Consider the following 53,451-nt stretch of genomic DNA (forward strand, 5'->3'; position numbering starts at 1 on the left):
ACAGCTCCTCCTCGGCGGCGCCCAGCAGCAGCCCGCCCAGCATCGCCGCGCCGTCCTCGCAGACCAGCACCGTGCGCAGCGTCAGGTTCCCGTGCGTCAGCCCGGCCTCGTGCACGGACCGCAGCGCGCCCGCCAGGTCCGCGCCGATCTCGGCCACCCGGTACGGCGAGACCGGGCCGTTGCCCGCCAGCCGCTCCAGCGGCACCCCGGGCACCGCCTCCTCGGCGATCCACAGCACCTCGTCCTCGGGGCCCGCCGCGAGCCCCCGCAGCAGCCGCGGGTGCGCCGTCGCCGCCGCCGCGACCTGCGCGACCCGGGCGGTCAGCCGCGGCCCGTACGACGGGGCGGGCGCCCCCACCGGGTGCCCCGGCACCAGCAGTTCGGGCAGCTCCAGCCCGAACAGTCGCACCCGCGCCCCGCTGTGGACGTCCACCGCGAGCACACCGACCTCACCCTCCGGACGGTCCGTCACCCGGTACCGTCCGGCCACCAGTTGCCCCGGTGCCGCTCGCATGTCTGTTCCTCACGCCGTCGTCCCGCCAGCGTACGGCTCCCCTCCGCCCCCGCCACCGCCCGGTGCGCGCTTTCCGCCCCCGCCGGGAGCCGCCCCCGCACCCCCGCACCCCCGGCCACCCCACCCGGAGCCGCCCCCGCCGCGGCCCCGGCCCGCCCGGAACACCCGGCCCCCGCCGGGCGCGCCGCGCGCCACCGCGTCGGCCACCGCGCCGGCTACGGCGCGGGCTGGAAGCTCTCGAAGGAGATCCGCCGGGCCAGCGAGCCGTCCGGGGCCGACCAGTCCTCCTCGGGCATGGTCCAGTAGATCGCGTAGCCGTACTTGCCGCCGCCGGTGACGAAGCCGCGGTTGAGCGAGTGCAGCAGGGTGCCGGACTTGCCGGTGTACGTCCACTCCCAGTCGGCGGCGTTGGTCCAGTCCCGGTAGGCGACGGCCTCCACCCTGACCCGGCGGTAGTCGGTCATCTTCGCGTTGCGGTCGGACTCCTGCCAGTCCTTCAGCGCGCTCGCCCCGGCGGGGCTCTGCCAGTCGACGACCAGCCGCAGCCCGCGGCCCTCGAAGCGGCGGCTGGTGGCCCGGTAGTCCGGCCCCTGGTCGGCCATCCACTCGGGCAGCGCGATGCTGAACCCGGACGGGTCCTTGTACACCCGGTACCCGGCGGGTATCTGCCCGGCCGACGGCAGCGGCGACGGCTCCGCGGCGGGCGGCGCGGAGCTCGGGTCCGCGGCCTGCGCGGAGGCCGACGGGCTCGCCGACGCCGACGGGCTCGCGGACGCCGCGGCCCCGTCCGCGGCGGCGGCGACCGCGCCGTCCCTCCCGCCGTCCCCGTCGCCCCGGGGCCAGAACACCACCAGCGCCGCGATCAGCGCGAGCGCGGCGACCACCGCCGCCCCGGTCAGCAGCGCCCGCCGCCGCGAGCCGAACGGCCCGCCCGCGGGCGGCGCCCCGCCCGTCCGGAGCGGTTCCGTCGCCGTCACCGTCGGCCCGGACCCGGCCGGGGACGAAGGGGGAGCCGGGGTCGGCTCCGGGGCCGGGGGCACCGGGACGGCCACCGTCTCGGCCTCGGGCAGCGGCTTCCCGGCGGCGATCAGTTCGAGCAGCGGCCGGGCGGTGTCGGCGTCCATCCGCCGGGCCGGGTCCTTCTCCAGCAGCCCCTCGATGACGCCCCGCAGCGGCCCGGCGTTGCGCGGCTCGGGCAGCGGTTCGGTCATCACGGCGGTGAGGGTGGCCAGCGCGTCGCCCCGGTCGTACGGCGGGACGCCCTCGACCATCGCGTACAGCGTGCCGCCCAGCGACCACAGGTCGGAGGGCGGTCCGGGCAGCTTGCCGCGGGCCCGCTCGGGGGCGATGTAGGAGGGGGCGCCGACCAGCATGCCGGTGGAGGTGATGGAGGTGTCGCCCTCGACGCTGGCGATGCCGAAGTCGGTGAGCACGGTGCGCCCGTCCTCGCCGATCAGCACGTTGGACGGTTTCACGTCCCGGTGCAGGATGCCCTGGCGGTGCGCGGCGCCGAGCACCCCGAGCAGGTCGAGCGCGATCCTCGCGGCCCGTTCGGGGGCGAGCGGGCCGTCCTCGGCGACCACGTCGGCCAGCGAGCGGCCGGCGACGAGTTCCATCACGATCCACGGCCGGTCGTCCTCCTCGACCACGTCGAAGACGGTGACGGCCGAGGTGTGCCGGATCCGGGCGGTGGCCTTGGCCTCGCGCAGGGTGCGGACGACCAGCCGGTGCTTCTCGATCTCGTCGACGGTGCCGGTCATCCGGAGTTCCTTGACCGCGACGATCCGGCCCAGCATCTCGTCCTCGGCCCGCCAGACGGTGCCCATGCCGCCGCGCCCGAGCACCTCGCCGAGCCGGTAGCGGTCCGCCAGCAGTCGGCCGGTCGGTTCCTGCGGCTGCGTCATCGGTGCGCTCTCCCCATGGTGTCGCGGCCCTCGGCGGGTGCCCCGGCCGTGACCTGACGGCGTGTCGGACCGCCGAGGGCGGCGGTCGCAGGCCGGAGCCCCCATCATCCCCTGTCCGGCCCCGGCCCGGCCACCCGCCCCCGCGTCCGGCCCCCGGCGACCGTCCGGGCGCGCCCGTGGTGTGAGGACGACGGAGGGCCCCCGCCGGTTGCGGCGGGGGCCCTCCGAGGTGCTGACGGTCCGTCAGCGGGGTGTCACCGGGCGGGGTTGACCGTGACCTCGACCCGCTGGAACTCCTTGAGCTCGGTGTAGCCGGTGGTGGCCATCGCCCGGCGCAGCGCGCCGAACAGGTTCATGGTGCCGTCGGGGGTGTGCGACGGACCGGTCAGGATCTGCTCGGTGGTGCCGACGGTGCCCAGGTGCACCCGCTTGCCGCGCGGCAGCTCCTCGTGGACGGCCTCCATGCCCCAGTGGTAGCCCTGGCCGGGCGCGTCGGTGGCGCGGGCCAGCGCGGCGCCGATCATCACCGCGTCCGCGCCGCAGGCCACGGCCTTGGGGATGTCGCCGCTGTAGCCGACGCCGCCGTCCGCGATCACGTGCACGTACCGGCCGCCGGACTCGTCCATGTAGTCCCGGCGGGCGGCCGCGACGTCCGCGACGGCGGTGGCCATCGGCACCTGGATGCCCAGCACGCCCCGGGTGGTGTGCGCGGCGCCGCCGCCGAAGCCGACCAGCACGCCGGCCGCGCCGGTGCGCATCAGGTGCAGCGCGGCGGTGTAGGTGGCGCAGCCGCCGACGATCACCGGCACGTCGAGCTCGTAGATGAACTGCTTGAGGTTGAGCGGCTCGGCCGCGCCCGAGACGTGCTCGGCCGACACCGTGGTGCCGCGGATCACGAACACGTCGACGCCGGCGTCCACCACGGCCTTGGAGAACTCGGCGGTGCGCTGCGGCGAGAGCGCGGCGGCGGTCACCACGCCCGAGTCACGGACCTCCTTGATCCGCTCCTTGATCAGCTCGGCCTTGATCGGCTCCGCGTACACCTCCTGCAGGCGCCGGGTCGCCACCGCCTCGTCGGGGATCGCGGCGATCTCCGCCAGCAGCGGGCGCGGGTCCTCGTACCGCGTCCACAGCCCCTCCAGGTTCAGCACGCCCAGGCCGCCCAGCTGCCCGATCGCGATCGCCTGCTCCGGCGACACCACGCTGTCCATCGGCGCGGCCAGGAACGGCAGTTCGAAACGGTAGGCGTCGATCTGCCAAGCGATCGAGACCTCCTTCGGGTCACGCGTACGGCGGCTGGGGACGACGGCGATGTCGTCGAAGGAGTACGCCCGGCGGCCGCGCTTGCCTCGCCCGATCTCGATCTCAGTCACTTCGAGCCCTTCTGCTGCTTTCCATCTCCCGACCGGGTCCCCCCGGCCACGCCCCCAAGTATCCCGCACCCTTCCCACCAGGCCCGCCAGGGGCGCACCCGCTCCCCCGGACGGCAGGGAACCGCCCGGGCCGCGTCAGCGGCGGCCCGGGCGGTTCCCGTACGGCGGAGGCGTCTCAGCGCGTGTTGTAGTTCGGCGCCTCGACGGTCATCTGGATGTCGTGCGGGTGGCTCTCCTTGAGGCCCGCGGAGGTGATCCGGACGAACCGGCCCTTGGTCTGCATCTCCTCGATGCTCGCCGCGCCCACGTACCCCATGGTCTGCCGCAGGCCGCCGACCAGCTGGAACAGCACCGCGGACAGCGGGCCGCGGTAGGGCACCTGGCCCTCGATACCCTCGGCGATCAGCTTCTCGTCCGAGGAGACCTCGGCCTGGAAGTAGCGGTCCTTGGAGAAGGACTTCGCCTGGCCGCGGGTCTGCATCGCGCCCAGCGAGCCCATGCCGCGGTACGACTTGAACTGCTTGCCGTTGATGAAGAGCAGCTCGCCGGGCGACTCCTCGCAGCCGGCCAGCAGCGAGCCGAGCATCACGGTGTCGGCGCCGGCGCACAGCGCCTTGCCGATGTCGCCGGAGTACTGGAGGCCGCCGTCGCCGATGATCGGGACGCCCGCGTCCTGGCAGGCCTGCGCGGCCTCGTAGATCGCGGTGACCTGCGGGACGCCGACGCCTGCGACCACGCGGGTGGTGCAGATCGAGCCGGGGCCGACGCCGACCTTCACGCCGTCCACGCCGGCGTCCAGCAGCGCCTGCGCGCCGTCCCGGGTGGCGACGTTGCCGCCGACCACGTCCACCGGCACGGCGGACTTGATCTTGGAGATCCAGGACAGCGCGTTGTGCGAGTGCCCGTGCGAGGTGTCGACGACCAGGAAGTCCACGCCGGCGCCGACCAGCGCCTGGGCGCGCTCGAAGGCCTCGGCGGAGGCGCCGACGGCGGCGCCCACCAGCAGCCGGCCCTCGGCGTCCTTGGCGGCGTTCGGGTACTTCTCGGCCTTGACGAAGTCCTTGACGGTGATCAGGCCCTTGATCCGGCCCTCGTCGTCGACCAGCGGCAGCTTCTCGATCTTGTGGCGGCGCAGCAGCGCGACCGCGTCCTCGCCGGAGATGCCGACCTTGCCGGTGATCAGCGGCATCGGCGTCATGATGTCGGCGACCTTGCGGCTGCGGTCGGTCTCGAAGGCCATGTCGCGGTTGGTGACGATGCCCAGCAGCTTGCCCTCGGCCGTGGCCACCGGCACGCCGGAGATCCGGAACCGGGCGCACAGCGCGTCCGCCTCGGCCAGCGTCGCCTCCGGGCCGACCGTGATCGGGTCGGTGACCATGCCGGACTCGGACCGCTTCACCAGGTCGACCTGGTTGACCTGGTCCTCGATCGAGAGGTTGCGGTGCAGGACGCCGACGCCGCCCTGGCGGGCCATCGCGATCGCCATCCGGGACTCGGTGACCTTGTCCATCGCCGCGGACAGCAGCGGGATGTTGACCCGCACGTTCCGGGAGATCCGCGAGGAGGTGTCGACCTGGTTGGGCAGCACCTCGGAGGCCCCGGGAAGCAGCAGGACGTCGTCGTACGTGAGTCCGAGCATCGCGAACTTCTCGGGTACGCCGGCGGCGTTGTAAGACATGGGGAACCTTCCGTGGCGGGCCGTCGTTCTGCGCACGGGCGCCCGGCTGTCACCGGCCGCCAAGACGCCCGGCGCGCTGGAGGAACCTCCGAAGGGACCCCGCGCGCACCGGAGAAACTTTGGCGACCCGACCAGGCGCCGATACCCCATGGTACTGGTGACGCGGGGTGGGTCGTCGCGCCCTCTTGACAACGCCCGCCCGGCCGCGCTTCATTCCGCGCGGTCCACGCGCGGTCCACGCGCGTCCAGCAGCGCGGACGGGGAACCGGCCGACGGGCCGGGAGGAGGACCGGAAGGACCGGCCGGGGTTCAGCCGCTCTCCTCCGCCAGCGCCCGCAGCCGGGACAGCGCCCGGTGCTGGGCCACCCGCACCGCGCCCGGGGACATCCCGAGCACCTCGCCGGTCTCCTCCGCCGACAGCCCGTCCGCCACCCGCAGCAGCACCAGCTCGCGCTGGCGGGCCGGCAGGTAGGACAGCAGTTCCTTGATCCACGCGGCGTCGCTGGAGAGCAGCGCCCGTTCCTCCGGGCCGAGCGAGTCGTCCGGCGTCTCCGGCAGGTCGTCCGGCGGGATCACCGTCGAGCCGGGCCCGCGCATCGCGGCCCGCTGGAGATCGGCGATCTTGTGCGCGGCGATCCCGTACACGAAGGCCTCGAACGGGCGCCCGGTGTCCCGGTAGCGGGGCAGCGCGCAGAGCACCGCGACGCACACCTCCTGGGCCACGTCGTCCACGTGGTGCCGGGCCCCGCCGGGCAGCCGGACCAGCCGGCCGCGGCAGTAGCGCAGCGCCAGCGGGAGCACGTAGCCGAGCAGCGCCTCGATCGCCGGGCCGTCGCCGCGGACCGCCGCCGCGACCAGTTCGGCCACCTCGGGCGACGTCCCCGCGCCGAGCACGGGCGGGCGGGCCGCCGCGCCCGACGGGCCGTCGGACCCGGTCACCGGACCGCCCGGTGCCGACGACGGATCGGCAGCCGCACCCCCGGGGGCGGGCTGCACCGGGTCGGGCCCGGCGGCCTCCTCGTCGTCACGCATCGGTCCATGGTGCCTGGTCGGGCCGGAAAACGCGGCACCGCGTCCGGACTTGTGCATCGGAACGTTATCCGTCGCCGCGTGCACCGTGCCGCCTCCCCTGCCTGTCCGCTGGTCCCCGAGGTGCTCCACTACTCCATGGTGCAGCCTCGGGACCACAACGTCACACGTCCGAGCGAGCGCAGTTCGCGCGTCCGCTCAGCGGACCAGGCCCCAACGGAAGCCCAGCGCCACCGCGTGCGCGCGGTCCGAGGCGCCCAACTTCTTGAACAGCCGCCTGGCGTGCGTCTTCACGGTGTCCTCGGACAGGAACAGCTCGCGGCCGATCTCGGCGTTGGAACGGCCGTGGCTCATCCCCTCCAGCACCTGGATCTCACGGGCCGTCAGAGTGGGCGCGGCGCCCATGTCCGGGCTGCGGAGCCGGCGCGGCGCCAGGCGCCAGGTCGGGTCGGCCAGCGCCTGGGTGACGGTGGCCCGCAGCTCGGCGCGCGAGGCGTCCTTGTGCAGGTAGCCGCGGGCCCCGGCGGCGACCGCGAGGGCCACGCCGTCCAGGTCCTCGGCGACGGTGAGCATGATGATCCGGGCGCCCGGGTCGGCCGACAGCAGCCGGCGGACCGTCTCCACCCCGCCGAGGCCGGGCATCCGGACGTCCATCAGAACGAGATCGGAACGGTCGGCCACCCAGCGGCGGAGGACCTCCTCACCGTTCGTCGCAGTGGTCACCCGGTCCACGCCGGGCACGGTCGCCACCGCGCGGCGAAGCGCCTCCCGGGCGAGCGGGGAATCGTCGCAGACGAGTACGGATGTCATGACCGTCGTCCTCCGCAGCAGATCCGCGTCACGTTGAGCCTCCTGGCTGGTACGAACCTCTCCGACACGGCCCCGGGACGGACCCGTTCCGATCGCCTCGCTGCGCGACCGTTCCCGATGTCCTGCGCCCTCTGACCGCCTCCGCACATCCAACGACCGTCACTCGAATGAGTTACGGCTTCACCTCCATCTCCACCACTGTACGTGGCCAACCCATCACGCAAGAGCCACCTCGCGGTGCACACGCCGCACTTTTGTGCAGCTCGCGCGCGGTGCCCGCGCCGCGCGCGCCCTCCGGAGGCGGTCCGCGCCCGGCGGGACACCCGATCGGTGCAGCATCCGGGTTCAAACCTCTTGCCCCTTTTGTCCTTTTTTATAGCTTCTGTCAGGTCATTGACTGATTCGTCGGACTGTGGGTGACTTGTCGGTGTAGTGGGCGTAAGTCATATTTCCAGGTGTCCGTACCGGCCCGGTGCCGCCTCGCCGCGACAGTCGCGGCCGGCCGCCGGGTCCCGAGCCATGAAGGGAATGAGCCATGGCAGATTTCTCCCGCCTCCCCGGCCCCAACGCAGACCTCTGGGACTGGCAGCTCTCCGCCGCCTGCCGCGGCGTCGACAGCTCACTGTTCTTCCACCCCGAGGGCGAACGCGGCGCGGCCCGGACCTCCCGCGAGACGAGCGCCAAGGAGGTCTGCATGCGCTGCCCGGTGCGCGTCAAGTGCGCGGCCCACGCCCTCGCCGTCCGCGAGCCCTACGGGGTCTGGGGCGGCATGACCGAGGACGAGCGCGAGGAGCTGCTCGGCCGCTCCCGCAACCGGCTGGCCGAGGTCCCGCTGGCGATGCCGCAGACCATCCGCCGCTGATCCGCCGCCGGCCTCGCCGGTCCCGGTCCGTCGCCGCTCCCCCGCCGGTCCCCACGCCGGTCCTCCGCACCGCAGCGGCCGTCCCCGCCGCCGCGGCCCGCGTCCCCGGCCGCGCCACCCGGACGCGTCGCCCGCCCGTCCCCGGTCGGCGCCGCGCTCAGCGGGCCGCGGCCGACGCCGCGAGCTGGTCCAGCATCAGCGCCACCGCCGGGACCTCCGCCAGGTCCGGCAGGGTCAGCGCCACCACCTCGCGCCGGGCCGGCTCGCCCGAGGCCACCCGCACCGGCACGGCCGCCGCCCCCGGGTGCCGCACCGACTCCAGCGCCAGCCCCGGCAGCACCGCCACCCCCAGGCCCGCGCCGACCAGGCCCACCACCGCCGGGTAGTCGTCCGTGGCGAACTCGATGGCCGGCGCGAAGCCCGCGTCCGCGCACAGCTCCACCAGGTGGCCCCGGCACTGCGGGCAGCCCGCGATCCACTGCTCGGCCGCCAGCTCCGCCAGGTCCACCGGGTCGCCCTCGCCCCGGCCCGCCAGCGGGTGGCCCGCCGGGACGAGGCCCACCAGCGGATCGTCCAGCAGCGGGCGCACCACCAGCTCGGACCAGTCGTTCGCGGCCGCCGTCGCCGCCGCCTCCAGCGCCGCCTCGGCCCGCGCCTCGCGCAGCGTCGCGTGCGGGGACGGCAGGCTCAGCCCGCCCTGCGAGTCCGGGTAGCGGAAGGCCAGCGCGACCTCGCACTCGCCGCCGCGCAGCATCGCCAGCGCCTGGGTCGGCTCCGCCTCCACCAGCGAGACCCGCACCCCCGGGTGGGCCGCCCGCACCTGCGCCACCGACCGCGGCACCAACGTCGAACTGGCCGTCGGGAACGAGACCAGCCGCACCCGCCCCGCCCGCAGCCCGGCGATCGCCGCGACCTCCTCCTCGGCGGCCGACAGCCCCGCCAGGATGCCGTCCGCGTGCCGCAGCAGCACCCGCCCGGCCTCGCTCAGCTGCATCTCCCGCCCCGACCGCACCACCAGCGGGGTGTCCACCGCCTTCTCCAGCGCCTTCATCTGCTGGCTCACCGCGGGCTGCGTGCACCCCAGCTCCCGCGCCGCGGCGGAGAACGACCCGGTCCGGGCGACGGCGTGCAGGACGCGGAGGTGGCGGGCTTCGATCACGCCGTCCACTGTAGGGGAGGCGGAAAGTGCGCCGGGAACGCGAAAGCAGGGGCGCGAGGCCCCGGCGGTCCGGGCCGCGCACCACGGGGGTGCGGGGCCGGTCGCGCGGTTCCTCGCGCCCCTGCTTTCGCTGCGCCGCCTCGGCGGCCGGCGCTCGGTGCCTCAGTGGCTGTGGCCGTGGCCGCCGTGCGAGTGGCCGTGGCCGGCGCCCTCTTCCTCTTCCTTCTTCTCCACCACGAGGGTCTCGGTGGTGAGCAGCAGGGAGGCGATGGAGGCGGCGTTCTCCAGGGCGGAGCGGGTGACCTTGACCGGGTCGATGACGCCGGCCTTGACCAGGTCGCCGTACTCGCCGGTGGCGGCGTTGTAGCCCTGGCCGGGCTCCAGGTCGGCGACCTTGGAGGTGATGACGTAGCCCTCCAGGCCGGCGTTCTGGGCGATCCAGCGCAGCGGCTCGACGAGCGCCTTGCGGACCACGGCGACACCGGTGGCCTCGTCGCCGGACAGGCCGAGGCCGCCCTCCAGGACCTTCGCGGCGTGCACCAGCGAGGCGCCACCGCCGGCCACGATGCCCTCCTCGACCGCGGCGCGGGTCGCGGAGATGGCGTCCTCCAGACGGTGCTTGCGCTCCTTGAGCTCGACCTCGGTGGCCGCGCCGACCTTGATCACGCAGACGCCGCCGGCCAGCTTGGCGAGGCGCTCCTGGAGCTTCTCGCGGTCCCAGTCGGAGTCGGTGTTGGCGATCTCGGCCTTGATCTGGGCGACCCGGCCCGCGACCTCGGCGGAGTCGCCGGCGCCGTCGACGAGGATGGTCTCGTCCTTGGTGACGGTGATCCGGCGGGCGCTGCCGAGCACCTCCAGGCCGACCTGGTCGAGCTTGAGGCCGACCTCCTCGGAGACGACCTGGCCGCCGGTGAGGGTGGCGATGTCGCCGAGGATGGCCTTGCGGCGGTCGCCGAAGCCGGGGGCCTTGACCGCGACCGCGTTGAAGGTGCCGCGGATCTTGTTGACCACCAGGGTGGAGAGGGCCTCGCCGTCGACGTCCTCGGCGATGATCAGCAGCGGGCGGGAGCCGCCGGCCTGCAGGACCTTCTCCAGCAGCGGCAGGAGCTCCTGGATGGAGGAGATCTTGCCCTGGTTGATCAGGACGTACGGGTCCTCCAGGACGGCTTCCTGGCGCTCCGCGTCGGTGACGAAGTACGGGGACAGGTAGCCCTTGTCGAACTGCATGCCCTCGGTGAACTCGAGCTCGACGCCGAAGGTGTTGGACTCCTCGACGGTGATCACACCGTCCTTGCCGACCTTGTCGATCGCCTCGGCGATCAGCTCGCCGACCTGGGTGTCCTGGGCGGAGAGGGAGGCGACGGCGGCGATGTCGTCCTTGCCCTCGATCTCGCGGGCCACCGAGAGCAGGTGCTCGGAGACGGCGGCGACGGCCTTGTCGATGCCCTTCTTCAGGGCGGCCGGGCCGGCGCCCGCGGCGACGTTGCGCAGGCCCTCGTTGACCAGGGCCTGGGCGAGCACGGTGGCGGTGGTGGTGCCGTCGCCCGCGACGTCGTTGGTCTTGGTGGCGACCTCCTTGACCAGCTGCGCGCCGAGGTTCTCGTACGGGTCGTCGAGCTCGACCTCGCGGGCGATGGTCACACCGTCGTTGGTGATGGTGGGGGCGCCGAACTTCTTGTCGATGACGACGTTGCGGCCCTTGGGGCCGATGGTCACCTTGACGGTGTCGGCCAGCTTGTTGACGCCGCGCTCCAGCGAGCGGCGGGCGTCCTCGTCGAACTGCAGGGTCTTCGCCATGATCCCGTTTCCTCAGGGGTAGGTCTGCGTACGTGGAGCAACAACCGCGCCCCGGGCCCCTGTCAGTGCGACACGGATCCGGGGCGGGCTGGGACGTCTACTGGTCGGACGTCTTTACTTCTCGATGATCGCGAGGACGTCGCGGGCCGAGAGGACGAGGTACTCCTCGCCCTGGTACTTCACCTCGGTGCCGCCGTACTTCGAGTACAGGACGATGTCACCGACGGCGACGTCGAGCGGCAGACGCTGACCGTCCTCGAAGCGGCCCGGGCCGACGGCCAGGACGACGCCCTCCTGGGGCTTCTCCTTGGCGGTGTCCGGGATCACCAGGCCGGAGGCGGTGGTGGTCTCGGCGTCGAGCGGCTGGACCACGATGCGGTCCTCGAGCGGCTTGATGGCAACCTTGCTGCTGGTGGTCACGTCCGAGCTCCCCTTCGGAGATTACGGGGTTGTCTAACAGGTAGGTGGCGATTGCGCGCGGCCGCCGTCGCGGGGGTCGGACACGCTTCATCGCGTTAGCACTCTCCCTGGGGGGAGTGCCAGGTACGACCTTAGGACGCGGTTAGCACTCAGTCAACCAGAGTGCCAACGGAGTCGGGCCCGAGTTTCCGTTCGACCCGGTCGGTTCCGAGTACGGGTACTCAGGCGGCGCGCGAATTCCCTTGCCACGATGGGGGCATGACGAAGAAGCGCCCGTCCACCGGGCGGGACGTGTGGCACGCGGTGTGGCTGCTGGCGCTGGCGGTGCCGCTGCTGTGCGCGGTGCCCTACGCGGTCATGGTGCTGGTGTTCGCGCTGGGCGGGGCCGGGGAGCGCGGGGGCGGGGCGGGCCTGGCGGTGCTGCTGTGCGGCGCGGTGGCGGCGCTGGGGCTGGGGGTGCCGGCGGTGTCGGTGGTGGTGACCGCCCGGCGGGGCTACCGGATCGCGCCGGTGGTGGTGGGGCTGGCCGGGCCCGCGCTGGCGGCGGCCGTGCTCGCGGTACTGGCGCGCTGACCGGAGCCGTGACAATGGTGCGGTGGAGATCGAGTCGTTCCGGGCGCTGCTGACCGAGCAGGGGCAGGCGCTGCTGGCCGAGTTGCGGGGGTTCACGGCGGCCGGGGAGCTGGCGCTGGCGACCAGGCTGCGGCGGGAGTACCCGGCGGAGCTGGTGCGGGCGGCGTTCGAGCAGGCCCGGCTGCGGCAGCGGGCGGAGGCGAAGTTCGGGGCGGACGCCGCGTCGATGTACTTCACCCAGCACGGGGTGGAGCAGGCGACCAGGCGGTCGGTCGCCGAGTGGCGGGCGGGGCGGTTCGCGGCGCTGGGGGTGCGGCGGCTGGCCGACCTGTGCTGCGGGATCGGCGGGGACGCGATCGCGCTGGCCCGGGCCGGGATCGCGGTGCTGGCGGTGGACCGGGACGAGCTGACCTGCGAGGTGGCGCGGGCGAACGCGGCGGCGCTGGGCGTGGCGGAGCTGGTCGAGGTGCGCCGCGCGGACGTCGCGGACGTCGACGCCGCGGGCTTCGACGCGGTGTTCACCGACCCGGCGCGGCGCACCTCGAAGGGCCGGGTGTTCGACCCGGAGGCGTACTCGCCGCCGCTGTCCTGGGCGGTGGAGGCGGCCCGACGCACCCCGTTCGGGGCGTTGAAGGTGGCGCCGGGCATCCCGCACGAGCTGGTGCCGGCGGGCGCCGAGGCGGAGTGGGTGTCGGACCGCGGCGAGGTGAAGGAGGCGGTGCTGTGGTTCGGCACGGCCGCCGCCGAGCCGTACCGGGCGACGCTGCTGCCGGGCCCGCACTCGCTGTCCGGCGGCGCGCTGCCGGACCCGCCGGTGGGCCCGGTGGGCCGCTACCTGTACGAGCCGGACGGGGCGGTGATCCGGGGCCGGATGGTCGCGGAGGTGGCGGAGCTGACAGGCGGCCGGCTGATCGACCCGATGATCGCGTACGTCACCTCGGACGAGCTGCGCCCGACGCCGTACGCGCAGGCGTACGAGCTGACCGACGTGCTGCCGTTCCAGGTCAAGCGGTTGCGGGCGCTGGTGCGGGAGCGCCGGATCGGCACCGTGGTGGTCAAGAAGCGCGGGGCGTCGGTGGTGCCGGAGGAGCTGCGGCGGCAGCTGAAGCCGGCCGGGCCGAACGCGGTGACGGTGATCGTGGCCCGGACGGCGGCCGGGCCGGTGATGATGCTGGGTCAGCCGGTCGGCCGGGCCAGGTAGTCGTCGAGGCGGGCGACCGCGAAGCCCTGCTCCTGGATCCGGGCGAGCAGTTCGCCGAACATCCCGGTCATGGTCTCGCCCTTGAGCTCGGAGGGGCCGCGGAAGTGGGCCAGGATGATGTCGCCGTTGCGGAGCTTCTTGTCGGCGGCCTGGTACTGCATGTCGTGGATCTGCATGGACTCCCGCCAGAGCACGACGGCGCGCGGCCCGCACTCCTGGACGGCGGTGTTCAGGGCGGGGGTGTTCGCGCCGTCGCCGTAGGGCGGGCGGAACAGGTAGGGGGCGGTGCCGTACTGCTCGGTGAGGGCGGCCTGGTCGTCGCAGATCTGGGCCTTCTGCTGGGCGGGGCCGAGCTTGCTCATCACCGGGTGGCTGACGGTGTGGTTCTGGATGCTGTTGCCGAGCGCCTGGAGCGGTGTGAAGTAGGCGTAGTCGTTCTTGACGATGTCCTTGGTGAGGAACATCGTGACCGGGACCTTGAGTTCGGTGAGCATCTCGACGAACTTCGGGTCCTTCTCGGCCCCGTCGTCGAGGGTGATGAAGACGACCTTGTCGGTGGTCGGGACTTCGCTGAACACCGGCACCTGGCCGGACCTGGTGAGCTTGATCGGCCGGTCGGCGGGCGGCGCGGGCGCCTTGGGCAGCGGCTTGAGGCCCCACTTGGCCCAGGCGGCCTCGGGCACCGCGTCCTGCGCGGGGGCCGACGGGGTGCCGGTGCCGGAGGGGGCCGGGGTGCCGGAGGCGGCGGTCGGCGCGGCCGGGACGGGGGGCCGGTCGGCCGCCCCGGAGCCGTTGCCGCACCCGCTCGCCGCCAGCAGTACCGCGAGGGCGCCCGCCCCGTACCCGACCCGTACCCGCTGCTTCACCGGTTGCCCCCCGCTCGTCCTCGACACGGGTGTCGATCATAGGACGATCAGGTTTGTATGCCCGGTTGCTACCCCACGTCCGTGCGGGTGAAGGTCCAGCGGTGCACCGGGCGGGCCAGCAGGTGCGCGGGCGGTTCCGGCACCGGCCGCGGCTCGCCCGTCCACAGCGCGATCAGCAGCACCCGCTCGCCCGGCGCGGTGAACAGCTCGACCCGCTCCAGGCCGGCCGCGCCGCGCACCGCGGGCAGCGCGGACTCCCGGGCCCAGGCGTGCAGTTCGGCCCCCCGGCCGGCCGCCGCCCGGGCCTCCCACATGGCCGCCAGGGTCACTTCAGCGCCTCGTGCGCGTGCGCGTGGAAGCCGCCGTGCTCGCCCGGCACGTGCGTCTCGGTGACCGGCAGCGAGGAGTCCGCCGACAGGTCGAGGGAGGACGGGGTGCGATTGCGCCGCACCATCTCGGCGCCGAGCGCCGCCACCATCGCGCCGTTGTCGGTGCACAGACCCGGCCGCGGCACCCGCAGCACGATGCCCGCCCGGTCGCAGCGCTGCTGCGCCATCTCGCGCAGCCGGGAGTTGGCGGCCACGCCGCCGCCGATCATCAGGTGGTCGACGTCGTTGTCCTTGCAGGCCCGGACCGCCTTGCGGGTCAGCACGTCGGTCACCGCCTCCTGGAAGGACGCCGCGACGTCCGCCACCGGCACCGGCTCGCCGGCCCGCCGCCGGGCCTCCACCCAGCGCGCCACGGCGGTCTTCAGCCCGGAGAACGAGAAGTCGTACGCGGGGTCGCCCGCGTTGTTCAGCCCGCGCGGGAAGGCGATCGCCGCGCCGTCGCCCTCCCGGGCCATCCGGTCCACCACCGGCCCGCCCGGGAAGCCCAGCCCGAGCACCCGAGCCACCTTGTCGAACGCCTCGCCGGCCGCGTCGTCGATGGTCGCGCCCAACGGCCGCACGTCGGCGGTGATGTCGCCGCTGAGCAGCAGCGAGGAGTGCCCGCCGGAGACCAGCAGCGCCATCGTCGGCTCCGGCAGCCGGCCGTGCTCCAGCTGGTCCACGCAGATGTGCGAGGCCAGGTGGTTGACGCCGTACAGCGGCTTGTCCAGCGCCCACGCGTACGCCTTGGCCGCGCTCACGCCGACCAGCAGCGCGCCCGCCAGGCCCGGCCCGGCGGTGACGGCGATGCCGTCCAGGTCGCTCGCCTTCACCCCGGCGGTGTCCAGCGCCCGCCGGATGGTCGGCACCATCGCCTCCAGGTGCGCCCGGCTGGCGATCTCCGGGACGACGCCGCCGTACCGGGCGTGGTCGTTGACGCTGGAGGCGACCGCGTCGGCCAGCAGGGTGGTGCCGCGGACGATGCCGACGCCGGTCTCGTCGCAGGAGGTCTCGATGCCGAGGACGAGGGGTTCGTCAGCCATTGTGATGATCCTTCAGATCGCTTGCTTCACTTGCGTCGCTTGCCAGGTGGTCCAGACGCATCACCAGTGCGTCCACGTTGGCCGGCTGGTAGTAGCCCCGCCGGATGCCGACCGGCTCGAACCCGAACCGCTCGTACAGCCGCTGCGCGCGCAGGTTGTCCACCCGCACCTCCAGCAGCAGTTCGGCGCAGCCGCGCCGGACCGACTCCTCGACCAGCTCCGCCAGCAGCAGCGCCCCGAGCCCCGCCCCCTGGTGCTCGGAGTCCACCGCGATGGTCTGCACGTCGCTGTCCGGGCCGACCGCCATCAGCCCGGCGTAGCCGACCGGCGCGCCGCCGCCGTCGACGGCCACCACGTAGTGCCGGCTCCCGCCGGGGAACGCCTCCGCCAGCTCCGACCAGTACATCCCGCGCGACCAGGCGTCCTCGGGGAACAGCCGGTGCTCCAGCACCATGACGGGCTCGATGTCCCACCACCGCATCGGCCGCAGCACGTACCTAGCCACGTCGGCCGACCGCCCCGGCGAAAGCGCGGCGAACCGCTGCCGTCCCCGCCTTCCGCGCCGCGCCAGGGGCGCGGGGAACCGCGCGAAGCGGCAGGGCACGGCCGGCCGGGTCCGCGGACGGCGAGCCGTGGCTCCCCGGGCGGCGCACGCGACTCACGCCGGAAGCACCGCCTTGTACCCGGCGGGGACCTGGGCGTCCGGCCGCCGCAGGTACAGCGGCGCGTTCGGCAGCAGCTCCCGGCCGGCGGCCAGCTCGCGGACCGCGAAGTCGGCCAGCGCGCCCGCCGAGACGTGCTCGGGGCCGCTCGCCGCGGGCAGCGCGTACAGCAGGGCGCCCGCGCCGACCGTCCGCGGGCCGGGGTCGATCTCGGCCGGGCGGTCCACCGCGGGGCCGCCCACCCGGGCGCCGTCGGCGTCGTAGGAGGCCCAGTAGACCTCCTTGCGCCGGGCGTCGGTGGCCACCGCGAACGCCCCCGCCAGGCCCTCGGCGCGCGCCTGGTGGGCGATCGCGTCGAGGGTGCAGACGCCGTGCACGGGCAGGCCGAGCGCGTCGCCGAGGGCGGCGGCGGTGACCAGGCCGACCCGCAGGCCGGTGTACGGGCCGGGGCCGACGCCCACCGCCAGGTGGGTCAGGTCGCGCTTGTCCGCGCCGGCGGCGCGCAGCACGGCCGCGATGGTGGGCAGCAGCAGCTCGCCGTGCCGGCGGGCGTCGACCTCGTAGGACTCGGCGAGCACCCGCTCGCCGTCGTGGACGGCGGCGGTGACGGCGGGGGTGGCGGTGTCGAAGGCGAGGAGGAGCACGGGTCCAAGGTTAGAGGGTTCGGCGCGCGGGCCCGCACCGCCCCGGACCGGTCGGGAACACACGATCGCCAGGAGTCCGGAACCGCGCGCCGCACCTGGCACGATGGGCCTTCCCGAAGGTGAGACGCGGAGCGTTGAGGAGCTGACGTGGCGAAGCTGGGTCCTGGTGCGGTGGTCGGCGGGCTGACCCTGGGGGCCGTGGCGGTGATCGGGCTGCTGGCCTTCCAGGCGAACGGCGCGGCCTCGCGCGCGGTCGCGGCGGCGCCGTCCGCGTCGAGCGCCGCCCCGTCGGCCTCCGCCCCGGAGAGCGCCCGGCCGAGCGTGCCGCCGCTGCCTGCCGAGTCCGGTTCGGGCCTGCGGGTGGTGCTCGCGCTGCAGGCGCAGCAGGTCTGGCTGGTCGACCCGAAGAAGCCGGACCCGGTGGTGGCCGCGTTCAAGGTGGTGCCGGGCAACACGCTGCCCGCGGCGGGCACCTACACCGTCACCAGCCGCACCGCTTCGGGCACCGGCACGGACGGGCGGCAGATCGAGCACGTGGTGCGGTTCGCCCAGCAGTCCGGCACGGTGTTCGGGTTCAGCGCGCTGGTGGACGAGAAGGCGCCGGCCCCCTCGGTGGACCCGACGACCAGGACCGGCGGCATCCGGGCGTCCCGGGCGGACGGCCAGGCGCTGTGGGACTTCGCGCCGAACGGCACCCGGGTGGTCGTGGTCGCCTGACCGGCCGCGGCCGGTCAGGCGGCGCGGCGCTCCGGCGGGGTGGAGACGGCCTCGGCGGCCCGGCAGGCCGCCAGCAGGGCGCGCATCGGCACCGGCGCGGCGGCCGGTGCCCCGGCGGCGGTGGCTCCGGCGGCCGGGGCGGCCGGTGCCTCGGCGGTGCGCTCCGGCGCGGCGGCCGGGGCGGCGGAACGGTCCTCGGTGGTCCTGGGGGGTGTGCTCACCATGGGGCGCCTCCCTAGTTAGGCATACCTAACCTGCTGACGCCATCCCATCACGCCCGCGCGGTGCGCCGCAACCGTTTCCCGACGCGCTGTCGGAAACCCGGCTCAGTTCTCACCCAAACCGGTGAGGTCCGCGGCGTCCCAGCGGCCGCCCAGTCCGGTCAGGGTGACCCGCCGCCCGTCCGACTCCCCCAGCGCGTCCGCCGCCTCGCCGCCCAGGGTCCGCTCGATCCGGATCTCCAGCCGGTCCTCGGACAGCCGCTCGACCTTGCCCTCGCCCCACTCGACGACGACCACCGACTCGGGCAGCGACACGTCCAGGTCGAGGTCCTCCATCTCGTCCAGGCCGCCGCCCAGCCGGTACGCGTCCACGTGCACCAGCGCGGGGCCGCCGGTCAGCGAGGGGTGCACCCGGGCGATCACGAAGGTCGGCGAGGTGACCGCGCCGCGCACGCCCAGGCCCTCGCCCAGGCCGCGGGTCAGCGTGGTCTTGCCCGCCCCCAGTTCCCCCGACAGCAGGACCAGGTCACCGGGGCGCAGGAGCGCGGCGAGCCGCCGGCCGAGGCCGGTCATCCGCTCCGCGGTGTCGACGGTCAGAGTGGTCTGCGAACCCATGGCGTCCTTCTTCGATCGATGCGGCCACCCCTAAGGTGCCACACCGCGCGGCGCCCGCCGCTCAGCCCTCCGGCCGCTCCCGGGCCAGCTCCCGCAGCGCCTCCGGCAGCGGGCCCGTCCCGGCCCGCTCGGCGGCCCGCTCCAGCAGCGCGGCCAGCTCCCGGTCGACGGTGCCGGGGTCTTCCAGCATCACCAGGTGCCCGGCGTCCGGCACCAGCACCAGCCGGGCGCCGGGCAGCGCGGCGGCGATCGCCTCCGAGTACTCGGGCGGGGTCAGCAGGTCCTTGGTGCCGGCCAGCACCAGGACGGGCAGGCCGTCCAGGGCGGCCAGCGCGGCGCGCTTGTCGTGCGCCGAGAAGGTCGGGTAGAACTCGGCGACCACGTCGATGGGGGTGGCGTCCAGCAGCTGCTCGGCGAACCGGGCGACCGCCGGGTCGACGTCCCGGCTCCCGAACGAGAACCGCCGGTAGAAGACCGCGGCCAGGTCGGCGCCCCAGCGCCGGGTGGCCTCGACCAGCTCGACCTGGCGGCCCAGCAGCCGTATCACCCCGGGCACGACCCGCTTGACCACCTTGGCGCCGACCGCGGGCAGGCCCAGCGGCACCGCGTCCCAGTCGCCCGCCAGGGTGCCGATCAGCGCGACGCCGGCCACCCGGCCGCCCGGGCCGAACAGCTCGGGGCGCCGGTCGGCCAGCGCCATCACGGTCATGCCGCCCATCGAGTGCCCGACCAGCACGATCGGCCCCTCGGGGACGACCGCGTCCAGCACCGCCTCCAGGTCCGCGCCGAGCTGGTCGATCGAGGCCGGTTCGCCGCCCGCGTACGAGCGGGAGCGCTCGGAGCGGCCGTGGCTGCGCTGGTCCCAGAACACGGTGCGCAGCGCGCCGCGCAGCGCGGCCCGCTGGAAGTGCCAGCCGTCCTGGTTGAGGCAGTAGCCGTGGCAGAACACCACGGTCGGCCCGCCGCCCGCCGGGGCCTCGTCGACCTCGACGTACAGCCCGGTGCCGTCGGCGGCGGGCACGGTGGTGGCGGTGCCGCGCAGCGAGCCGAAGGCGGCGGCGGCGTCGAGCTCCTCGCGGGCCCGCCGGCGCATCGCCCGCCCGACCGTCAGCCGCTCCACGGCCACCCCGGCGGCGGCCCCGGCGGCCAGCACGCCCAGCGATATGCCGATCAGCCCGGCCCGGGACACCCCGCCGGAAGAGGACTCCTCAGCCACCGCTCACCCCCGCAGTCCGCCGACGTAGCGTCGGGCGACCCGGCCCCCGATCCGGGTGATGATCTCGTACGCGATGGTGTCGCAGGCCACCGCCCAGTCCTCGGCGGTGGGCTCGCCCCGGTCGCCGGCCCCGAACAGCAGGACCTCCGCGCCGGTCTCCGGGGTGTCCCCGCCGAGGTCGACGACGAACTGGTCCATCGCGACCCGCCCGGCCACCCGGTAGCGGGTGGTGCCGATCTGCACCGGCCCGGTGTTGCTGGCGTGCCGCGGCACGCCGTCCCCGTAGCCGAGCGGGACCAGGCCGAGCGTGGTCGGGCCCGGCGTCGTGTAGTGGTGCCCGTACGAGACGCCGTGGCCGCCGGGCACGTGCTTGACCAGCGCGAGCCGGGCCGACAGCGACATCACCGGCCGCAGGCCGAAGTCGGCGGGCCCGCCGACCTCCGGGACGGGCGACAGGCCGTACATGGCCAGGCCCGGCCGGACCAGGTCGTAGTGCGACTGCGGCAGCAGCAGCGTCGCCGGGGAGTTGGCGATGTGCCGCACCTCGGGGTCGACGCCGGCCCGCTCGGCGAACGCCAGGACCTGGGCGAACAGGTCGAGCTGGGCCTGGATCGAGGGGTGGCCGGGCTCGTCGGCCGCCGCGAAGTGCGACCAGACGCCGACCACCCGCAGCAGGCCCTCGGCCTGCGCCTTCACCGCGTTCTCCACCAGGTCCGGCCAGTCGCGCGGCTGGCAGCCGTTGCGGCCCAGCCCGGTGTCGGCCTTCAGGTGCACCCGGGCCGGGACGCCGGTCTCCCGGACGGCCGCCAGCAGCTCGTCCAGCGCCCACTGGCCGCTCACCGAGACGTCCACCGACTCGCGCAGCGCCCGGGCCCACGGGCCGCCCGGCGTCCACAGCCAGCACAGGATGCGGGCCTGCTCGGGGCCGATCCCGGCGGCCCGCAGCGCGAGCGCCTCCTCCGGGGTGGCGGTGCCCAGCCAGCCCGCGCCGGCCGCGACCGCCTCCCGGGCGCACCGCAGCGCGCCGTGGCCGTAGGCGTCCGCCTTGACCACGGCCATCAGCTCGGGCCCGGCCGTGCGGGCGCGCAGCGCGGCCAGGTTGTCGCGCAGCGCGGCCAGGTCGATGGTCGCCTCGGCCCGCGCCCCCTGGGTCAGCGCGGGCGTCCCGGCGGTGTTCGCAGTCGTCATCGCGTATCAGTCTCCCAGACCGCGGCGGAAAGCCCCGTCAGGGGCCCGGGCGACGGCGGGTCCGGAACGCGGCCGGGGCCCGCCGGGGCCCTCCTGCCCGCGGGCTACTCGACGAGGGAGGCCCAGGCCGGGTGCAGGGCCGCGGCGAGGTCGACGGCGGTGATCGGGGCGCCGGGGCCCGCCGCGCGGCGGCCGGCCAGGCCGTGCAGGTAGGCGGCGGCGGACCCGGCGTCCAGCGGGGCGAGCCCGGTGGCGAGCAGCGAGCCGGTCAGGCCGGAGAGGACGTCGCCGCTGCCGGCGGTGCCGAGCCAGCCGGTGCCGGTGGAGTTGACCCGGGCCCGGCCGTCCGGGTCGGCGACCACCGTGGTGGAGCCCTTGAGCAGCACGGTCGCCCCGTAGCGGGCGGCGAGCAGCCGGGCCGCCCGGAGCCGGCCGGCGGCGACCTGCTCGGCGTCGGCGGACTCGTCGACGCCCGCGAGCAGCCGGGCGGCCTCCCCGGCGTGCGGGGTGAGCAGGACGGGCGCGGGGCGGCCGGCCAGGACGGACGGGCCGAGCCGGGCGAGTTCGGTGAGCGCGTCGGCGTCGACCAGGACGGGCACCTCGGTGTCCAGCGCCTCGCGCAGCGCGCGCTCGGCGTCCTGGCCGCCGCCCGGGCCGACCACCCAGCTCTGCACCCGCCCGGCGCGGGCCGGGCCGTCCTCGGTGACGAGCGTCTCGGGGTGGCGGCGGACCACCTCCGCCGCCGCGTGCCCGGTGTAGCGGACCGCGCCGGCCCCGCCGTACAGCGCCCCGGTGACGGCCAGCACGGCCGCGCCCGGGTAGCGGGCGGACCCGGCGGCGACGCCCACCACGCCGCGCCGGTACTTGTCGCTCTCCGCGCCGGGGGCGGGCAGCAGCGCGGCCGCGTCGGCGTGCTGGAGCGCCTCGACGGGGGCGGGCGGCAGGTCGAGCCCGAGGTCGACCAGGTGGACGACGCCCGCGTACCGCGCGCCGGGGTCGATCAAGAGGCCGGGCTTGTGGGTGCCGAAGCAGACCGTGACGTCGGCGCGGAGCGCGGGCCCGGCGACCTCGCCGCTGTCGGGGTCGACGCCGGAGGGGACGTCCACGGCGACCACCCGGCCGCGGCGCGGCAGCGCGGCGAACGGGGCGGCGGCCGGGCGCAGCGGGCCGCGGCCGCCGATGCCGACGACGCCGTCCAGCACCAGGTCGGCCCGGGTGAACGCGTCCGGGTCGGCGGTGGTCCGGCCGCCGGCCGCCAGCAGGGCGGCCAGCCCCCCGGCGTGCGCCTTGGCCGGGTCGAGCAGCAGCGCCTCCACCCGGGCGCCCCGGCGGGCCAGCCGGGCGCCCGCGTACAGCGCGTCGCCGCCGTTGTCCCCGGAGCCGGCCAGCACCAGCACCCGGCTCGCGTACACCCGGGGCAGCAGCCCCGCGCAGACCGCGGCCAGCCCGGCCGCGGCCCGCTGCATCAGGGTGCCCTCCGGCAGTTCGGCCATCCGGGCGGCCTCGGCGGAACGGACCTGCTCGACGGTGTGGGCGTGGCGCATGGGAGCTCCCCTGCTCGGCGGTTCTCGGCGGTTCTCGGCGTTCGCGGCGGGCGGCCCGGGAGGGGTCGGGCCCCCGGTGCGGGGCCCGCCGTTCCCACCCTGCCCCCGGGTGGCGGCCTGCCGCTCCTTCCCCGGCTCCGGCGTCCTCAGCCCTCGGCGATGACGACCGCCGAGGCGACGCCCGCGTCATGGCTGAGGGAGAGGTGCCAGGAGGTCACGCCGAGGGCGGCGGCGCGGGCCTCGACGGTGCCGGTGACGTGCAGCAGCGGGCGGCCGGACGCCTCGACCCGGACCTCGGCGTCCTCCCAGCGCAGGCCGGGGGGCGCGCCGAGGGCCTTGGCGACCGCCTCCTTCGCGGCGAACCGGGCCGCCAGCGAGGCCGTGCCGCGGCGCTGTCCGGAGGGGAGGGTCAGTTCGGCGGGGGTGAAGAGGCGTTCGGCCAGCCCGGGGGTGCGTTCCAGGGACTCCCCGAACCGCCCGATGTCCGCCACGTCGATGCCGACCCCGATGATCACGTCCCGCTCCTTCGTCCGTGCCGGCATAGAGCGCTCTACACCGGCACGGACGATACGCGCGCTACTCGACCGTGACGGACTTGGCCAGGTTGCGCGGCTGGTCGACCTCGTGGCCCTTGGCGGTGGCCAGCTCGCAGGCGAAGACCTGGAGCGGGACGGTGGAGACCAGGGGCTGGAGCAGGGTCGGGGTGACCGGGATGCGGATCAGGTGGTCGGCGTAGGGGACGACGGCCTCGTCGCCCTCCTCGGCGATCACGATGGTGCGCGCGCCGCGGGCCCGGATCTCCTGGATGTTGGAGACGATCTTGTCGTGCAGGATCGAGCGGCCGCGCGGCGAGGGCACCACCACGACCACCGGCAGGCCCTCCTCGATCAGGGCGATCGGGCCGTGCTTGAGCTCGCCGGCCGCGAAGCCCTCGGCGTGCATGTAGGCGAGCTCCTTGAGCTTGAGCGCGCCCTCCAGGGCCACCGGGTAGCCGACGTGCCGGCCGAGGAAGAGCACCGAGCGGGCGTCGGCCAGCGAGCGGGCCAGCGCCCGGACGGGCTCCATGGTGCCGAGCACCTGCTCGACCTGCCGGGGGGCGTCGCCGAGCTCGCGGATGACGGAGGAGATCTCGTCGCCCCACTTGGTGCCGCGCACCTGGCCCAGGTAGAGGGCGACCAGGTAGCAGGCGACCAGCTGGGTCAGGAACGCCTTGGTGGAGGCGACCGCGACCTCGGGGCCGGCGTGGGTGTAGAGCACGGCGTCGGACTCGCGCGGGATGGTCGAGCCGTTGGTGTTGCAGATCGCCAGCACCTTGGCGCCCTGCTCGCGGGCGTGCCGCAGCGCCATCAGGGTGTCCATGGTCTCGCCGGACTGCGAGATGGCGATCACCAGGGTGCGGTCGTCCATGATCGGGTCGCGGTAGCGGAACTCGCTGGCGACCTCGACCTCGCAGGGGACCCGGGTCCAGTGCTCGATCGCGTACTTGGCGATCATGCCGGCGTGGAACGCGGTGCCGCAGGCGACGATCACCACCTTGTCAACCTCGCGCAGCACCTGGTCGGGGATGCGCAGCTCGTCGAGGGTGAGCCGGCCGTCGGTGCCGATCCGGCCGAGCAGGGTGTCGGCGACGGCCTTCGGCTGCTCGGCGATCTCCTTGAGCATGAAGTAGTCGTAGCCGCCCTTCTCGGCGGCCGAGGCGTCCCAGTCCACGTGGTACTCGCGGACCTCGGCGGGGGTGCCGTCGAAGTTGGTCACCGTGACGCCCTCGGGGCGCAGCTCGACGACCTGGTCCTGGCCGAGCTCGATCGCCTCGCGGGTGTGCGCGATGAACGCGGCGACGTCCGAGGCGAGGAAGTTCTCGCCGTCGCCGACGCCGACCACCAGCGGCGAGTTGCGGCGGGCGCCGACCACCGTGCCGGGGGCGTCGGCATGCACCGCGACCAGGGTGAAGGCGCCGTCGAGCTGGCGGCAGACGGCGCGCATGGCCTCGGCCAGGTCGCCGTCGTAGGCCTCGGCGAGCAGGTGGGCGACGACCTCGGTGTCGGTCTCGGAGCGGAGGGTGTGGCCCCGGTCGGTGAGGTCGGCGCGCAGCCGGGCGAAGTTCTCGATGATGCCGTTGTGGACCACCGCGACCTTGCGGTGGTCGTCCAGGTGGGGGTGGGCGTTGGCGTCGGTGGGGCCGCCGTGGGTGGCCCACCGGGTGTGTCCGATGCCCGTGGTGCCGGCCGGGAGAGGGGTTTCGGCCAGCGACTTCTCGAGGTTGACGAGCTTCCCGGCCCGCTTGTCGGTGGACAGGAGCCACTGCCCGTCGGCTCCTGCGGTCTGCACCGCGACGCCGGCCGAGTCGTAGCCCCGGTACTCCAGCCTCCGCAGACCTGCGATCACTACGTCGAGGGCCTCCTGAGGCCCGGTATATCCAACAATTCCGCACATGTGCGCCAGCATAAGTGCGGACGTTCGGCCCCCGGTGCGCCGGATGACCACACCGGGTGACCGCGCCAGGTGACCGCGCGGGGCGGCCGCACCGGGTGAACGCACCGGGTGACCGACACCACAACACCCGTCGACCCGCACACGGCCCACAATGGACACCGTGCTGACCGAACTCTGTACGAAGGGTGCGCCGCCCGCGCCCACTCCCTCCCCGTACGTGGATCTGGACCGCGCCGAGTGGAGCGCGCTGCGCGAGCGCACCCCCCTGCCGCTGACCGCCGAGGAGGTCGAGCGCCTGCGCGGACTCGGCACCGCCCTGGACCTCGACGAGGTCCGGGACGTCTACCTGCCGCTGTCCCGGCTGCTCAACCTCTACGTGCACGCCACCCACGAGCTGCGCGGCGCCATCGGGAGCTTCCTGGACACGCCCGACACCGAACGGGTGCGCACCCCGTTCATCATCGGCGTGGCCGGCTCCGTCGCGGTCGGCAAGTCCACCACCGCCCGCCTGCTCCAGGCGCTGCTGGCCCGCTGGCCCGAGCACCCCCGGGTCGAACTGGTCACCACCGACGGCTTCCTGCTGCCCAACGCGGAGCTGCGCCGGCGCGGCCTGATGGCCCGCAAGGGCTTCCCCGAGTCGTACGACCGGCGGGCGCTGATGCGCTTCGTCGCCGACGTGAAGGCCGGCAAGGACCGGGTCACCGCGCCGGTCTACTCCCACCTGGTGTACGACATCGTGCCGGGCGAGCGGCTGGTGGTGGAGCGCCCCGACATCCTGATCGTCGAGGGCCTGAACGTGCTCCAGCCGGCCCTGCCCGGCACCGACGGCCGGACCAGGATGGCCGTCGCCGACTACTTCGACTTCTCGATCTACGTCGACGCCCGCACCGACGACATCGAGGCCTGGTACCTGGACCGCTTCCGCAAGCTGCGGCGGACCGCCTTCCAGGACCCGAACTCCTACTTCCGGCGCTTCACCGAGGTGCCCGAGGAGGAGGCGATGGACTACGGCCGCCAGGTCTGGCGGACCATCAACAAGCCCAACCTGCTGGAGAACGTCCTGCCCACCCGCGGCCGGGCCACCCTGGTGCTCCAGAAGGGGCCGGACCACAAGGTCCGCCGGGCGCTGCTGCGCAAGCTCTGAGCGGCGGCCGGACGGGGCGTCAGGGCGGCGCGTGCCAGGACGGCGCGCGTCGGAGGGGGCGTCAGGACGCGGGCTGCTGCGTCGCGGGCCAGCCGCGCAGCTTCAGCGTGGCCAGGCCGTCCGCGAACGCCTTGCGGGCGGCCGGGTCGGCGGCGAACCGGTAGTCGTAGCGGCCGCCCTCCTCGACGCTGTGCTCGAACCAGACGAAGCCGGGCACCTTCGGGTGGTCGGCGATCCACCGGAACAGGTCGGTGATCCAGCCGGGCTTGCCCGGGTCGGGCATCGCGCCGGTCTCCGAGATGAACACCGGCTTGTCGGCGATCTCCCGCAGCCGGACGTAGGTCTGGTCGAGGACCTCGGAGGCCGTGCGCTCGCCGAAGCCGTAGCCGTCCATGCCCAGCCAGTCGACGTACGCGTCGCCCGGGTAGAGGCTCTGCAGGTCCGCGGAGGTCCCGCGCAGCACGTTCGGGCTCCACAGCCAGATCACGTTGTCCGCGTGCTCCTGGGCGAAGACGTCGTGCACGTGCCGCCAGGCCGCCGCGTAGTCGCCCGGCCGGTTGCCGTTCACGTTCGCCGCCCACGGGTACCAGTCGCCGTTCATCTCGTGCGCGAACCGCAGCACCACCGGCCACCCCTGGTCGCGCACCCCGCGGGCGAAGCGGGTGATGTAGGCGTCGAACTCGCCGTCGGCGATCCGGCGGGTCGCGTACCAGGACTGGTCGGCCTCGTACGGGGCGTCGCCGGGCTCCCAGGTGAGCATCGGCACCGCGCCCTGGCGGTAGACCTCCCGCACCGTCGCCGGATCGAACTCCTTGCGCCAGTCCAGGAAGTACTGGAGCATCGTCGGCCGCCGGCCGGCCGCCGCCGCGACCGCGTCGGTCTCGGCGGCCAGCGGCGTCTGGTAGGTGCTCACCCCGAAGTACACGCCGGCGGAGCGGAGCAGCTCGTCCTTGGTGGGCGGGACGGGCGCCGCGGGGGACGGCGGCGGGGCGGTGGCCGCCGGGGACGTGGACCGGTCCGCCTCCTCGCCGAACAGCGCGCCGGCCGGGCCGGTGCCGTCGGACTGCGCCGAGCACGACACCCCGGCGGCGAGCAGCACGAGCGCCGCAGCGCCGCGGCACCACGATCGGCGGTTCATCCGTTCCGTCCCCCCTCGTTCGACCGTCAGGCCCCCTTGGCCAGCAACTGGTCGAAGTAGCCGTCGAGTTCCTTGCCGGAGCTCTGGGCCACCGGGTCCTGCTCGCCGGCCCCGCCGCTGATCGGGCCGGCGACCGTGAAGACCAGGTAGCGGCCCTCGACCCGGCTGGTCAGCGCGCAGGCCACGTTGCGGCAGAACTCGGCGACGCCGTCCTTGCCGAACAGCGGCTGGATCTGCCCCTTGAGCCCGCCGCCCGCCTTGGCCGCGTCGGCCTCGGTCTTGAAGGCCGCGACGCCCACCGTCACCGCCGTGTTGCCGGTGTAGTAGGTGCCGCGCATCAGCTGGTCGCAGTTCGCGTTGCTGAGGACGTCGCCGAGGCCGTTGCCGGTTGCCTTCCAGCACGGGGTGTCGGTGGCGGTGGACTTGCGGACGTAGTTGTGCCCGCCGATGTTGAGCGACTGGTCGGCGAAGAGCGCGTCGATGGTGATCGCCGGCGGCAGCGGCTTCTCCGGCGACGGGCTGGCCGAGGGCTTGGCGGAGCCGGAGGCCGAGGGCTTGGCGGAGCCGGTGGCCGGAGCGGAGGGGGAGGCCGAGCCGGAGGCGATCGGGTCCGGATCGCCGCTGCCCTGGCTCAGCAGCGCGATGGCGACCCCGCCCGCGGCGAGCACCACCACGCCGATGCCGATGCCGAGCGTGAGCATCAGCCGCTTGCGGCGCGCCTGCGCCTCGCGCTCGTCGGCGAGTTGCTGCCAGTCCGGCGCGGGCGGCGGCTGCACCGGAGGCGGCCCCGGGTAGGAGTACTGTGTCTGTTGCCACTGCTGCGGCTGGTGCGGGAACGGCGGCGCGCCCTGGACCGGCGGCCCCTGGACCGGCGGCTGACCGGGCACCGGCTGAGCGCCGCTCAGAGGCTGCTGCGGCTGGCCGCCAGGAGTGTTCGGACTCTGCGGTACACCCATCCCATCGCTCATGTGCGTGAATGCTAGGGCATGTGCGCCCATTCGGTGATGCCGCCTCCGCAGCAAGCCGAAATGTCCGTTTTCCGCCGCGCCGGCGCGCCCCACCGTAATGCAAACGTCACTACCCGGCCCCGGCCCGGCGAACACCGTCGGCTAAACTCTAGCGGCCGCCGGTTCACGCCAATCTCCGCGCAGGCAGGCTGAATCGAGTCCGAAGCACGGCCACGGGGGCCCTCTTTGTCCAGCAGCATCGAATCCACGCGCCGCACCCGGCGGCGCGGAGCTGTCCCCGCGCCGCGCCGCCGCAAGGCCCCGGCCGCGCCGCAGCTCGGACTGCTGCCGCAACCGCCGGACGACACCGAGAAGTTCGCGTACGCCAAGCGCCACCTGTGGGTGCTGACGCTCAGTTCGCTGATCAGCTTCGGCTGCCTGACCACCAGTCAGGTCGGCCTGCTGGCGAGCGCGCCCTGGCTGTGGATCTACGCGCCGTTCCTGCTGTTCACCGTGGTCTACTACCTGATCTCGCTGCGGGTCACCGGCCTCAACGGCGACTTCGACCTCAAGGGCCACCGGCAGCTGGTGCGCGCCTGGCGCCCGCGGGAGTACCCGACGGTCGACGTCTTCCTCCCGGTGTGCGGCGAGCCGATCGAGATCCTGCACAACACCTGGACGCACGTCCGGGAGATGGCCGACAACTACCCCGGCCTGTGCATGCCCTACGTCCTCGACGACTCGGCCAGCCCCGAACTCGAGGCGATGGCCGCCGACTTCGGCTTCCGCTACGGCACCCGCCCGAACCGCGGCTGGTACAAGAAGGCCGGCAACCTGCACTTCGGGTTCGGCAACTCCGACGGCGAGTACATCCTCATCCTGGACGCCGACTTCACCCCGCGCGCCGACCTGCTGAGCGAGCTCCTCCCGCACCTGGACGCCGACCCGAAGCTCGGCATCGTGCAGTCCCCGCAGTACTTCCGGGTGCTGGACTCGCAGAGCTGGGTCGAGCGCGGCGCCGGCGCCGTGCAGGAGCTGTTCTACCGCTCCGTGCAGGTCTCCCGGCAGGCCAGGGACGGCGCGATCTGCGTCGGCAGCTGCGCCGTCTACCGGCGGTCCGCGCTGGAGGAGAACGGCGGCACCACGCTGATCGAGCACTCCGAGGACGTGCACACCGGCTTCGACCTGCGCCGCCTCGGCTGGGGGCTGCGCTACGTGCCGCTGGCGCTGGCCACCGGGGTCTGCCCGGACACCGCGGGCGCCTTCTACAACCAGCAGTACCGCTGGTGCTCGGGCTCGATGAGCCTGCTCGGCAGCCGCAAGTTCTGGGACACCAAGCTCCGCTGGCGCAGCCGGCTGTGCTACATGTCCGGGTTCTTCTACTACATCCACACCGCGATCTTCATCTTCCTGTCGCCGGTGATCCCGCTCGCGCTGCTGATCTGGCACCCGGAGATGTTCCTGGTCGAGCGGCTCTGGCTGGTGCTGCCCAGCCTGGTGTACACCACGGTGATCTTCCCGCTCTGGCACCGCGTCCCGTACCGCCTGGAAGCCTGGTCCTGCCGGATGATGTACGGCTGGGCGCACTTCTTCGCGATCTGGGACATCCTGCGCCGCAAGCGGATGTCCTGGCAGGCGACCGGTTCCAGCACCGCCAAGAAGAACCGGACCCGCCGGCTCTGGGTCGGGCTGTGGGTCTGGGGCGGCGGCACCGCGCTCGCCTGGGTCGGCATCGCCGTGTGGCGCATCCTGACCGGGTACCCGCCGGACTACGCCCTGGTGCTCGCCTCCGGGCTGTTCTACGCCCTGGTGGTCGGCCGCACCCTCCTCCAGCCCCGAAGCGAGAAGGCCGCGTGAACCACCCGACCCGTCGAGCCAGAACGGCCGCCTGCCTGCTGCTGACCGGCGTGCTCCTGCTGCTGCCGGGCTGCGACCGGCCCGGCCCGTCGGCCGGCGGTGACGCCTTCGGCGCCGGCGACACCCAGGTGGCCTCCGCCGACCCCAGCGGCCAGGCCCAGGCGCCGGTCGACCTGACGCCGCTGCTGCAGCCCGCCGGCAAGTACCTCGGTGTCGCGCTGGACGGCGCGCCGGCCTCCATGGAGCCGGTGCAGAAGTACGCCGAGATGGTCGGCAAGCAGCCCAACATCATCGAGAACTACGCCGGCTGGGGCGACCAGTTCGACTCCACCGGCGTCCGGCTGAGCTGGCAGAACGGCGCCCTGCCGTACATCGCCTGGGAGCCGCACAAGACCCCGCTGGCCGACATCGCCAAGGGCGACTCCGACCCGTACATCAAGGCGTTCGCCACCGCGGTGCAGAAGACCAACGTGCCGGTGGCGATCAGCTTCGCCCACGAGATGAACGGCCACTGGTACGACTGGGGCACCAAGACCAACAGCGCCGAGGACTTCGTCGCGGCGTGGCGCCGGATCCACGACATCTTCCAGGACCGCGGCGCGTCCAACGTCATCTGGGTGTGGAGCCCGAACATCGTCAACCCGGTGCAGCAGGTCGCCCTCCAGCCCTACTACCCGGGCGACGGCTACATCGACTGGGTCGGCATGGTCGGCTACTGGACCGAGTGCTGCGACAAGGACTTCGAGCAGCTCTACGGCCCGACCATGGCCCAGGTCCGCAAGTTCAGCGGCAAGCCGTTCATCATCAGCGAGACCGCCGCCGAACCAGGCAAGAAGGCGTCCTCGTTCGTCGACCAGCTGTTCGCGGGCGTGGAGGAGCACCCCGACGTCCTGGGCTTCGTCTGGTTCAACATCAGCAAGCGCGCCGACTGGCGGCTAGAGAAGACGCCCAGCTCGCTGAAGGCCTTCAAGCAGCACGCCGCCGACCCGCGGTACGGCTTCGACCCGAGAAAACCCTGATGACGCAGCAGCGCGACGACGCATACTCGCCCGAGGCCCGGACCGCGGAGGACCGCTACCACGCGGAGCGGAACTTCGGCTGGTTCACCGCCGAGCCCGAGCCCGCGGTGCCGCAGCAGCCCGCGGCGCCCCAGCAGCCGGTGGTCCCGCAGCAGCCGGCGGCGCCCGCCGAGCCCGGGTACACCCTCCCCGAGGTCCCCGACGTCGGCTGGGACCCGCTGCCGAGCAGCCGCCGGACCTGGATCAGCCGCCTGGTGCTGCTGGGCATCCTGGTCGCCCAGGCGCTGCTGACGCTCCGGCTGAGCAACAGCGCCTTCGAGGACGAGGCGCTGTACCTGTACGCCGGCCACCTCCAGCTGCACCACCTGAACGGCGGCGCCCCGCTGCCGGACTCCTTCGCCTCGTACTTCTCCGGCTCGCCGCTGCTCTACCCGCCGCTGGCCGCCGCGGCCGACGCCCACTTCGGCCTGGCCGGTGCCCGCGCCCTGTCGCTGGCGTTCATGCTGGGCGCCACCACGCTGCTGTACATGATGACCCGCCGGCTGTTCAACGAGCGGGTCGCGCTGGTCGCCGCGGGCTGCTTCGCGGTCACCCAGTCCACCCTCTTCATGGGCGCGCTGGCCACCTACGACGCGATGGCGCTGTTCCTGATCGCGGTCGCCGCCTGGCTCGCGGTGCGCACCGCCCGGCGCGGTTGGTGGCTGGGCACCCTGACCATCCCGCCGGTCCTGCTGCTGGCCGTCGCGGTCAAGTACGCGGCGCTGATGTACGCCCCGGTGGTCGTCGCGCTGGCCTGCCTGGCCGCCGTCCCGTACCACGCGTGGCGGTCGCTGCTGCGGCTGTTCCTGATCCCCGCCGTCGCGGTCGGCGGCGCGTACGCCGCGCTGCGGCTGACCGGCTCGGACGTCCTGGACGGCCTGCGGTCCACCACCACCGGCCGCGCCACCGGCCACGGCGTCCGGATCGACATGCTCCGCGACTGCGCCGAGTGGGGCGGCCTGCTGTTCGCCCTCGCGGTGCTGGGCACCGTCCTGTACGCCCTCAAGGGCCGGATGAGCGAGGCCCCCACCCTGCAGGCCGTCCGGGTGCCGCGGCGGCTGTGGCGGGTCCTGATGGGCCTGCTGCTGACCGGCACCGCGCTGCTCGCCCCGGCGTACCAGATCTGGATCCACGAGAGCGTCTCGCTGCACAAGCACATCGGCTACGGCCTGCTGTTCGCCACCCCGATGGCCGCCCTCGGCATCACCCGGATCGTCGGCTCGCACTTCCGCCACCCGCAGCTCGGCATCCTCGCCTGGGTCACCATGCTGGTGCTCGGCATGGTGCAGTCCACCAGCCTGTACCACGCCTGGCCGAACTCCGACCAGCTGATCGCCACCCTGAACCGGCAGTTGGTGCCGGACGGCCACTACCTGGTCGAGGCGAACTCGGTGCCGCGCTACTACCTGCGCGAGCAGGTCGGCTTCAACCAGTGGACGTCCACGTACACGATCACCTACCAGACCAAGGACAAGAAGCTGCTCACCGGCGAGGCGGGCTTCCAGGCCGCCCTCACCGACAGCTACTTCGACGTCGTGGTGTTCGACCGGACGGTCACCGGGGCGCTGGACGAGAAGCTCACCAAGCAGCTGCGCGCCGAGGGCAAGTACCGGCTGCTGGTCAGCATCCCGTACCACAACAGCTACGGCAGCGGCTTCTACCAGGTGTGGGTCCCGGTGAAGAAGAACGCCGCACCGCAGCAGTAGGCAGCAGGACGGACGACGGCGGCGGGGCCCGGCGGGCCCCGCCGCACCCGTCTCAGCCCAGGTGCAGCCGGACCGCGTCGGCGAGGCGCTGGCAGACGTCCTGGGCCTGCTCGTGGCCGACCGCCTCGACCATCACGCGCACCAGCGGCTCGGTGCCGGACTTGCGCAGCAGCACCCGGCCGGTGGCGCCGAGTTCGGCCTCGGCGGCGGCGACCGCGGCCTGGAGCTCGACGCAGGACTCGACCCGGTTCTTGTCCACGCCCTTGACGTTGATCAGCACCTGCGGCAGCCGGGTCATCACCGCGGCCAGGTCGGCCATCGGCTGCTTGGTGGCGGCCAGCCGGGCGCCCAGCATCAGGCCGGTCAGGGTGCCGTCGCCGGTGGTGGCGTGGTCGAGCAGGATGACGTGCCCGGACTGCTCGCCGCCGAGCGCGTAGCCGTGCTGCTTCATCTCCTCCAGCACGTAGCGGTCGCCGACCGCGGTCTGCACCAGCTCGATGCCCTCGCGCTCCATCGCCAGCTTGAAGCCCAGGTTGGACATCACGGTGGCGACCGCGGTGTTGCGGCGCAGCGTGCCGGCCTCCTTCATGGCGACCGCGAGGACGGCGATGATCTGGTCGCCGTCGACCTCGTTGCCGTCGGCGTCGGCGGCCAGGCAGCGGTCGGCGTCGCCGTCCAGGGCGATGCCCAGGTCGGCCCGGTGCTCCTTCATCGCGGCGCGCAGCTTGTCCAGGTGGGTGGAGCCGACGCCGTCGTTGATGTTCAGGCCGGTCGGCTCGGTGCCCAGGGTGTGCACCACCTCGGCGCCGGCCCGGGCGAACGCCTCGGGGGCGACCCGGGCGGCCGCGCCGTGCGCGCCGTCGATGACGACCTTCACGCCGTCGAGCCGGTTGGGCAGCACCGCGACCAGGTGCGCCACGTACCGGTCGAAGCCCTCGTTGTACTGGCGGACCCGGCCCACCGCGGCGCCGGTCGGGCGGTGCCAGGTCTCGTCGCCGACGCCGTAGCGGCGGTAGTGCGCCTCGATCGCGTCCTCGATCGCGTCGTCCAGCTTGTGGCCGCCGCGGGCGAGGAACTTGATGCCGTTGTCGGGCATCGCGTTGTGGCTGGCGGAGAGCATCACGCCGAAGTCGGCGCCGAGCGCGCCGGTCAGGTAGGCGACCGCGGGGGTGGGCAGCACGCCGACCCGCAGCACGTCGACGCCGGCGCTGGCCAGGCCGGCGATCACGGCGGCCTCCAGGAACTCTCCGGACGCCCGCGGGTCCCGGCCGACCACGGCCACCGGCCGGTGGCCCTCGAACGCGCCCGCGTCGCCGAGCACGTGGGCGGCGGCCACCGACAGGCCCAGGGCCAGTTCCGCGGTGAGGCCCTCGTTGGCCACCCCGCGCACTCCGTCGGTACCGAAGAGTCGTGTCATGTTCGCGTTCGTCCGTCCTGTCGCGCCTGTGCTTGGCTCGGGTGGTGCCGCCCCCGCGGACTCCGCACCGGTCCGGGAGGCACAACGCCCCGGAGCACGGGAGTGCTCCGGGGCGAGGATCGCATGAAGGGTGCGATTAGCGCTTGCTGTACTGCGGCGCCTTGCGGGCCTTCTTGAGACCGGCCTTCTTGCGCTCGACGGCGCGCGAGTCGCGGGTCAGGAAGCCGGCCTTCTTGAGCGGGCCGCGGTTGTTGTCCACGTCCGCCTCGTTCAGCGCACGGGCCACGCCGAGGCGCAGCGCGTAGGCCTGACCGGAGACGCCGCCGCCGGCGATGCGGGCGATGACGTCGTAACGGCCGTCCAGCTCAAGGAGCTTGAAGGGCTCGTTCACGGTCTGCTGGTGCACCTTGTTGGGGAAGTAGTTCTCCAGGGTGCGACCGTTGATCTTCCACTGGCCGGTGCCGGGGACGATGCGCACGCGGGCGATCGCCTCCTTGCGGCGGCCGAGGCCGGCGCCGGGGACGGCCTCGCCGAAGCGGCCGGCCAGCGACTCGGTGGTGTACTCGGTCTCGGTGGTGTACTCGTCGACGTTCTCGTCGTCGAAGTCGACCTCGAGGGTGCTCTCGATGGCAGTCTCGGCCACGGTGTTCCTCAGCTCTTCTACGTCAGTCGGGGTGCGGGTGGCCGGAATTACTGCGCGACCTGGGTGATCTCGAACGGCACCGGCTGCTGCGCAGCGTGCGGGTGCTGGTCGCCCGAGTAGACCTTCAGCTTCGAGAGCATCTGACGGCCCAGGCTGTTCTTCGGAACCATGCCCTTGATGGCCTTCTCGACGGCCTTCTCCGGGTTGTTCGCGAGCAGGTCGTCGTAGCGGACCGAGCGGAGGCCGCCCGGGAAGCCGCTGTGGCGGTAGGCCAGCTTCTGGGTCTTCTTGTTGCCCGAGAGGTGCACCTTGTCGGCGTTGATGATGATGACGAAGTCACCAGTGTCAACGTGCGGCGCGTAGATCGCCTTGTGCTTGCCCCGCAGGAGGTTGGCGGCCTGGGAGGCCAGGCGGCCGAGCACGACGTCGGTCGCGTCGATGACGTGCCACTGACGCTGGACGTCGCCGGGCTTGGGGCTGTACGTACGCACGGTCGTAGCCTTCGCTTTTCAGTGAGTGGGTCCTGACAGGAGCACCGAGGCCCGGGGCCTCCAGCCGATCCGCCCGGACGCAATTCGGGCAGCCGCTGGAGTTCGGCCTGTCGTCTCCGGCGTACCGACCTCTCACGTGAGATAGAGCGAGCCAATACGCACAACAGCGGCCAACGATACCGGGCCGGTGGGGTGGATTCCAAACCGGCCCGGCAGCGCGGCCCCCGGGGCGGCGGATCAGCGGTCCCGGACCACCCGGGCCTCGTCCCAGACCGGCTCCGGGGACTCGTAGACCCGGCCGTCCGAGCCGAACACCAGGAAGCGGTCGAAGCTGCGGGCGAACCAGCGGTCGTGGGTGACGCACAGCACGGTGCCCTCGAACGCCTCCAGGCCCTGCTGCAGCGCCTCGGCGCTCTCCAGGTCCAGGTTGTCGGTCGGCTCGTCGAGCAGCAGCGCGGTCGAGCCGGACAGCTCCAGCTTGAGGATCATCAGCCGGGCCTGCTGGCCGCCGGAGAGCGACTCGAACTTCTGCTCCTCCTGCCGGTCCAGCTCGTAGCGGCGCAGCGCGGACATCGCCGCCCCGCGGGAGAGCGCGTGCTCCTCCTCGACGATCGAGCGCACCGTCCGGCCGAGCAGCTCCGGGTGGGCGTGGGTCTGCCGGAAGTGGCCGGGGACGACCCGGGCGCCGAGCTTCCAACTGCCGCCGTGCTCCACCGTGTCGTCGCCCGCCAGCAGCCGCAGGAAGTGCGACTTGCCGGAGCCGTTGGAGCCCAGCACCGCGACCCGCTCGCCGTAGTAGACCTCCAGGTCGAACGGCTTCATCAGGCCGGACAGCTCCAGGCCCTGCAGGGTGAACGCCCGCACGCCGGTGCGGCCGCCCTTGAGCCGCATGGTGATGGACTGCTCGCGCGGCGGCTCCTCCGGCCGGCCGGCCTCCTCGAACTTCTTCAGCCGGGTCTGCGCGGCGGCGTAGCGGGTCGCCAGGGCGTGGCTGACCGAGGCCGCCTGCCGCAGGTTGACCACCAGCTTCTTCAGCTTGGCGTGCTCCTCGTCCCAGCGGCGGCCGAGCTCCTCGAAGCGCGCGAAGCGGTCCTGGCGGGCCTGGTGGAAGGACTCGAAGCCGCCGCCGTGCACCCAGACGCTGGAGCCGGCCGCGCCGGACTCGACCGCGATGATCTTCTCGGCGGTGCGGGAGAGCAGCTCGCGGTCGTGCGAGATGTAGAGCACGGTCTTGGAGGTGGCCCGGATCGCCTCCTCCAGCCAGCGCTTGCCCGGCACGTCCAGGTAGTTGTCCGGCTCGTCGAGCAGCAGCACCTCGTCGGGGCCGCGCAGCAGGGCCTCCAGGACGAGGCGCTTCTGCTCGCCGCCGGAGAGGGTGTTCAGGCCGCGCCACTGCGCCCGGTCGAAGGACATGCCGAGCGCGGCCGTGGTGCACACGTCCCAGTCGGCCTCGTACTCGTAGCCGCCGGCGTCCGACCAGTCGGACAGCGCCTGGGCGTAGGCCATCTGCGACTTCTCGTCGTCCTGCGCGATCATCGCCAGCTCGGCGGCGTCCACCGCGCGGGCCGCGTCGGCGATCCGCTTCGGGGCGACGGAGACCAGCAGGTCGCGCACCGAGGCGTCGGCGGGCAGCGCGCCCGGGGCGTCCTCGGCGCTCTCCCGGCCGGTGGTGCCGACGAACTGGCGCATCACGCCCAGGCCGCCGGTGACCGTCACCGAGCCGCCGTGCGGCTGGACGTCGCCCGCGATCATCCGCAGCAGCGTGGTCTTGCCCGCGCCGTTCGCGCCGACCAGCGCGACGGCCGCGCCCTCGCCGACCCGGAAGGACGCGTCGTCGAACAGCACCCGCCCGTCCGGCAGGTAGTACTCCAGGTGCGAAATCTCGACGTGTCCCATGCCATGGAATTGTGCCAAGCCCCCACCCCGCGACAAAACGGATTACTCGGCCGGTTCGCCCGACGTCCGCGCGGCGGCGGACCCGGCGGCGGACCCGGCGGCGTCCCCGACCGGTTCGCCCAGCGTCCGCAGCCGGCGCGAGACGCGGTTGCGCTCCGCGAGCAGTTCGTCGGCCGGGTAGCCGACCTCCTCCAGGGTCAGCCCGTGCGGCCGGATCACGTTGACCGCGGAGTTGCGCACCCCGCCGGCCAGCACCTCGCCCGGGAACCCCACCGGCCGGTGCCCGTCGCCGACCAGCAGCATCGCGCCGACCAGGGCGCGCACCATGTTGTGGCAGAAGGCGTCCGCCCGCACCGTGGCCACCGCCAGCGAGCCCTCCTGGGCCGCGTACGGGTCGATCGGCACCCGGTCCCAGCGCAGCTCCAGCAGGGTGCGGATGGTGGTCGCGCCCTCGCGCTTCTTGCAGTACGCCGCGAAGTCGTGCTCGCCGACCAGCAGCGCCGCCGCCTCGTTCATCCGCTCCAGGTCCAGCGGCCGGTCGTGCCAGAGGACGTGGCCGCGCAGCAGCGGGTCGACCCCGCCGGGGTGGTCGGCCACCCGGTACGCGTAGCGCCGCCAGACCGCCGCGAACCGGGCGTCGAAGCCGTGCGGCGCCTCGGCGACCCGGTACACCCGGACGTCGGCCGGCAGCCGGCCCGCCAGCCGGCGCAGCAGCTTGGCGCCGTGCTGGGCCCACAGCCCGTCGGGGAGGTCGACGTGGGCGACCTGGCCGCGGGCGTGCACCCCGGCGTCGGTGCGGCCGGCCACGGTCAGCGGGAAGTTCTCCTCGCTGCGCAGCACGATCCGCAGCGCGTCCTCCAACTCGCCCTGCACGGTGCGCCGTTCGCGCTGCCGGGCCCAGCCGGAGAACTCCGCGCCGTGGTAGGCGAGGTCCAGCCGGACCCGGGTGTGCCCGTCCGCCGGGCCGTCCTTCACCGGCGGCAGCTCGGCGCAGTCGTTCACCACTCCAACTCCCCTGTCTGACAAGCGGAAAGCGAACGGGCCCGCTCCCCCGACGAGCGGGAGGGCGGGCCCGGACGAAGACCTACCGGGAGGCTCAGGCCTCGGTGGTCTCGGCGGCCTCGTCGGCCTTGGTCTCCTCGGCCTCGGCGGCCTTGGTCTCGGCGGCCTTGGTCTCGGCCTCCTTGACGGAGCGCTTGGTGGCGGCCTCGGCCTCGGCGACGGTCGCCTTGGTGGCGATCTCGCCCTCGACCAGCTCGATCACGGCCATCGGCGCGTTGTCGCCGCGGCGACCGCCGATCTTGGTGATGCGGGTGTAGCCGCCGGGGCGGTTCTCGAACCGCGGGGCGATCTCGGTGAAGAGGGTGTGCAGGACCGACACGTCGGTGATGGTCTTGCGCACCAGGCGACGGTTGTGGATGTCGCCCTTCTTCGCCTTGGTGATCAGCTTCTCCGCCAGCGGGCGCAGGCGGCGGGCCTTGGCCTCGGTGGTGGTGATGCGGCCGTACTGGAACAGCTCGCGGGCCAGACCGGCCAGCAGCAGCGGCTCGTGGTGCGGGCCGCCGCCGAGGCGGGCGCCCTTGGTGGGACGGGGCATGACTTAGCTCCTCGAATCTCCGACCGCGGCCGTACCAGGTACCGCGGCGGGCGTGCGGACACCGCGTCCGCACGACTTTCTCACGCCACCGGAGGCGGTCCTCAGCGGGCCGCCTCCGGTGCCGAAACTCAGTACTGCTCGGTCTCCGCGTAGCCCTGGTCGTCCAGGTCGTCGGCGCCGAAGGCGTCGGCGGCGGCGGTCGGGTCGAACCCGGGCGGGCTGTCCTTGAGGGCCAGGCCCATGCCGGCCAGCTTCGCCTTGACCTCGTCGATCGACTTCGCACCGAAGTTGCGGATGTCGAGCAGGTCGGCCTCCGAGCGGGCGACGAGCTCACCCACGGTGTGGATGCCCTCGCGCTTGAGGCAGTTGTAGGAGCGGACGGTGAGCTCCAGCTCCTCGATCGGCAGCGCCAGGTCCGCGGCCAGGGCGGCGTCCGTCGGGGACGGGCCCATGTCGATGCCCTCGGCGTCGACGTTCAGCTCGCGGGCCAGGCCGAACAGCTCGACCAGGGTCTTGCCGGCCGAGGCCATCGCGTCGCGCGGACGCATGGCCGGCTTGGTCTCGACGTCGACGATCAGCTTGTCGAAGTCGGTGCGCTGCTCGACACGGGTCGCCTCGACCTTGTAGGTGACCTTGAGCACCGGGCTGTAGATGGAGTCGACCGGGATGCGGCCGATCTCCTGGCCCGAGGCCTTGTTCTGCACGGCGGAGACGTAGCCGCGACCGCGCTCGACGGTCAGCTCCATCTCCAGCTTGCCCTTGCCGTTCAGGGTGGCGAGGACCAGCTCGGGGTTGTGCACCTCGACACCGGCCGGGGGCGCGATGTCGGCGGCGGTGACCACACCCGGGCCCTGCTTGCGCAGGTACATCACGACCGGCTCGTCGTGCTCCGAGGAGACGACCAGCTGCTTGATGTTCAGGATGAGGTCGGTGACGTCCTCCTTGACGCCCGGCACGGTGGTGAACTCGTGCAGGACGCCGTCGATCCGGATGCTGGTGACGGCGGCACCGGGGATCGAGGAGAGGAGCGTGCGGCGGAGCGAGTTGCCGAGGGTGTAGCCGAAGCCCGGCTCGAGCGGCTCGATCACGAACCGCGAGCGGAACTCGTCGACGACCTCTTCGGTCAGCGACGGACGCTGAGCGATCAGCATGTTCTGGTTCCTCCAGTTGTCTTCGGCACCCACTATTTGATGCCGACAGAACTCAAGCGTACGGGGTCCCGCGAAGAACGGGACCCCGTACCAGGTTTGAAACACCGACCGCCTGGTGACCCCAGGCGTCGCGTCAGACGCGGCGGCGCTTCGGCGGACGGCAGCCGTTGTGCGGGGTGGGGGTGACGTCCTGGATCGAGCCCACCTCCAGGCCGGTGGCCTGGAGCGAGCGGATCGCGGTCTCACGGCCGGAGCCCGGACCCTTGACGAAGACGTCGACCTTGCGCATGCCGTGCTCCTGCGCGCGACGGGCAGCGGCCTCGGCGGCCATCTGCGCGGCGAACGGGGTGGACTTGCGCGAGCCCTTGAAACCGACGTGGCCGGCCGAGGCCCAGGAGATCACGTTGCCCGAGGGGTCGGTGATCGAAACGATGGTGTTGTTGAACGTGCTCTTGATGTGAGCGTGCCCGTGGGCGACGTTCTTCTTCTCCTTGCGGCGGATCTTCTTCGCGCCGGCAGCCTGACGACCCTTGGGGGGCATAAGTCTGTTCTCTCCTACTGAGGTGGTCGGTCCGCTGACCCGCGGGCCGGAGGGATGTCCGGTGACGGGACGGACTACTTCTTGCCCGGCTTCTTCTTGCCGGCGATCGCGCGACGCGGGCCCTTGCGGGTACGCGCGTTGGTGTGGGTGCGCTGGCCGCGGACGGGCAGACCGCGACGGTGGCGCAGGCCCTCGTAGCAGCCGATCTCGACCTTGCGGCGGATGTCGGCGGCGACCTGGCGGCGGAGGTCACCCTCGACCTCGAAGTTCGCGTCCACGAACTTCTGCAGCTTGACGAGGTCGTCCTCGCTGATGTCGCGGACGCGGATGTCACCGCTCACGCCGGTCTCGGCGAGCGCCTGCTGGGCGCGGGTCTTGCCGATGCCGTAGACGTAGGTGAGGGCGATCTCGATCCGCTTCTCGCGGGGGAGATCAACGCCGGAAAGGCGTGCCATTCAAGGCTCCTGTGGTTCTTTTCAGAGGTCTGACGCGCCGCCTACTCGCTGTCTCTCGACAGGGAGCCCCGGCCTCTGACCGGGGGTGGCAGTCCGTCCATCGGACGGATCGGGCGGCCCGCGTATGACGTTGGTGCGCGTCGCGCGAAGGTCCTACGAGAAATGCTGGGGGGTGGCGTCAGCCCTGGCGCTGCTTGTGGCGCAGGTTGTCGCAGATCACCATGACCCGGCCGTGGCGGCGGATCACCTTGCACTTGTCGCAGATCTTCTTGACGCTCGGCTTGACCTTCATGATTCAGGTTCTCCGGGGTCTAGATCTGGCGGTTGTTACTTGTAGCGGTAGACGATCCGGCCGCGGGTCAGGTCGTAGGGGCTGAGCTCCACCACGACCCGGTCATCCGGGAGGATGCGGATGTAGTGCATGCGCATCTTGCCGCTGATGTGTGCGAGGACCTTGTGACCGTTCTGCAGCTCGACCTTGAACATCGCGTTCGGAAGAGACTCGATCACGGTGCCCTCGATCTCAATGGCGCCTTGCTTCTTAGCCATGAACTGCGAGATCCACCCTTCGGGTCCGGCTACCGTATGCGGAACGCTCGTGCGAACCAGGCTTCACCTCCGCCCGGGGGATTCCCCTGGGCTGAGGGCGTGCGGGAACACGCTACGAGAGAGCCGACGCACCATCGTAAACCAAGCACCGCGCCGGAGCGAAATCAGCGCCCGGCGGCGCCGCGCACCGGTTCAGCGCTTCGCGGCGACCTGGACCGGGACGGCCGGCTCGACCACGGCGGTGCACGCCGCGCAGCGGCGGGCCGCCTCCGGGATCTCGGTCAGGCACTCGGGGCAGGGGCGCTTGGGCACCGAGGGCTTCTTCGGCAGGTACCGGGCGGTGGCCTTGGAGACCGGCAGCACCACGCAGAAGTACAGCACCGCGGCGGTCAGCACGAACGCGATCAGCACGTTCAGGAACTGGCCGTACGGGAAGATGACGCCCGCGACGTGGAACTTGTAGGCGCTGAAGTCGCCGGCCGCGCCGACCACCACGCCGAGCACCGGGGTCAGGAACGCGCTGACGAAGCCGGTCACCACGCCGGTGAACGCGGCACCGATGACCACGCCGACGGCCATGTCGATGACGTTGCCGCGCATCATGAAGTCGCGGAAGCCCTTGAGCACTGTCTTCTCTCCCCTGGGGTTGCTGCGGGTGTCAGCTGACGAAAATAGGACAAGGGGCCCGGAGGACCAAACCCCCGGGCCCCGATCCGGCCGCGGTGAGAGAAGCGCCTCAGATCGGTCCGGTTCAGCCCAGCGGGTCCGGCGCCGCGGTGACGCCCAGCTTGGCCAGCTCCGCCCGGCCGCCGTCGAAGGCGGTCAGCACCAGCGGGCCCTGCTCGGTGACGGCCACCGAGTGCTCCCAGTGCGAGGCCCAGGTGCCGTCGGTGGTGACGACCGTCCAGTCGTCCTCCAGCACCGCGGTGTGCGGGGTGCCCAGCGAGACCATCGGCTCGATCGCCAGCACCGTGCCGGGCACCAGCTTCATGCCCTTGCCGCGGCCCGCGACGTAGTTCAGCACGTGCGGCTCCATGTGCATCGCGGTGCCGATGCCGTGGCCGCCGTAGCCCTCGGTGATGCCCCACTTGCCCTTGGGCGGCAGCGGCTGGCGGCGGATGAAGCCCTCGATCGCCCGGGAGACGTCGACCAGCCGGTTGCCCTTCTTCATCTGGGCGATGCCGGCCCACATCGAGCCCTCGGTGACCTTCGACAGCATCGCGTTCTCGGCGGCGGTCCCGCCGACCGCGACGGTGATCGCCGCGTCGCCGTGCCAGCCGTCCAGGATCGCGCCGCAGTCGATCGAGATCAGGTCGCCGGCCTTCAGCACCCGCTCGCCGGGGATGCCGTGCACGACCTCCTCGTTCACCGAGGCGCAGATCACGCCCGGGAACCAGAGACCGCCGTGGTCGGCGCGGAAGTTGGAGGTGGCGCCGTGCTTGGTGATGACCGCGTCGGCGACCTCGTTCAGCTCGCCGGTGGTCACCCCCGGGGCGACCGCCTCGCGGCAGGCCCTCAGCGCCTCGGCGACGACCAGCCCGGCCGCCCGCATCTTGGCGATCTGCTCGGGGGTCTTGATCTCCACCATCTGGTCCACGCCTTCCACGTTCTGAATTCGGACTGCCCTCCACCGTACGACGCACGAGACGGCCGGGCCGCCCGCTTCGGGGCGACCCGGCCGTCTCGCGCGACGCCGTGCGGCGTCAGGCGCTCTTCTTCTGCTCCAGGGCGGCGACCGCGCGCTCGGTCACCTCGTCCACCTTGCCGAGGGCGGGGATGGTGACCAGCAGGCCCTGCTCCTGGTAGTAGCCGATGATCGGCTCGGTCTTGGAGTGGTACTCCTCCAGCCGGACCCGCACGGCCTCCTCGGTGTCGTCCGAGCGCTGGTACAGCTCGCCGCCGCACTCGTCGCAGACGCCCTCGACCTTCGGCGGGTTGTACACCACGTGGAACACGTGGGAGCCGTCGTTGCGGCACAGCCGGCGACCGGCGATCCGCTTGACGACCTCGTCCTCGGAGACCTCCAGGTCCAGCACGCCGTCCAGCGCGATGCCCTGCTCGGCCAGGAAGGCGTCGAGCGCCTCCGCCTGGCCCAGGTTGCGCGGGAAGCCGTCCAGCAGGAAGCCCTTGGCGGCGTCCGGCTGGAGCATGCGGTCCTTGGCCATCCCGATGGTGACCTCGTCGGGCACCAGGCGCCCGGCGTCCATGTAGGACTTCGCCTCGACACCCAGGGGGGTGCCCTGGCTGATGTTGGCGCGGAACAGGTCACCGGTGGAGATGTGGGGAATGGACAGGGTCTTGGCCAGGACGTGCGCCTGAGTACCCTTCCCGGCCCCGGGGGGTCCGACGAGGACGATTCGCATCAGCGGAGGAACCCTTCGTAATTGCGCTGCTGGAGTTGGCTCTCGATCTGCTTCACAGTTTCGAGTCCGACACCGACGACGATGAGCACGGAGGTGCCGCCGAACGGGAAGTTGGTCTGCTGTCCGAAGGCGACCAGGGCGACCATCGGGATCAACGCGATGAGGCCCAGGTAGAGGGAACCCGGCCACGTGATGCGGGTGAGCACGTAGTTCAGGTACTCGGCCGTCGGTCGGCCGGCCCGGATGCCCGGGATGAACCCACCATACTTCTTCATGTTGTCCGCAACTTCTTCGGGGTTGAAGGAGATCGCGACGTAGAAGAAGGCGAAGAAGACGATCAGCACGAAGTAGGTCGCCATGTAGACCGGGTGGTCGCCCTTGACGAAGTGGTTCCGGATCCAGACCGCCCAGCCCGACTGGGAGTTGGTCAGCTGCACCACCAGCGCCGGGATGTACAGCAGCGAGGAGGCGAAGATGACCGGGATCACGCCGGCCTGGTTGACCTTCAGCGGGATGTAGGTCGAGGTGCCGCCGAAGGACCGGCGGCCCACCATCCGCTTCGCGTACTGCACCGGAATCCGGCGCTGGGCCTGCTCGACGAAGATGACCAGGCAGACCACGATGATGCCGACCGCGATGACCGAGGCGAACTCGCCCCAGCCGTCCAGCAGCTTGCCGGACTGCTTGATCGCCCACATCGAGCCGGGGAAGCCCGCCGCGATCGAGGTGAAGATCAGGATCGACATGCCGTTGCCGATGCCGCGGTCGGTGATCAGCTCGCCCAGCCACATGATCACGGTGGTGCCGGCGGTCATGATGATGACCATGGTGGCGATCCGGAAGATCGACTGGTCCGGCACGATGTTGTTGCCCTCGGCGCAGCCGGAGAACAGCGCACCGCTGGAGGCGGTCGCCAGGATGCCGGTGCCCTGGAGCACGGCGAGGGCGATCGTCAGGTAGCGGGTGTACTGGGTGATCTTCGCGGTGCCGGCCTGCCCCTCCTTCTTCAGGGCCTCCAGCCGCGGGATGACCACGGTGAGGAGCTGCAGGATGATGCTGGCCGTGATGTACGGCATGATGCCGAGCGCGAAGATGGTCAGCTGCAGCAGCGCGTTGCCGCTGAACAGGTTGACCAGCCCGAACAGGCCTTCCTTCTGCCCGTTGACGCACGCGTGGACGGCCTGGAAGTTGATTCCGGGCATGGGGACGTGGGCGCCCAGCCGGAACAGCACCATGATGCCCAGCGTGAACAGCAGCTTCTTGCGCAGGTCGGGCGTCTGGAACGCCCGCGCGAACGCACTGAGCACGGTGCCTCCTGCGCCTCCCGCGCGTCGTCGGCGGAAGGGTCGGTCCTGATGTGGGGAAAGGGAACTTCACGGACTCTAACAGTGCCCGGGTCCCGGAAAGAAGCGCGTGCGGCCGCTCCCCCACTCACGGGGTACGGCTTGCCCGGGTTTGACACACAAATACGGAGCCGCGGCTCCGGCCGGAACGGCACCGGGCCCCGGCCCCCCTTTCGCAAGAGGGGCGCGGGGCCCGGTGTGTTCCGTGCGTCGGATCTACCGCGTCAGAGCAGTTCGGTGACCGAACCGCCGGCCGCGGCGATCTTCTCGGCCGCGGAGCCGGAGACGGCGTCGACCGTCACCTGCAGCGCCACCGCGATGTCGCCCTGGCCGAGGACCTTGACGAGCTCGTTCTTGCGAACGGCGCCCTTCGCGATCAGGTCGGCCACGGTGACCTCGCCACCGTTCGGGTAGAGCTCGGCCAGGCGGTCCAGGTTCACGACCTGGAACTGCTTGTGGGCCGGGTTCTTGAAGCCCTTCAGCTTCGGCAGGCGCATGTGGAGCGGCATCTGGCCACCCTCGAAGCGCTGCGGAACCTGGTAGCGGGCCTTGGTGCCCTTGGTGCCACGACCTGCAGTCTTACCCTTGGAGCCCTCACCGCGACCAACGCGGATCTTGTCCTTCTTGGCACCCGGGGCGGGCTTCAGGTTGTGGAGCTTGATCGGCGAGTTGTCCGCCATTTCAGTCCACCTCCTCGACCGTGACGAGGTGGCGAACGGTGTGGACCATGCCGCGGATCTCCGGGCGGTCCTCCTTCACCACGGTGTCGTTCAGCCGCTTCAGGCCGAGCGAACGCAGGGTGTCACGGTGGTTCTGCTTGCTACCGATGTACGACTTGGTCTGGGTGACCTTCAGGCGAGCCATCAGGCGCTCACCCCAGCCGCACGGGCCCGGAGCAGCGCGGCCGGGGCCACGTCCTCCAGGGGCAGGCCACGGCGGGCGGCGATCTCCTCGGGGCGCACGAGGCCCTTCAGAGCGGCCACGGTGGCGTGCACGATGTTGATCGCGTTGTCCGAGCCGAGCGACTTCGACAGGATGTCGTGAACGCCGGCGCACTCCAGGACGGCACGCACCGGGCCACCGGCGATGACGCCGGTACCGGGGGACGCCGGCTTCAGCAGCACGACGCCGGCGGCCTTCTCGCCCTGGATCGGGTGCGGGATGGTGCCCTGGATACGGGGGACCTTGAAGAAGTTCTTCTTGGCCTCCTCAACACCCTTGGCGATGGCGGCCGGAACCTCCTTCGCCTTGCCGTAACCGACACCCACGGTGCCGTCACCGTCGCCCACCACGACCAGCGCGGTGAAGCTGAAACGACGACCACCCTTGACAACCTTGGCGACACGATTGATCGCGACGACGCGCTCGACGTAAGCGGTCTTCTCGGCGACGGGGGCGCCGCCCCGGTCGTCACGCTTGCGGTCGCGCCGCTCGCCACCGGTGCCGCCGCCGGCGCCGCTACCGCGGCGCTGGGGTCCAGCCATTGGAATTACCTCTCTCGTTTACGTCCGTCGACAGGGTCGACGAGCGGCTTAGAAGTCGAGCCCGGACTCGCGGGCCGCGTCCGCCAGGGCGGCGATGCGGCCGGCGTACCGGTTGCCCGCGCGGTCGAAGACGACCGACTCGACGCCGGCGGCCTTGGCGCGCTCGGCGACCAGGCTTCCGACCTTCTTGGCCAGCTCGGTCTTGTCGCCCTCGGTGCCCTTGATGGACACGTCGAGGGTGGACGCCGACGCCAGGGTGTGACCCTTGGCGTCGTCGATGACCTGGGCGACCATGTGGCGGTTCGAACGCGTCACGACGAGGCGCGGACGCACCTCGGTGCCGACGACGCGCTTGCGAACGCGAATGGCGCGGCGCTTGCGGGCGGCGTTCTTGTAGGCGTTGCCCTTGCCGATCTTGACAGAGACGCTCATCGCTTACTTACCACTCTTTCCGACCTTGCGGCGGATGACCTCGCCCGCGTACTTAACGCCCTTGGCCTTGTACGGGTCGGGCTTGCGCAGCTTGCGGATCTTCGCGGCGACCTCGCCGACCTTCTGCTTGTCGGTGCCGTCCACGTGGAACTTGGTGGGCGTCTCGACGACGAAGGAGATCCCCTCCGGCGCGGTGACCAGGATGGGGTGGCTGTAGCCCAGCGCGAACTCCATGTCGGAGCCCTTCGCCGTGACTCGGTAGCCGACGCCGCTGATCTCCAGCGACTTCCGGTAGCCCGCGGTCACGCCGGTGATCATGTTCGCCACCAGCGTGCGCGACAGGCCGTGCAGGGCCTTCGACTGACGCTCGTCGTTGGGGCGGGTGACGAGCAGCGTGCCGTCCTCGCCCTTGCCGATCTCGATCGGCGCGGCGACGACGTGGGTGAGCGAACCCTTGGGGCCCTTCACCGAGACCGTCTGGCCGTCGATGGTGACGTCCACACCAGCGGGAACCTGGATGGGCAGCCGTCCAATGCGCGACATTGCTGTACCTCCGTTTCCCGAATTACCAGACGTAGGCGAGAACTTCTCCGCCTACGCCCTTCTTGGCGGCCTGCTTGTCGGTGAGGAGGCCGGAGGACGTGGAGATGATCGCCACGCCCAGGCCGCCGAGCACCTTCGGCAGGTTGGTGGACTTTGCGTACACACGCAGACCCGGCTTGCTGATGCGCTTGATGCCGGCGATGGAACGCTCGCGGTTGGGGCCGAACTTGAGCTCGATGGTCAGCTTCTTGCCGACCTCGTTCTCGGCGGGCTCCTCAACCTTGTAGGAGGAGATGTACCCCTCCTGCTGCAGGATCTCGGCGACGTGCGCCTTGATCTTGCTGGCCGGCATCGCCACGGAGTCGTGGTACGCCGAGTTCGCGTTACGCAGACGAGTGAGCATGTCTGCGATGGGGTCGGTCATGGTCATGGATGGCCTCAGGCCTCTCCCGCCGTGGTTTCTCCGCGCCAGGTCCCCCTCCGCGCACTCGCTGGAGTGCGAAAGGGGCACAAGCGCAGGGGACCTGCGACGTAGTAAGACTGGGTGTGTGCGGACCCTCGGATGAGGGCCGCGGATCGCCCCGGAGGGGACGCCGCAGCAGGGGCCCGACCCCAACACCTTACGGGATCCCCTCCGGGAACCCAAAAGCGTCGAGGTCGGGCACGCTACTCGCCGATGTCAGAACGACCGGTAGTGACTACCAGGAGCTCTTGGTCACGCCCGGCAGCTCGCCGCGGTGCGCCATCTCACGGAGGCACACACGGCAGAGGCCGAACTTGCGGTACACCGAGTGCGGACGGCCGCAGCGCTGGCACCGGGTGTACGCCCGGACGCCGAACTTCGGCTTGCGCTCGGACTTAGCGATCAGGGCCTTCTTCGCCATGGCTCACGCCTCCTTGAACGGGAAGCCCAGAGCGCGCAGGAGCGCCCGGCCCTCATCGTCGGTCTGAGCGGTGGTCACGACGGTGATGTCCATACCGCGCTGACGGTCGACCTTGTCCTGGTCGATCTCGTGGAACATGACCTGCTCGGTCAGACCGAAGGTGTAGTTGCCACGGCCGTCGAACTGCTTGGGCGAGAGGCCGCGGAAGTCACGGATACGCGGCAGCGCCAGCGACACCAGACGGTCCACGAACTCCCACATGCGGTCACCGCGGAGGGTGACGTGGGCGCCGATCGGCTGACCCTCGCGCAGCTTGAACTGCGCGATGGACTTGCGGGCCTTGGTGACGGCCGGCTTCTGACCGGTGATCGCGGTCAGGTCCTTGATGGCACCCTCGATCAGCTTGCTGTCACGGGCGGCTTCGCCGACACCCATGTTGACCACGACCTTGACCAGGCCGGGGATCAGCATGACGTTCTCGTACGAGAACTGCTCGTGCAGCTGACCCTTGACCTCGGAGAGGTACTTCTCCTTGAGGCGGGGGGTCACCTTCTCAACAGTCGTCTCAGACATCAGATGTCCTCACCGGTCCGCTTGGCAACGCGGATCTTGTTGCCCTGGTCGTCAAAGCGGTAGCCGACGCGGGTGACGACCTTCTTGCCGTCCTTCTCCACGACCAGCTGGACGTTGGAGACGTGCACCGGGGCCTCGACGGTCACGATGCCACCCTGGGTGCCGGGGCCCGGCTTGGTGTGCTTCTTGACCCGGTTGACACCCTCGACCAGGACCTTGTTCTCGGCGGGGATGGCCTGGATGACCTTGCCCTGCTTGCCCTTGTCCTTGCCGGTGATGACCTGGACCAGGTCACCCTTCTTGATCTTCATGCTGTTCGCCATGGGTCAGAGCACCTCCGGCGCCAGCGAGATGATCTTCATGAACTTCTTGTCACGCAGCTCGCGGCCCACCGGGCCGAAGATGCGGGTACCGCGGGGGTCGCCATCGGTGTTCTTGAGAACGACAGCGGCGTTCTCGTCGAAGCGGATGTACGAACCGTCCGGACGGCGGCGCTCCTTGACGGTGCGAACGACGACGCACTTGACGACGTCGCCCTTCTTCACCGAACCGCCGGGGATCGCGTCCTTGACGGTGGCGACGATGACGTCCCCGATACCGGCGTAGCGGCGACCGGAGCCACCGAGAACGCGGATGCAGAGAATCTCCTTGGCACCCGTGTTGTCGGCGACGCGCAGTCGCGACTCCTGCTGGATCACAGCTTTCTCCTGATCGTCAACAAGTGTTGACGGGCCGGCCGCTGCTCACACCCGCGCCCCTGGGGGCCTGGTGCACATACGGCCGTACCGCGAACAACCTTGTTACTTGGCCTTCTCGAGGATCTCGACGACGCGCCAGCGCTTCGTCGCGGACAGCGGCCGGGTCTCCATCAGGAGGACACGGTCGCCGACACCGCACGCGTTCTGCTCGTCGTGCGCCTTCAGCTTGTTGGTACGGCGGATGACCTTGCCGTACAGCGCGTGCTTGACGCGGTCCTCGACGGCGACGACGACGGTCTTGTCCATCTTGTCGCTGACGACGAGACCCTCACGGGTCTTGCGGAAGCCGCGCGTCTCGTTGGTGTTCTCAGTCATCAGGCGTTCTCCACCGTCTCGATGCCCAGCTCGCGCTCGCGCATCAGGGTGTAGATCCGCGCGATGTCCTTACGGACCAGCCGGAGCCGTCCGTGGTTGTCGAGCTGCCCGGTCGCCGCCTGGAAGCGGAGGTTGAACAGCTCCTCCTTGGCCTCACGGAGCTTGGCAACGAGACCCTCGTTGTCCAGTTCGCGAAGCTCAGCAGCCTTGGTAGCGGCCGACATCAGCTCTCACCGTCCTCGCGCCGAACGATCCGGCACTTCATCGGAAGCTTGTGCGCGGCGCGGGTGAGCGCCTCGCGCGCAATCTTCTCGTTCGGGTACGACAGTTCGAACATGACCCGACCCGGGTGCACGTTCGCGATCCACCACTCCGGCGAACCCTTACCGGAACCCATGCGGGTCTCGGCCGGCTTCTTGGTGAGCGGGCGGTCCGGGTAGATGTTGATCCAGACCTTGCCGCCACGACGGATGTGACGGGTGATCGCGATACGAGCGGACTCGATCTGACGGTTCGTCACGTAGGCCGGGGTCACGGCCTGGATGCCGAACTGGCCGAACGCCAGCTCGGTGCCACCCTTGGCCGCGCCGCGGCGCTTCGGGTGGTGCTGCTTGCGGTGCTTGACCCGACGGGGGATCAGCATTGCGGTCAGGCCTCCGTTCCGGTGTTCTCAGCGGCGGCCGGAGCCTCCACCGCGGCGGCCGGGGCCTGGGCCTCGGCAGCGGCGGGACGACGGCCACGGCCACCGCGCTCGCCACCACGGCCACCGCGCTCGCCACCGCGGGCGGGACGGCCGCCCTCGGGACGGGCCGGGCGGTTGCCGGAGCGGGCGGCGGCGTTCTCAGCGCGGACCTCGGCGATGTTCTTGACGTCGCCCTTGTAGATCCAGACCTTCACGCCGATGCGGCCGAAGGTGGTCTTGGCCTCGAAGAAGCCGTAGTCGACGTTCGCGCGCAGGGTGTGCAGCGGCACACGGCCCTCGCGGTAGAACTCCGAACGGCTCATCTCGGCGCCGCCGAGACGACCGGAGCACTGGACCTTGATGCCCTTGGCGCCGGCCTTCATGGTCGACTGCATGCTCTTGCGCATGGCGCGACGGAAGGAGACGCGGGAGGACAGCTGCTCCGCGACGCCCTGGGCCACGAGCTGGGCGTCCATCTCGGGGTTGCGGACCTCGAGGATGTTCAGCTGGACCTGCTTGCCGGTCAGCTTCTCCAGCTTGCCGCGGATCTTGTCGGCCTCCGTGCCACGGCGGCCGATCACGATGCCCGGGCGGGCGGTGTGGATGTCCACGCGGACGCGGTCACGGGTGCGCTCGATCTCCACCTTCGAGATGCCGGCGCGCTCCATGCCCTGCGTCATGAGACGCCGGATGGCGACGTCTTCCTTGACGTAGTCCTTGTACAGCTTGTCGGCGTACCAGCGGGACTTGAAGTCCGTGCTGATGCCGAGGCGGAACCCGTGCGGGTTAACCTTCTGGCCCATTACCGGGTCCCTTCCTTGCTGCTGACGACCACGGTGATGTGGCTGGTCCGCTTGCGGATCCGGTAGGCACGGCCCTGGGCGCGCGGACGGAACCGCTTCAGGGTCGGACCCTCGTCAACGTACGCCTCGGAGATGTAGAGGTCGTCCGTGTTGGAGTGGTTGTAGTTGTGCGCGGCGTTGGCGATGGCGCTGTTGAGCACCTTGCCGACCGGCACGGTGGCGGCCTGCGGAGCGAAACGCAGGACCGCCTGGGCCTCCGTGGCCGGCAGGCCACGGATGAGGTCCACCACGCGGCGGGCCTTCATGGGCGTGACGCGGATGTACCGCGCCTGGGCCCTGGCTTCCATGGTTGTCCCCTTAATGGAGTAAGTCACTTTGTCGTTCTGGCGCTACAGCTCGCGGAAGCGATTAGCGACGCTTCGACTTGCGGTCTTCCTTCACGTGCCCCTTGAAGGTGCGCGTGGGAGCGAACTCGCCGAGCTTGTGGCCGACCATCGACTCGGTGACGAACACCGGGACGTGCTTGCGGCCATCGTGAACCGCGATCGTGTGGCCGAGCATGGCCGGCGAGATCACGGAACGACGGGACCAGGTCTTGATGACGTTCTGCGTGCCCGCCTCGTTCTGCACGTCCACCTTCTTCTGAAGGTGGTCGTCGATGAAGGGGCCCTTCTTGAGACTGCGCGGCATCTGACCTGCTCCTAGCGCTTCTTGTTGGTCTTGCGGCGGCGCACGATGAGCTTGTCCGACGCCTTGTTCGGGCGACGGGTGCGGCCCTCGGGCTTGCCCCACGGCGAGACCGGGTGGCGACCACCGGAGGTCTTACCCTCACCACCACCGTGCGGGTGGTCGATCGGGTTCATGGCCACACCACGCACGGTCGGGCGGACGCCCTTCCAGCGCATACGGCCGGCCTTGCCCCAGTTGATGTTCGACTGCTCGGCGTTGCCGACCTCGCCGACGGTCGCGCGGCAGCGCGCGTCCACCAGGCGGATCTCACCGGAGGGCATGCGCAGGTGCGCCATGCGGCCCTCACGGGCGAGCAGCTGAATGCCGGCACCCGCGGAGCGGGCCAGCTTGGCGCCACCGCCGGGACGGAGCTCCACCGCGTGGATGGTGGTACCGACCGGGATGTTGCGCAGCGGCAGGTTGTTGCCCGGCTTGATGTCGGCGCCCGCGCCGTTCTCGATCCGGTCACCCTGCGCGACGCCGCGGGGGGCGATGATGTAGCGCTTCTCGCCGTCCGCGTAGTGCAGGAGCGCGATGCGCGCGGTGCGGTTCGGGTCGTACTCGATGTGCGCGACCTTGGCCGGCACGCCGTCCTTGTCGTGACGACGGAAGTCGATCAGACGGTAGGCGCGCTTGTGACCGCCACCCTGGTGGCGAGCGGTGATACGACCGGCGTTGTTACGGCCGCCCTTGCTGTGCAGCGGGCGAACCAGCGACTTCTCCGGCGTGGACCGCGTGATTTCGACGAAGTCGGCCACGCTGGAGCCACGGCGGCCCGGCGTAGTCGGCTTGTACTTGCGGATACCCATTTCTGTCCTCGTCCTTTACGACGATCGCGGTCCCTGACGCAACGTCAGGAGACCGGACCACCGAAGATGTCGATGCGGTTGCCCTCGGCCAGCGTCACGATCGCGCGCTTGGTGTCCTTGCGCTTGCCGAAACCGGTGCGGGAGCGCTTGCGCTTGCCCTGGCGGTTCAGCGTGTTCACGGCCTCGACCTTGACCGAGAAGACCGCCTCGACGGCCTGCTTGATCTGGGTCTTGTTGGCACCGGGAGCCACGACGAACGTGTACTTGTTCTCGTCGAGGAGCGAGTAGCTCTTCTCGGAGATAACC

General features: G+C 72.1%; 64 protein-coding genes (2 of these 64 only partly in view). 8 read left to right on the forward strand and 56 right to left on the reverse strand.

All coding sequences use genetic code 11. From position 1 onward, the window contains the following. The 6 genes from QMQ26_RS14385 to QMQ26_RS14410 all read right to left on the reverse strand — a co-directional run. A protein-coding gene (locus tag QMQ26_RS14385) for a protein kinase (protein WP_282205955.1) crosses the window boundary here: on the reverse strand, positions 1–514 show its start. It extends 566 nt beyond the left edge of the window; only the first 514 of its 1,080 coding nucleotides appear in the window; its start codon is at positions 512–514; the stop codon falls past the left edge of the window. 215 nt (positions 515–729) lie between these two features. Next, positions 730–2,418, reverse strand: a complete 1,689-nt coding sequence (locus QMQ26_RS14390) for a serine/threonine-protein kinase (RefSeq protein WP_282205956.1) — start codon at positions 2,416–2,418, stop codon at positions 730–732. A gap of 254 nt (positions 2,419–2,672) precedes the next feature. Next, the gene (locus tag QMQ26_RS14395) at positions 2,673–3,791 is read right to left on the reverse strand and encodes a GuaB3 family IMP dehydrogenase-related protein (protein WP_100837866.1); all 1,119 of its coding nucleotides are present in this window, start codon (positions 3,789–3,791) and stop codon (positions 2,673–2,675) included. Positions 3,792–3,966: 175 nt separating this feature from the next. Beyond that, complete coding sequence (gene guaB, locus QMQ26_RS14400; protein WP_100837865.1) at positions 3,967–5,469, reverse strand: IMP dehydrogenase; 1,503 nt, start codon at positions 5,467–5,469, stop codon at positions 3,967–3,969. A gap of 309 nt (positions 5,470–5,778) precedes the next feature. Then, positions 5,779–6,501 (reverse strand): RNA polymerase sigma factor ShbA, encoded by a 723-nt coding sequence (gene shbA / locus QMQ26_RS14405; RefSeq protein ID WP_282205957.1) that lies wholly within the window; start codon positions 6,499–6,501, stop codon positions 5,779–5,781. A 195-nt stretch (positions 6,502–6,696) separates the two neighbouring features. Next, a complete protein-coding gene (locus QMQ26_RS14410) occupies positions 6,697–7,308 on the reverse strand; it encodes a response regulator transcription factor (protein WP_014136228.1) in 612 nt (203 codons plus the stop codon). A 535-nt stretch (positions 7,309–7,843) separates the two neighbouring features. Here QMQ26_RS14410 and QMQ26_RS14415 point away from each other — a divergent pair. Further along, on the forward strand, positions 7,844–8,170 hold the full coding sequence (locus QMQ26_RS14415) for a WhiB family transcriptional regulator (protein ID WP_111554951.1): 327 nt from the start codon (positions 7,844–7,846) through the stop codon (positions 8,168–8,170). 157 nt (positions 8,171–8,327) lie between these two features. Here the strand turns inward: QMQ26_RS14415 and QMQ26_RS14420 are convergent, their stop codons facing one another. From QMQ26_RS14420 to groES, 3 genes are all read right to left on the reverse strand, one after another. Beyond that, a complete protein-coding gene (locus QMQ26_RS14420; protein ID WP_100837862.1) occupies positions 8,328–9,329 on the reverse strand; it encodes a LysR family transcriptional regulator in 1,002 nt (333 codons plus the stop codon). A gap of 162 nt (positions 9,330–9,491) precedes the next feature. Continuing rightward, positions 9,492–11,126 (reverse strand): chaperonin GroEL, encoded by a 1,635-nt coding sequence (gene groL, locus QMQ26_RS14425; RefSeq protein ID WP_282205958.1) that lies wholly within the window; start codon positions 11,124–11,126, stop codon positions 9,492–9,494. A gap of 114 nt (positions 11,127–11,240) precedes the next feature. Further along, positions 11,241–11,546 carry a co-chaperone GroES gene (gene groES / locus QMQ26_RS14430; RefSeq protein ID WP_014136232.1) on the reverse strand — a complete coding sequence of 102 codons (306 nt, stop codon included), beginning with the start codon at positions 11,544–11,546 and terminating at the stop codon, positions 11,241–11,243. A gap of 258 nt (positions 11,547–11,804) precedes the next feature. On the opposite strand from groES, the gene QMQ26_RS14435 reads away from it, so the two are divergent. Together QMQ26_RS14435 and QMQ26_RS14440 are read left to right on the forward strand one after the other, a co-directional pair. Further along, positions 11,805–12,119, forward strand: coding sequence for a hypothetical protein (locus tag QMQ26_RS14435; RefSeq protein WP_282205959.1), 315 nt, complete (start codon positions 11,805–11,807; stop codon positions 12,117–12,119). A 22-nt stretch (positions 12,120–12,141) separates the two neighbouring features. After that, complete coding sequence (locus QMQ26_RS14440) at positions 12,142–13,320, forward strand: class I SAM-dependent methyltransferase (protein ID WP_100837859.1); 1,179 nt, start codon at positions 12,142–12,144, stop codon at positions 13,318–13,320. Here QMQ26_RS14440 and QMQ26_RS14445 read toward each other — a convergent pair. From QMQ26_RS14445 to tsaB, 5 genes are all read right to left on the reverse strand, one after another. Next, on the reverse strand, positions 13,296–14,186 hold the full coding sequence (locus QMQ26_RS14445) for a polysaccharide deacetylase family protein (RefSeq protein ID WP_282205960.1): 891 nt from the start codon (positions 14,184–14,186) through the stop codon (positions 13,296–13,298). The two genes, QMQ26_RS14440 and QMQ26_RS14445, sit on opposite strands and share 25 nt — an antisense overlap. A 68-nt stretch (positions 14,187–14,254) precedes the next feature. Continuing rightward, positions 14,255–14,515, reverse strand: a complete 261-nt coding sequence (locus tag QMQ26_RS14450; protein ID WP_282205961.1) for a hypothetical protein — start codon at positions 14,513–14,515, stop codon at positions 14,255–14,257. After that, on the reverse strand, positions 14,512–15,597 hold the full coding sequence (gene tsaD, locus QMQ26_RS14455; protein ID WP_111554944.1) for a tRNA (adenosine(37)-N6)-threonylcarbamoyltransferase complex transferase subunit TsaD: 1,086 nt from the start codon (positions 15,595–15,597) through the stop codon (positions 14,512–14,514). Before tsaD ends, QMQ26_RS14450 begins: the two co-directional genes overlap by 4 nt. Beyond that, complete coding sequence (gene rimI / locus QMQ26_RS14460; protein WP_100837855.1) at positions 15,590–16,078, reverse strand: ribosomal protein S18-alanine N-acetyltransferase; 489 nt, start codon at positions 16,076–16,078, stop codon at positions 15,590–15,592. Before rimI ends, tsaD begins: the two co-directional genes overlap by 8 nt. A 177-nt stretch (positions 16,079–16,255) precedes the next feature. Next, positions 16,256–16,903: a tRNA (adenosine(37)-N6)-threonylcarbamoyltransferase complex dimerization subunit type 1 TsaB gene (gene tsaB, locus QMQ26_RS14465; RefSeq protein ID WP_282205962.1), complete on the reverse strand. Its 648-nt coding sequence runs from the start codon at positions 16,901–16,903 to the stop codon at positions 16,256–16,258. 147 nt (positions 16,904–17,050) lie between these two features. Here tsaB and QMQ26_RS14470 point away from each other — a divergent pair, with 147 nt between their 5' ends. Then, on the forward strand, positions 17,051–17,620 hold the full coding sequence (locus tag QMQ26_RS14470) for a L,D-transpeptidase (protein ID WP_282205963.1): 570 nt from the start codon (positions 17,051–17,053) through the stop codon (positions 17,618–17,620). Positions 17,621–17,634: 14 nt separating this feature from the next. Here QMQ26_RS14470 and QMQ26_RS14475 read toward each other — a convergent pair whose 3' ends face one another. The 7 genes from QMQ26_RS14475 to glmS form a co-directional block, all read right to left on the reverse strand. Next, on the reverse strand, positions 17,635–17,844 hold the full coding sequence (locus tag QMQ26_RS14475) for a hypothetical protein (RefSeq protein WP_282205964.1): 210 nt from the start codon (positions 17,842–17,844) through the stop codon (positions 17,635–17,637). Positions 17,845–17,946: 102 nt separating this feature from the next. Then, positions 17,947–18,456, reverse strand: coding sequence for a tRNA (adenosine(37)-N6)-threonylcarbamoyltransferase complex ATPase subunit type 1 TsaE (gene tsaE / locus QMQ26_RS14480; RefSeq protein WP_100837852.1), 510 nt, complete (start codon positions 18,454–18,456; stop codon positions 17,947–17,949). A gap of 61 nt (positions 18,457–18,517) precedes the next feature. Beyond that, complete coding sequence (locus tag QMQ26_RS14485) at positions 18,518–19,672, reverse strand: alpha/beta fold hydrolase (protein ID WP_100837851.1); 1,155 nt, start codon at positions 19,670–19,672, stop codon at positions 18,518–18,520. Positions 19,673–19,675: 3 nt separating this feature from the next. After that, positions 19,676–20,860 (reverse strand): alanine racemase, encoded by a 1,185-nt coding sequence (gene alr / locus QMQ26_RS14490; protein WP_282205965.1) that lies wholly within the window; start codon positions 20,858–20,860, stop codon positions 19,676–19,678. 104 nt (positions 20,861–20,964) lie between these two features. After that, positions 20,965–22,404, reverse strand: a complete 1,440-nt coding sequence (locus QMQ26_RS14495; RefSeq protein ID WP_282205966.1) for an NAD(P)H-hydrate dehydratase — start codon at positions 22,402–22,404, stop codon at positions 20,965–20,967. A 146-nt stretch (positions 22,405–22,550) separates the two neighbouring features. Then, a complete protein-coding gene (locus QMQ26_RS14500; RefSeq protein WP_111554936.1) occupies positions 22,551–22,919 on the reverse strand; it encodes a holo-ACP synthase in 369 nt (122 codons plus the stop codon). 61 nt (positions 22,920–22,980) lie between these two features. Further along, on the reverse strand, positions 22,981–24,837 hold the full coding sequence (glmS, locus tag QMQ26_RS14505; RefSeq protein WP_282206521.1) for a glutamine--fructose-6-phosphate transaminase (isomerizing): 1,857 nt from the start codon (positions 24,835–24,837) through the stop codon (positions 22,981–22,983). A gap of 151 nt (positions 24,838–24,988) precedes the next feature. Here glmS and coaA point away from each other — a divergent pair, with 151 nt between their 5' ends. Next, complete coding sequence (gene coaA, locus QMQ26_RS14510) at positions 24,989–25,981, forward strand: type I pantothenate kinase (protein WP_100837847.1); 993 nt, start codon at positions 24,989–24,991, stop codon at positions 25,979–25,981. Positions 25,982–26,042: 61 nt separating this feature from the next. On the opposite strand, the gene QMQ26_RS14515 is transcribed toward coaA, so the two are convergent. Further along, the gene (locus QMQ26_RS14515; RefSeq protein WP_159073178.1) at positions 26,043–27,119 is read right to left on the reverse strand and encodes a glycoside hydrolase family 26 protein; all 1,077 of its coding nucleotides are present in this window, start codon (positions 27,117–27,119) and stop codon (positions 26,043–26,045) included. 26 nt (positions 27,120–27,145) lie between these two features. After that, complete coding sequence (locus QMQ26_RS14520) at positions 27,146–27,895, reverse strand: P-loop NTPase family protein (RefSeq protein ID WP_282205967.1); 750 nt, start codon at positions 27,893–27,895, stop codon at positions 27,146–27,148. A 567-nt stretch (positions 27,896–28,462) separates the two neighbouring features. Between QMQ26_RS14520 and QMQ26_RS14525 the strand changes: the two genes are divergently transcribed. From QMQ26_RS14525 to QMQ26_RS14535, 3 genes are read left to right on the forward strand one after another with little or no spacing between them, the layout of a single operon-like run. Continuing rightward, complete coding sequence (locus QMQ26_RS14525; protein WP_404814177.1) at positions 28,463–29,923, forward strand: glycosyltransferase family 2 protein; 1,461 nt, start codon at positions 28,463–28,465, stop codon at positions 29,921–29,923. Further along, positions 29,920–30,942 (forward strand): glycoside hydrolase family 26 protein, encoded by a 1,023-nt coding sequence (locus QMQ26_RS14530; RefSeq protein ID WP_282205968.1) that lies wholly within the window; start codon positions 29,920–29,922, stop codon positions 30,940–30,942. The genes QMQ26_RS14525 and QMQ26_RS14530 overlap by 4 nt, the downstream gene beginning before the upstream one ends. Next, the gene (locus tag QMQ26_RS14535; RefSeq protein ID WP_282205969.1) at positions 30,942–32,687 is read left to right on the forward strand and encodes an ArnT family glycosyltransferase; all 1,746 of its coding nucleotides are present in this window, start codon (positions 30,942–30,944) and stop codon (positions 32,685–32,687) included. Before QMQ26_RS14530 ends, QMQ26_RS14535 begins: the two co-directional genes overlap by 1 nt. Positions 32,688–32,739: 52 nt before the next feature. On the opposite strand, the gene glmM is transcribed toward QMQ26_RS14535, so the two are convergent. The 33 genes from glmM to rplW all read right to left on the reverse strand — a co-directional run. Beyond that, the gene (glmM, locus tag QMQ26_RS14540) at positions 32,740–34,104 is read right to left on the reverse strand and encodes a phosphoglucosamine mutase (protein WP_100837842.1); all 1,365 of its coding nucleotides are present in this window, start codon (positions 34,102–34,104) and stop codon (positions 32,740–32,742) included. A 136-nt stretch (positions 34,105–34,240) separates the two neighbouring features. After that, on the reverse strand, positions 34,241–34,747 hold the full coding sequence (gene rpsI / locus QMQ26_RS14545) for a 30S ribosomal protein S9 (protein WP_033213973.1): 507 nt from the start codon (positions 34,745–34,747) through the stop codon (positions 34,241–34,243). 47 nt (positions 34,748–34,794) lie between these two features. Then, a complete protein-coding gene (gene rplM / locus QMQ26_RS14550) occupies positions 34,795–35,238 on the reverse strand; it encodes a 50S ribosomal protein L13 (RefSeq protein ID WP_014136251.1) in 444 nt (147 codons plus the stop codon). 237 nt (positions 35,239–35,475) lie between these two features. Next, positions 35,476–37,134, reverse strand: coding sequence for an ABC-F family ATP-binding cassette domain-containing protein (locus QMQ26_RS14555; RefSeq protein ID WP_100837841.1), 1,659 nt, complete (start codon positions 37,132–37,134; stop codon positions 35,476–35,478). Between the two features lie 42 nt (positions 37,135–37,176). Then, positions 37,177–38,139 carry a tRNA pseudouridine(38-40) synthase TruA gene (gene truA / locus QMQ26_RS14560; RefSeq protein ID WP_282205970.1) on the reverse strand — a complete coding sequence of 321 codons (963 nt, stop codon included), beginning with the start codon at positions 38,137–38,139 and terminating at the stop codon, positions 37,177–37,179. Between the two features lie 91 nt (positions 38,140–38,230). Continuing rightward, complete coding sequence (gene rplQ, locus QMQ26_RS14565; RefSeq protein WP_100837840.1) at positions 38,231–38,731, reverse strand: 50S ribosomal protein L17; 501 nt, start codon at positions 38,729–38,731, stop codon at positions 38,231–38,233. 128 nt (positions 38,732–38,859) lie between these two features. Next, positions 38,860–39,882: a DNA-directed RNA polymerase subunit alpha gene (locus tag QMQ26_RS14570; protein ID WP_030457404.1), complete on the reverse strand. Its 1,023-nt coding sequence runs from the start codon at positions 39,880–39,882 to the stop codon at positions 38,860–38,862. Between the two features lie 133 nt (positions 39,883–40,015). Then, a complete protein-coding gene (gene rpsK / locus QMQ26_RS14575; RefSeq protein ID WP_014136257.1) occupies positions 40,016–40,423 on the reverse strand; it encodes a 30S ribosomal protein S11 in 408 nt (135 codons plus the stop codon). 74 nt (positions 40,424–40,497) lie between these two features. Continuing rightward, positions 40,498–40,878 (reverse strand): 30S ribosomal protein S13, encoded by a 381-nt coding sequence (rpsM, locus tag QMQ26_RS14580; RefSeq protein WP_033250918.1) that lies wholly within the window; start codon positions 40,876–40,878, stop codon positions 40,498–40,500. Positions 40,879–41,056: 178 nt separating this feature from the next. After that, positions 41,057–41,170, reverse strand: a complete 114-nt coding sequence (gene rpmJ, locus QMQ26_RS14585) for a 50S ribosomal protein L36 (RefSeq protein ID WP_003956441.1) — start codon at positions 41,168–41,170, stop codon at positions 41,057–41,059. A 35-nt stretch (positions 41,171–41,205) separates the two neighbouring features. Beyond that, on the reverse strand, positions 41,206–41,427 hold the full coding sequence (infA, locus tag QMQ26_RS14590) for a translation initiation factor IF-1 (protein ID WP_003956442.1): 222 nt from the start codon (positions 41,425–41,427) through the stop codon (positions 41,206–41,208). Between the two features lie 192 nt (positions 41,428–41,619). After that, entirely contained in the window at positions 41,620–42,054 is a 435-nt protein-coding gene (mscL, locus tag QMQ26_RS14595; RefSeq protein ID WP_282205971.1) for a large conductance mechanosensitive channel protein MscL, read from the reverse strand. Positions 42,055–42,178: 124 nt separating this feature from the next. Beyond that, complete coding sequence (gene map / locus QMQ26_RS14600; protein ID WP_100838653.1) at positions 42,179–43,015, reverse strand: type I methionyl aminopeptidase; 837 nt, start codon at positions 43,013–43,015, stop codon at positions 42,179–42,181. A gap of 115 nt (positions 43,016–43,130) precedes the next feature. Next, the gene (locus QMQ26_RS14605; RefSeq protein ID WP_100837838.1) at positions 43,131–43,790 is read right to left on the reverse strand and encodes an adenylate kinase; all 660 of its coding nucleotides are present in this window, start codon (positions 43,788–43,790) and stop codon (positions 43,131–43,133) included. After that, a complete protein-coding gene (gene secY, locus QMQ26_RS14610; protein WP_100837837.1) occupies positions 43,790–45,097 on the reverse strand; it encodes a preprotein translocase subunit SecY in 1,308 nt (435 codons plus the stop codon). Before secY ends, QMQ26_RS14605 begins: the two co-directional genes overlap by 1 nt. Before the next feature lie 260 nt (positions 45,098–45,357). Next, a complete protein-coding gene (gene rplO / locus QMQ26_RS14615) occupies positions 45,358–45,813 on the reverse strand; it encodes a 50S ribosomal protein L15 (protein ID WP_100837836.1) in 456 nt (151 codons plus the stop codon). A gap of 1 nt (position 45,814) precedes the next feature. Continuing rightward, complete coding sequence (rpmD, locus tag QMQ26_RS14620; RefSeq protein WP_014136270.1) at positions 45,815–45,997, reverse strand: 50S ribosomal protein L30; 183 nt, start codon at positions 45,995–45,997, stop codon at positions 45,815–45,817. Continuing rightward, the gene (gene rpsE / locus QMQ26_RS14625) at positions 45,997–46,617 is read right to left on the reverse strand and encodes a 30S ribosomal protein S5 (RefSeq protein ID WP_014136271.1); all 621 of its coding nucleotides are present in this window, start codon (positions 46,615–46,617) and stop codon (positions 45,997–45,999) included. Before rpsE ends, rpmD begins: the two co-directional genes overlap by 1 nt. A gap of 48 nt (positions 46,618–46,665) precedes the next feature. Then, positions 46,666–47,049 (reverse strand): 50S ribosomal protein L18, encoded by a 384-nt coding sequence (rplR, locus tag QMQ26_RS14630; RefSeq protein WP_014136272.1) that lies wholly within the window; start codon positions 47,047–47,049, stop codon positions 46,666–46,668. A 3-nt stretch (positions 47,050–47,052) separates the two neighbouring features. Beyond that, entirely contained in the window at positions 47,053–47,592 is a 540-nt protein-coding gene (gene rplF / locus QMQ26_RS14635; RefSeq protein WP_100837835.1) for a 50S ribosomal protein L6, read from the reverse strand. Positions 47,593–47,614: 22 nt separating this feature from the next. Continuing rightward, positions 47,615–48,022 carry a 30S ribosomal protein S8 gene (gene rpsH / locus QMQ26_RS14640; RefSeq protein WP_100837834.1) on the reverse strand — a complete coding sequence of 136 codons (408 nt, stop codon included), beginning with the start codon at positions 48,020–48,022 and terminating at the stop codon, positions 47,615–47,617. 268 nt (positions 48,023–48,290) lie between these two features. Continuing rightward, positions 48,291–48,476: a type Z 30S ribosomal protein S14 gene (locus QMQ26_RS14645; protein WP_008747480.1), complete on the reverse strand. Its 186-nt coding sequence runs from the start codon at positions 48,474–48,476 to the stop codon at positions 48,291–48,293. Between the two features lie 3 nt (positions 48,477–48,479). Then, the gene (gene rplE / locus QMQ26_RS14650; protein ID WP_030457412.1) at positions 48,480–49,049 is read right to left on the reverse strand and encodes a 50S ribosomal protein L5; all 570 of its coding nucleotides are present in this window, start codon (positions 49,047–49,049) and stop codon (positions 48,480–48,482) included. After that, entirely contained in the window at positions 49,049–49,360 is a 312-nt protein-coding gene (rplX, locus tag QMQ26_RS14655; protein ID WP_033214113.1) for a 50S ribosomal protein L24, read from the reverse strand. Before rplX ends, rplE begins: the two co-directional genes overlap by 1 nt. Positions 49,361–49,375: 15 nt before the next feature. Beyond that, positions 49,376–49,747 carry a 50S ribosomal protein L14 gene (gene rplN / locus QMQ26_RS14660; RefSeq protein ID WP_030300391.1) on the reverse strand — a complete coding sequence of 124 codons (372 nt, stop codon included), beginning with the start codon at positions 49,745–49,747 and terminating at the stop codon, positions 49,376–49,378. Positions 49,748–49,849: 102 nt separating this feature from the next. Beyond that, positions 49,850–50,122 (reverse strand): 30S ribosomal protein S17, encoded by a 273-nt coding sequence (gene rpsQ / locus QMQ26_RS14665; protein ID WP_014136278.1) that lies wholly within the window; start codon positions 50,120–50,122, stop codon positions 49,850–49,852. Next, complete coding sequence (gene rpmC / locus QMQ26_RS14670) at positions 50,122–50,346, reverse strand: 50S ribosomal protein L29 (protein ID WP_014136279.1); 225 nt, start codon at positions 50,344–50,346, stop codon at positions 50,122–50,124. The genes rpsQ and rpmC overlap by 1 nt, the downstream gene beginning before the upstream one ends. After that, a complete protein-coding gene (gene rplP, locus QMQ26_RS14675; RefSeq protein WP_030457415.1) occupies positions 50,346–50,765 on the reverse strand; it encodes a 50S ribosomal protein L16 in 420 nt (139 codons plus the stop codon). The genes rpmC and rplP overlap by 1 nt, the downstream gene beginning before the upstream one ends. Positions 50,766–50,770: 5 nt before the next feature. Next, a complete protein-coding gene (gene rpsC / locus QMQ26_RS14680; protein ID WP_100837833.1) occupies positions 50,771–51,607 on the reverse strand; it encodes a 30S ribosomal protein S3 in 837 nt (278 codons plus the stop codon). Then, positions 51,607–51,954 carry a 50S ribosomal protein L22 gene (gene rplV / locus QMQ26_RS14685; protein ID WP_099899927.1) on the reverse strand — a complete coding sequence of 116 codons (348 nt, stop codon included), beginning with the start codon at positions 51,952–51,954 and terminating at the stop codon, positions 51,607–51,609. The genes rpsC and rplV overlap by 1 nt, the downstream gene beginning before the upstream one ends. A gap of 61 nt (positions 51,955–52,015) precedes the next feature. Next, complete coding sequence (gene rpsS, locus QMQ26_RS14690; protein WP_014136283.1) at positions 52,016–52,297, reverse strand: 30S ribosomal protein S19; 282 nt, start codon at positions 52,295–52,297, stop codon at positions 52,016–52,018. Between the two features lie 11 nt (positions 52,298–52,308). Further along, positions 52,309–53,145, reverse strand: coding sequence for a 50S ribosomal protein L2 (rplB, locus tag QMQ26_RS14695; RefSeq protein WP_100837832.1), 837 nt, complete (start codon positions 53,143–53,145; stop codon positions 52,309–52,311). 44 nt (positions 53,146–53,189) lie between these two features. Then, on the reverse strand, positions 53,190–53,451 hold the 3' portion of the coding sequence (gene rplW / locus QMQ26_RS14700; RefSeq protein ID WP_099899929.1) for a 50S ribosomal protein L23. It continues 56 nt past the right edge of the window; 262 of the gene's 318 nt are visible here — the last part of the coding sequence; its start codon lies off the right edge, out of view — the gene reads right to left on this strand; its stop codon occupies positions 53,190–53,192.

Source organism: Kitasatospora fiedleri (assembly GCF_948472415.1).
Taxonomy (GTDB): domain Bacteria; phylum Actinomycetota; class Actinomycetes; order Streptomycetales; family Streptomycetaceae; genus Kitasatospora; species Kitasatospora fiedleri.

What these genes read in the sequence shown, in the direction of transcription:
- glmS (WP_282206521.1), bottom strand. Translation starts at nt 24,837, where the DNA reads ATGTGCGGAATTGTTGGATATACCGGGCCTCAGGAGGCCCTCGACGTA.
- guaB (WP_100837865.1), bottom strand. Translation starts at nt 5,469, where the DNA reads ATGTCTTACAACGCCGCCGGCGTACCCGAGAAGTTCGCGATGCTCGGA.
- rplR (WP_014136272.1), bottom strand. Translation starts at nt 47,049, where the DNA reads ATGAGCGTCTCTGTCAAGATCGGCAAGGGCAACGCCTACAAGAACGCC.
- rplF (WP_100837835.1), bottom strand. Translation starts at nt 47,592, where the DNA reads ATGTCGCGCATTGGACGGCTGCCCATCCAGGTTCCCGCTGGTGTGGAC.
- map (WP_100838653.1), bottom strand. Translation starts at nt 43,015, where the DNA reads ATGGTGGAGATCAAGACCCCCGAGCAGATCGCCAAGATGCGGGCGGCC.
- rpmD (WP_014136270.1), bottom strand. Translation starts at nt 45,997, where the DNA reads ATGGCTCGCCTGAAGGTCACCCAGACCAAGTCGTACATCGGTAGCAAG.
- QMQ26_RS14495 (WP_282205966.1), bottom strand. Translation starts at nt 22,404, where the DNA reads ATGCGCCACGCCCACACCGTCGAGCAGGTCCGTTCCGCCGAGGCCGCC.
- QMQ26_RS14555 (WP_100837841.1), bottom strand. Translation starts at nt 37,134, where the DNA reads ATGGGACACGTCGAGATTTCGCACCTGGAGTACTACCTGCCGGACGGG.
- QMQ26_RS14435 (WP_282205959.1), top strand. Translation starts at nt 11,805, where the DNA reads ATGACGAAGAAGCGCCCGTCCACCGGGCGGGACGTGTGGCACGCGGTG.
- rplV (WP_099899927.1), bottom strand. Translation starts at nt 51,954, where the DNA reads ATGGAAGCCAGGGCCCAGGCGCGGTACATCCGCGTCACGCCCATGAAG.
- QMQ26_RS14390 (WP_282205956.1), bottom strand. Translation starts at nt 2,418, where the DNA reads ATGACGCAGCCGCAGGAACCGACCGGCCGACTGCTGGCGGACCGCTAC.
- infA (WP_003956442.1), bottom strand. Translation starts at nt 41,427, where the DNA reads ATGGCTAAGAAGCAAGGCGCCATTGAGATCGAGGGCACCGTGATCGAG.
- rimI (WP_100837855.1), bottom strand. Translation starts at nt 16,078, where the DNA reads ATGCGGTGGTGGGACATCGAGCCCGTCATGGTGCTGGAGCACCGGCTG.
- QMQ26_RS14475 (WP_282205964.1), bottom strand. Translation starts at nt 17,844, where the DNA reads ATGGTGAGCACACCCCCCAGGACCACCGAGGACCGTTCCGCCGCCCCG.
- QMQ26_RS14415 (WP_111554951.1), top strand. Translation starts at nt 7,844, where the DNA reads ATGGCAGATTTCTCCCGCCTCCCCGGCCCCAACGCAGACCTCTGGGAC.
- glmM (WP_100837842.1), bottom strand. Translation starts at nt 34,104, where the DNA reads ATGACACGACTCTTCGGTACCGACGGAGTGCGCGGGGTGGCCAACGAG.
- rpsQ (WP_014136278.1), bottom strand. Translation starts at nt 50,122, where the DNA reads ATGACTGAGAACACCAACGAGACGCGCGGCTTCCGCAAGACCCGTGAG.
- groL (WP_282205958.1), bottom strand. Translation starts at nt 11,126, where the DNA reads ATGGCGAAGACCCTGCAGTTCGACGAGGACGCCCGCCGCTCGCTGGAG.
- QMQ26_RS14410 (WP_014136228.1), bottom strand. Translation starts at nt 7,308, where the DNA reads ATGACATCCGTACTCGTCTGCGACGATTCCCCGCTCGCCCGGGAGGCG.
- rpsE (WP_014136271.1), bottom strand. Translation starts at nt 46,617, where the DNA reads ATGGCTGGACCCCAGCGCCGCGGTAGCGGCGCCGGCGGCGGCACCGGT.
- shbA (WP_282205957.1), bottom strand. Translation starts at nt 6,501, where the DNA reads ATGCGTGACGACGAGGAGGCCGCCGGGCCCGACCCGGTGCAGCCCGCC.
- rpmC (WP_014136279.1), bottom strand. Translation starts at nt 50,346, where the DNA reads ATGTCGGCCGCTACCAAGGCTGCTGAGCTTCGCGAACTGGACAACGAG.
- QMQ26_RS14645 (WP_008747480.1), bottom strand. Translation starts at nt 48,476, where the DNA reads ATGGCGAAGAAGGCCCTGATCGCTAAGTCCGAGCGCAAGCCGAAGTTC.
- rplQ (WP_100837840.1), bottom strand. Translation starts at nt 38,731, where the DNA reads ATGCCCCGTCCCACCAAGGGCGCCCGCCTCGGCGGCGGCCCGCACCAC.
- rpmJ (WP_003956441.1), bottom strand. Translation starts at nt 41,170, where the DNA reads ATGAAGGTCAAGCCGAGCGTCAAGAAGATCTGCGACAAGTGCAAGGTG.
- tsaD (WP_111554944.1), bottom strand. Translation starts at nt 15,597, where the DNA reads ATGGCTGACGAACCCCTCGTCCTCGGCATCGAGACCTCCTGCGACGAG.
- alr (WP_282205965.1), bottom strand. Translation starts at nt 20,860, where the DNA reads ATGACGACTGCGAACACCGCCGGGACGCCCGCGCTGACCCAGGGGGCG.
- QMQ26_RS14535 (WP_282205969.1), top strand. Translation starts at nt 30,942, where the DNA reads ATGACGCAGCAGCGCGACGACGCATACTCGCCCGAGGCCCGGACCGCG.
- rplO (WP_100837836.1), bottom strand. Translation starts at nt 45,813, where the DNA reads ATGGCGGACAACTCGCCGATCAAGCTCCACAACCTGAAGCCCGCCCCG.
- QMQ26_RS14515 (WP_159073178.1), bottom strand. Translation starts at nt 27,119, where the DNA reads ATGAACCGCCGATCGTGGTGCCGCGGCGCTGCGGCGCTCGTGCTGCTC.
- tsaE (WP_100837852.1), bottom strand. Translation starts at nt 18,456, where the DNA reads ATGGGTTCGCAGACCACTCTGACCGTCGACACCGCGGAGCGGATGACC.
- QMQ26_RS14605 (WP_100837838.1), bottom strand. Translation starts at nt 43,790, where the DNA reads ATGCGAATCGTCCTCGTCGGACCCCCCGGGGCCGGGAAGGGTACTCAG.
- rpsK (WP_014136257.1), bottom strand. Translation starts at nt 40,423, where the DNA reads ATGCCCCCCAAGGGTCGTCAGGCTGCCGGCGCGAAGAAGATCCGCCGC.
- rplB (WP_100837832.1), bottom strand. Translation starts at nt 53,145, where the DNA reads ATGGGTATCCGCAAGTACAAGCCGACTACGCCGGGCCGCCGTGGCTCC.
- rplE (WP_030457412.1), bottom strand. Translation starts at nt 49,049, where the DNA reads ATGTCTGAGACGACTGTTGAGAAGGTGACCCCCCGCCTCAAGGAGAAG.
- QMQ26_RS14570 (WP_030457404.1), bottom strand. Translation starts at nt 39,882, where the DNA reads ATGCTGATCGCTCAGCGTCCGTCGCTGACCGAAGAGGTCGTCGACGAG.
- rpsM (WP_033250918.1), bottom strand. Translation starts at nt 40,878, where the DNA reads ATGGCACGCCTTTCCGGCGTTGATCTCCCCCGCGAGAAGCGGATCGAG.
- rpsC (WP_100837833.1), bottom strand. Translation starts at nt 51,607, where the DNA reads ATGGGCCAGAAGGTTAACCCGCACGGGTTCCGCCTCGGCATCAGCACG.
- coaA (WP_100837847.1), top strand. Translation starts at nt 24,989, where the DNA reads ATGGACACCGTGCTGACCGAACTCTGTACGAAGGGTGCGCCGCCCGCG.
- rpsH (WP_100837834.1), bottom strand. Translation starts at nt 48,022, where the DNA reads ATGACCATGACCGACCCCATCGCAGACATGCTCACTCGTCTGCGTAAC.
- rplX (WP_033214113.1), bottom strand. Translation starts at nt 49,360, where the DNA reads ATGAAGATCAAGAAGGGTGACCTGGTCCAGGTCATCACCGGCAAGGAC.
- rpsS (WP_014136283.1), bottom strand. Translation starts at nt 52,297, where the DNA reads ATGCCGCGCAGTCTCAAGAAGGGCCCCTTCATCGACGACCACCTTCAG.
- rplP (WP_030457415.1), bottom strand. Translation starts at nt 50,765, where the DNA reads ATGCTGATCCCCCGTCGGGTCAAGCACCGCAAGCAGCACCACCCGAAG.